The 41,044-nt window shown below is 61.3% G+C and carries 33 protein-coding genes and 1 pseudogene; 16 read left to right on the top strand and 18 right to left on the bottom strand.

Annotated elements, in window-relative coordinates; all coding sequences use genetic code 11:
* The first annotated feature begins 713 nt into the window (after positions 1-713).
* Positions 714-1,439: a porin family protein gene (locus tag B5G09_RS12350; protein ID WP_087405404.1), complete on the top strand. Its 726-nt coding sequence runs from the start codon at positions 714-716 to the stop codon at positions 1,437-1,439.
* Positions 1,440-1,554: 115 nt separating this feature from the next.
* Entirely contained in the window at positions 1,555-1,995 is a 441-nt protein-coding gene (locus B5G09_RS12345; protein WP_087405403.1) for a hypothetical protein, read from the top strand.
* 216 nt (positions 1,996-2,211) lie between these two features.
* Here B5G09_RS12345 and nifJ read toward each other — a convergent pair whose 3' ends face one another.
* Entirely contained in the window at positions 2,212-5,757 is a 3,546-nt protein-coding gene (nifJ, locus tag B5G09_RS12340; RefSeq protein WP_087405402.1) for a pyruvate:ferredoxin (flavodoxin) oxidoreductase, read from the bottom strand.
* 376 nt (positions 5,758-6,133) lie between these two features.
* Between nifJ and B5G09_RS12335 the strand changes: the two genes are divergently transcribed.
* Positions 6,134-7,372 (top strand): pitrilysin family protein, encoded by a 1,239-nt coding sequence (locus tag B5G09_RS12335; RefSeq protein WP_087405401.1) that lies wholly within the window; start codon positions 6,134-6,136, stop codon positions 7,370-7,372.
* A complete protein-coding gene (locus B5G09_RS12330) occupies positions 7,369-8,643 on the top strand; it encodes a pitrilysin family protein (RefSeq protein WP_087405400.1) in 1,275 nt (424 codons plus the stop codon). The genes B5G09_RS12335 and B5G09_RS12330 overlap by 4 nt, the downstream gene beginning before the upstream one ends.
* A gap of 119 nt (positions 8,644-8,762) precedes the next feature.
* On the opposite strand, the gene rsmA is transcribed toward B5G09_RS12330, so the two are convergent.
* The 5 genes from rsmA to recQ all read right to left on the bottom strand — a co-directional run bounded on the left by rsmA (position 8,763) and on the right by recQ (position 12,481).
* Positions 8,763-9,554: a 16S rRNA (adenine(1518)-N(6)/adenine(1519)-N(6))-dimethyltransferase RsmA gene (rsmA, locus tag B5G09_RS12325; RefSeq protein ID WP_087405399.1), complete on the bottom strand. Its 792-nt coding sequence runs from the start codon at positions 9,552-9,554 to the stop codon at positions 8,763-8,765.
* Positions 9,551-9,793, bottom strand: coding sequence for a hypothetical protein (locus tag B5G09_RS12320; protein WP_087312359.1), 243 nt, complete (start codon positions 9,791-9,793; stop codon positions 9,551-9,553). Before B5G09_RS12320 ends, rsmA begins: the two co-directional genes overlap by 4 nt.
* A 4-nt stretch (positions 9,794-9,797) precedes the next feature.
* Positions 9,798-9,995: a hypothetical protein gene (locus tag B5G09_RS12315; RefSeq protein WP_087312357.1), complete on the bottom strand. Its 198-nt coding sequence runs from the start codon at positions 9,993-9,995 to the stop codon at positions 9,798-9,800.
* Between the two features lie 3 nt (positions 9,996-9,998).
* Positions 9,999-10,223 carry a hypothetical protein gene (locus B5G09_RS12310; RefSeq protein ID WP_087405398.1) on the bottom strand — a complete coding sequence of 75 codons (225 nt, stop codon included), beginning with the start codon at positions 10,221-10,223 and terminating at the stop codon, positions 9,999-10,001.
* 65 nt (positions 10,224-10,288) lie between these two features.
* Positions 10,289-12,481 carry a DNA helicase RecQ gene (recQ, locus tag B5G09_RS12305; RefSeq protein WP_087405397.1) on the bottom strand — a complete coding sequence of 731 codons (2,193 nt, stop codon included), beginning with the start codon at positions 12,479-12,481 and terminating at the stop codon, positions 10,289-10,291.
* Between the two features lie 94 nt (positions 12,482-12,575).
* On the opposite strand from recQ, the pseudogene lptB reads away from it, so the two are divergent.
* The 6 genes and pseudogenes from lptB to B5G09_RS12275 form a co-directional block, all read left to right on the top strand.
* Positions 12,576-13,367, top strand: a pseudogene (lptB, locus tag B5G09_RS12300) (LPS export ABC transporter ATP-binding protein); the annotation flags it as partial.
* A gap of 457 nt (positions 13,368-13,824) precedes the next feature.
* The gene (aroA, locus tag B5G09_RS12295) at positions 13,825-15,072 is read left to right on the top strand and encodes a 3-phosphoshikimate 1-carboxyvinyltransferase (protein WP_087405396.1); all 1,248 of its coding nucleotides are present in this window, start codon (positions 13,825-13,827) and stop codon (positions 15,070-15,072) included.
* Positions 15,073-15,100: 28 nt separating this feature from the next.
* Entirely contained in the window at positions 15,101-16,081 is a 981-nt protein-coding gene (locus B5G09_RS12290; protein ID WP_087405395.1) for a chorismate synthase, read from the top strand.
* The gene (gene prmC, locus B5G09_RS12285; protein WP_241147670.1) at positions 16,078-17,151 is read left to right on the top strand and encodes a peptide chain release factor N(5)-glutamine methyltransferase; all 1,074 of its coding nucleotides are present in this window, start codon (positions 16,078-16,080) and stop codon (positions 17,149-17,151) included. The genes B5G09_RS12290 and prmC overlap by 4 nt, the downstream gene beginning before the upstream one ends.
* The gene (locus B5G09_RS12280) at positions 17,130-17,654 is read left to right on the top strand and encodes a regulatory protein RecX (RefSeq protein WP_087405394.1); all 525 of its coding nucleotides are present in this window, start codon (positions 17,130-17,132) and stop codon (positions 17,652-17,654) included. Before prmC ends, B5G09_RS12280 begins: the two co-directional genes overlap by 22 nt.
* The gene (locus B5G09_RS12275; protein ID WP_087405393.1) at positions 17,639-19,390 is read left to right on the top strand and encodes a M23 family metallopeptidase; all 1,752 of its coding nucleotides are present in this window, start codon (positions 17,639-17,641) and stop codon (positions 19,388-19,390) included. The genes B5G09_RS12280 and B5G09_RS12275 overlap by 16 nt, the downstream gene beginning before the upstream one ends.
* A 294-nt stretch (positions 19,391-19,684) precedes the next feature.
* Here the strand turns inward: B5G09_RS12275 and B5G09_RS12270 are convergent, their stop codons facing one another.
* The 6 genes from B5G09_RS12270 to B5G09_RS12245 form a co-directional block, all read right to left on the bottom strand.
* Complete coding sequence (locus B5G09_RS12270; protein WP_087311824.1) at positions 19,685-21,004, bottom strand: acetyl-CoA hydrolase/transferase C-terminal domain-containing protein; 1,320 nt, start codon at positions 21,002-21,004, stop codon at positions 19,685-19,687.
* A 99-nt stretch (positions 21,005-21,103) separates the two neighbouring features.
* Positions 21,104-24,091: a translation initiation factor IF-2 gene (gene infB, locus B5G09_RS12265; protein ID WP_087405392.1), complete on the bottom strand. Its 2,988-nt coding sequence runs from the start codon at positions 24,089-24,091 to the stop codon at positions 21,104-21,106.
* A 31-nt stretch (positions 24,092-24,122) separates the two neighbouring features.
* On the bottom strand, positions 24,123-25,352 hold the full coding sequence (gene nusA / locus B5G09_RS12260; protein WP_087311828.1) for a transcription termination factor NusA: 1,230 nt from the start codon (positions 25,350-25,352) through the stop codon (positions 24,123-24,125).
* A gap of 311 nt (positions 25,353-25,663) precedes the next feature.
* Positions 25,664-26,131 (bottom strand): ribosome assembly cofactor RimP, encoded by a 468-nt coding sequence (gene rimP / locus B5G09_RS12255; RefSeq protein WP_087405391.1) that lies wholly within the window; start codon positions 26,129-26,131, stop codon positions 25,664-25,666.
* Positions 26,132-26,265: 134 nt separating this feature from the next.
* Positions 26,266-27,057 (bottom strand): acyl-ACP--UDP-N-acetylglucosamine O-acyltransferase, encoded by a 792-nt coding sequence (gene lpxA, locus B5G09_RS12250; protein ID WP_087311832.1) that lies wholly within the window; start codon positions 27,055-27,057, stop codon positions 26,266-26,268.
* Between the two features lie 10 nt (positions 27,058-27,067).
* On the bottom strand, positions 27,068-28,459 hold the full coding sequence (locus tag B5G09_RS12245) for a bifunctional UDP-3-O-[3-hydroxymyristoyl] N-acetylglucosamine deacetylase/3-hydroxyacyl-ACP dehydratase (protein WP_087311834.1): 1,392 nt from the start codon (positions 28,457-28,459) through the stop codon (positions 27,068-27,070).
* A 110-nt stretch (positions 28,460-28,569) separates the two neighbouring features.
* Here B5G09_RS12245 and B5G09_RS12240 point away from each other — a divergent pair, with 110 nt between their 5' ends.
* Positions 28,570-29,379: an energy transducer TonB gene (locus B5G09_RS12240; protein ID WP_087311836.1), complete on the top strand. Its 810-nt coding sequence runs from the start codon at positions 28,570-28,572 to the stop codon at positions 29,377-29,379.
* A gap of 137 nt (positions 29,380-29,516) precedes the next feature.
* Positions 29,517-31,019 (top strand): potassium/proton antiporter, encoded by a 1,503-nt coding sequence (locus B5G09_RS12235; protein ID WP_087405390.1) that lies wholly within the window; start codon positions 29,517-29,519, stop codon positions 31,017-31,019.
* A 295-nt stretch (positions 31,020-31,314) separates the two neighbouring features.
* Here B5G09_RS12235 and B5G09_RS12230 read toward each other — a convergent pair whose 3' ends face one another.
* The 6 genes from B5G09_RS12230 to B5G09_RS12205 all read right to left on the bottom strand — a co-directional run bounded on the left by B5G09_RS12230 (position 31,315) and on the right by B5G09_RS12205 (position 37,754).
* The gene (locus B5G09_RS12230; RefSeq protein ID WP_087311840.1) at positions 31,315-31,827 is read right to left on the bottom strand and encodes a PaaI family thioesterase; all 513 of its coding nucleotides are present in this window, start codon (positions 31,825-31,827) and stop codon (positions 31,315-31,317) included.
* A gap of 197 nt (positions 31,828-32,024) precedes the next feature.
* Positions 32,025-33,140 (bottom strand): hypothetical protein, encoded by a 1,116-nt coding sequence (locus tag B5G09_RS12225; RefSeq protein WP_143256560.1) that lies wholly within the window; start codon positions 33,138-33,140, stop codon positions 32,025-32,027.
* 146 nt (positions 33,141-33,286) lie between these two features.
* A complete protein-coding gene (locus tag B5G09_RS12220; protein ID WP_087405388.1) occupies positions 33,287-34,489 on the bottom strand; it encodes an MFS transporter in 1,203 nt (400 codons plus the stop codon).
* A gap of 278 nt (positions 34,490-34,767) precedes the next feature.
* Positions 34,768-35,784, bottom strand: a complete 1,017-nt coding sequence (locus B5G09_RS12215; RefSeq protein WP_143256559.1) for a serine acetyltransferase — start codon at positions 35,782-35,784, stop codon at positions 34,768-34,770.
* Positions 35,781-36,740: a cysteine synthase A gene (gene cysK, locus B5G09_RS12210; protein WP_087405387.1), complete on the bottom strand. Its 960-nt coding sequence runs from the start codon at positions 36,738-36,740 to the stop codon at positions 35,781-35,783. The genes B5G09_RS12215 and cysK overlap by 4 nt, the downstream gene beginning before the upstream one ends.
* Positions 36,741-37,166: 426 nt before the next feature.
* Positions 37,167-37,754 carry an FUSC family protein gene (locus tag B5G09_RS12205; protein WP_162608281.1) on the bottom strand — a complete coding sequence of 196 codons (588 nt, stop codon included), beginning with the start codon at positions 37,752-37,754 and terminating at the stop codon, positions 37,167-37,169.
* Between the two features lie 283 nt (positions 37,755-38,037).
* Between B5G09_RS12205 and B5G09_RS12200 the strand changes: the two genes are divergently transcribed.
* The 4 genes from B5G09_RS12200 to B5G09_RS12190 form a co-directional block, all read left to right on the top strand.
* Positions 38,038-38,613, top strand: a complete 576-nt coding sequence (locus tag B5G09_RS12200) for an RNA polymerase sigma-70 factor (RefSeq protein ID WP_241147669.1) — start codon at positions 38,038-38,040, stop codon at positions 38,611-38,613.
* A gap of 249 nt (positions 38,614-38,862) precedes the next feature.
* Positions 38,863-39,837 (top strand): FecR domain-containing protein, encoded by a 975-nt coding sequence (locus B5G09_RS12195; RefSeq protein WP_087405385.1) that lies wholly within the window; start codon positions 38,863-38,865, stop codon positions 39,835-39,837.
* Positions 39,838-40,098: 261 nt separating this feature from the next.
* A complete protein-coding gene (locus tag B5G09_RS14435) occupies positions 40,099-40,320 on the top strand; it encodes an STN domain-containing protein (protein ID WP_241147668.1) in 222 nt (73 codons plus the stop codon).
* Positions 40,317-41,044, top strand: a 728-nt coding sequence (locus B5G09_RS12190; protein ID WP_241147667.1) for a TonB-dependent receptor plug domain-containing protein, incomplete at its 3' end; no start/stop codon positions are given. The genes B5G09_RS14435 and B5G09_RS12190, both read left to right, overlap by 4 nt.

Raw genomic sequence — 41,044 nt, 5'->3', positions numbered from 1 at the left:
GCTCACTTACGCCGATGGTACTGCGGTTATCCCGTGGGAGAGTAGGTAGCCGCCTCTTCAAGGTCAGATCGTAAGGTCTGACCTTTTTTTGCCCTGCAACGAACCCCTCCCGGCGCGGAGAGGAGTGGTGGGGAGACATCAAGCGATGGGCGACGGGTCTGGTGAGGGAGTGGGAGGGAGCGGGGAAAAACGTGTATGGTGACGATTGGCTGACGCTCCGCGGTAAGAACTGCGACAGAATGGAGGCGGGAGGCTCCGGGCAGTGATGTGAGGAGCGGCTACTCTCCATCTGCCTTGTTCTGCTTCCGGAATGTAATCTCCCATCTTATTCAAACAAAGCAGATTGTCAATATTGATTTTCTGCAAAATTTCTGCGAAATTTGTTTCGCAATACCCCGATGATGTTGTGCTTTGCAAAACATTTTCTATCTTTGCCGTGTCGTTGCATACGACGTGACATATTTTAGATGAAAGTGTTTCGCTTTTATCCTTGACGGGAAATCTGGTAAATTTCAAAGGACAAGGAAAACGACGCACTCATCACTTGTATCGGCATGAAAGGTGCTCTGCCTTCTGCTATACAGGTGTGGGGTATTGTTTATTTGTCCTTGGGCTTACCAGAGCCTCCCGTCAGATAAACGAACGACTCCACACTTTCTTTTTGGACAACTGCATCCCCGGAGTCCGGATGTGTTCAAAAATCATCTATCAAAATGAAGAAATGCTTCATGATGGTCGCTTTGCTCATCGGTTGCATGGCGACGGCCTCTGCTCAGGAGATCCGCGATATGTTCGGTTCGGATCAGAAGGGCGGAATCTCCTACGGCGTTCGTGCCGGTCTCAATGTTTCGAAGATTGCCGGGCAATACAGCCCCGATTCGGACGACAAGCTCGACTTCAATTCGAGGGTCGGCTTCCAGGTCGGTGCGGTAGTCGATATTCCGATCACCAACGGCTTCTACGTGCAGCCCGGGCTCCTCTTCACGACGCGCGGTGCCAAGGAGAAGTCCTCCTACAGTGAGGCGGGTTACAGCGAGGAAGCCTCCACGAAATATCGTCCCATGTATCTGCAGATTCCCGTATTGGCCTCGTTCCGCGCCGATGTGAGCGAGTCGGTGAATGTGCAGGTTCATGTCGGCCCCCATTTTGCCTTCGGGCTGGGTGGAAAATGCAAGGATTCGTACAGCGATTCCGACGGTCTGTCCGAGAGCCAGAAATATCCCTTCTTCGGTGAATCGACCGAGAACGAGGACCGTTTCGGTGCCAAACGGTTCGATTTCGGACTCTCGTTCGGTGCCGGTGTGACCCTTCGGAAGCACTATTACGTCGGTATTGTCTACGATCTGGGTCTCGTGAATATGGCCATCGACAAGGAGTGGGGCAAGGAGGCGAAATTCCACAACCGCAACTTCTCGATTCAGGTCGGTTATAACTTCTGATCCGCCGCAGGAGATAACACTTTTTCCTCTTTGCTTCCCGGACAACCGTTCCGCAGAAGGATGGGTTGCCCGGGAGCGGAAGAGGATATTTTTCAATCAAAGGATTTGAAGATTTATGAAACGTCTGTTTCTCTTTTTCTGCTGTGCGGCTGTCCTCTTGTGGAGCGGCTGCTCGAAAGATAACGACGGGGTCAATCCCGACCAGTTGATCGGGAAATGGCTCCTCACTTCGGAGTATGACGAGTGGGTCAACGACCAGGGGGAGGTCGAGGGGGAGTACGACCCCTACACCTTTGAGGAGAGTTTCTACATCGAATTCCGGGCCGATGCCACGGGGACGATCTGGGACACCACCGAAGGAAGTACCAAGGAGGAGTTCGGATACCGCTTCGATACCGGATCGCAGATGCTTTACTGGACTTACGGCGGGCTTTCCGACGATGACAATCCGCCCTATATCGAGAAGTTGAACGCCTCGGAACTCATCATGACCTGGTATTACGAGGAGGGCGGGAAACGGCTCTCCGAGAAGTCCATCTTCCAGCGGGTCGACTGATCCGTTTGTCCCATCCGGGCCTTTTGCCGAGGTCGGGATGCTTTTTCAAATTGGTTTCCGGACGGAGCCTCCACAGCGGGGGGCTCCGTTTTTTGTGGCTGCCGGTCCGGAGCCCGCTTTGGAATGCCCGGCTTTCGGGCGGAACAAAAAAGAGACCGTGGATCAACTCCACGGTCTCCGAATGTGTCGGGTGGTTTCCCCTTCCGGGGTCCACGATTAGTACTCCATCTTCGAGCGGCGAACGTAGCCGTTGTAACGCCACTTGGCGTTCTCCTCGGCTGCCTGGAAGAGCTCCTCGGCCTCGGCCGGGAACGACTTCTGGAGCGACGTGTAACGTACCTCCTTCATCAGGAAGTCGTGGAACTTCGTCCAGTCGGGCTCCTTCGAATCCAATACGAACGGATTCTTGCCCTCCGCCTCCAGTTGCGGGTTGTAGTGCCACAGGTGCCAGTATCCGCAGGCTACGGCCTCTTTGCCAACCGTCTGCGTGCGGGCCATGCCGCCCTTGATGCCGTGGTTGATACACGGTGCGTAGGCGATGATCAGCGACGGGCCGGGATAGGCCTCGGCCTCCTTCAGCACGTTGAACAGCTGCTGCTGCGAGCCGCCGATCGATACCTGGGCCACATAGACGTAGCCGTAGGTCATCGCCATGGCGCCCAGATCCTTTTTGCGGATCCGCTTGCCGCTCGATGCGAACTTCGCTACGGCGCCCACCGGCGTAGCCTTCGACGACTGACCGCCCGTGTTCGAGTAGACCTCCGTATCGATTACCAGAATGTTGACATCCTGACCCGAAGCCAGTACGTGGTCAACACCGCCGTAACCGATATCGTAGCCCCAGCCGTCGCCGCCGATGATCCACTGCGACTTCTTGATGAGCCAATCCTTGTGCTCGAGAATCTTCTTGCAGTAGTCGCAGCCGCAGGCCTCCATCATCGGAATCAGACGGGCCGTGACCTCGGCCGACTTGGCCGACGATCCGCGGTTGGCGATCCACTCCTTCATGACCTCCTTCAGCTCGTCGGAGCACTTCGTGCAGTTGGCGATGGCCTCTTCCATCGTCATCTGGATGCGGTCGCGGAGCTTCTCGATACCCAGGTGCATACCCAAACCGAACTCGGCGTTATCCTCGAAGAGCGAGTTGGCCCAGGCCGGACCCTTGCCTTCGGCATTGGTGCAGTAGGGGGTCGAAGGTGCCGAACCCGAGTAGATCGACGTACAGCCCGTGGCGTTGGCAACCATCATCTTGTCACCGAACAACTGCGTCAGCGCCTTGATGTAGGGCGTCTCGCCGCAGCCGGCGCAGGCTCCCGAGAACTCGAAGAGCGGCTGTGCGAACTGCAGGTTCTTCACCGACTTGGTCTTGTCGACCACGTTCTTGTAACCGATATTCTTCGTGACGTAGTCCCAGTTCCTGGCCTGCGGCATCTGCTCCTCGAGCGGGCGCATAACCAGCGCCTTGCCCTTGGCCGGGCAGATGTCGACGCAGTTGCCGCAACCCGTACAGTCGAGCGGCGATACCTGCACGCGGAACTTGTAGGCCTTCGTCTCGCCCAGACCCTGCTTCCATTCGATGCCCGAAGCGGCGGCCTCCTCGTCGGTGGCCAGGAACGGACGGATGGCTGCGTGGGGGCAGACATACGAGCACTGGTTGCACTGGATACAGTTGGCGATCTGCCATTCGGGTACGTTGACGGCGATACCGCGCTTCTCGTAGGCGGCCGTACCGTTCTCCCACGTACCGTCCTCACGGCCGTTGAAGACCGATACCGGCAGGTCGTCGCCCTTCAGGCCGTTGATCGGCTCGACGATCTTGCGCACGAACTCCGGATACGAAGCGTGCGACGGCGTCTGGAAGCCCTTGTCCTCGATCTGGGCCCACTCGGCCGGAACCTCGATCTTGATGACCTCCTTGCCGCCGGCGTCAACGGCTGCGTAGTTCATGTTGACGATATCCTCGCCCTTCTTTCCGTAGGTCTTCAGGATGGCGTGCTTCATCTCCTCGACGGCCTTCTCGAACGGAATCACGTTGGCGATCTTGAAGAAGGCCGACTGCATGATGGTGTTCGTACGCGATCCCAGACCCAGCTCGGCGGCGATCTTCGTGGCGTTGATGATGTAGAAGTTGATCTTGTTCTTGGCCAGGTAAGCCTTCATGTGGTCGGGCAGCGTGGCGCAGGTGGTCTCGGCGTCGTGAACCGAGTTGAGCAGGAACGAGCCGCCGGGCTTCAGGCCCTTCAGCACGTCATACTTGTCGACATACGACGGAACGTGGCAGGCCACGAAGTCGGGCGTCGTCACCAGATAGGGCGAGGTGATGGGTTTGTCGCCGAAGCGCAGGTGCGACGACGTGTAGCCGCCCGACTTCTTCGAGTCGTAGGAGAAGTAGGCCTGGCAGTATTTGTCGGTCGAACCGCCGATGATCTTGATCGAGTTCTTGTTGGCACCCACCGTACCGTCGGCGCCCAGTCCGAAGAAGAGAGCCTCGAACGTGCCGGGTTTGGCCAGCGAGATCTCCTCGCCGACGGGCAGCGAACGGAACGTCACGTCGTCGGTGATACCCACGGTGAACTGGTTCTTGGGCTCCGGGAGATTCATGTTCTCGAAGACGGCCAGCATCTGGGCCGGGGTGGTATCCTTCGACGAGAGGCCGTAGCGGCCGCCGATGATCAGCGGCATCTGGCCGCACGGCAGGTTCTTGCAGTTGGCGAAGGCCTCGACAACGTCCATGTAGAGCGGGTCGCCGTTGGCTCCGGGCTCCTTCGTGCGGTCGAGCACGCAGATGCGCTTGACGCTCTTGGGCAGAACCTCCATCAGGTACTTGACCGCGAACGGACGGTAGAGATGTACGGTGATCACGCCGACCTTCTCGCCCTTCTTGTCGCGCAGGTAGTCGATCGTCTCCTTGATGGTCTCCGTTACGGAACCCATGGCGATGATGATGTTCTCGGCATCCTCGGCACCATAATATACAAAGGGCTTGTACTGGCGGCCGGTGATCTTCGAGATCTCCTTCATCGTGTCGGCAACCATGTCGGGCACGGCCTCGTAGAACTTGTTGGCGGCCTCACGCGTCTGGAAGTAGATGTCGGGGTTCTGGGCCGTACCGCGCGTTACGGGGTGCTCGGGGTTGAGCGCACGGGCGCGGAAGGCCTTCAGGGCGTCGCGGTCGAGCAGCGCCGTAAGTTTGGCCTCGTCGATGAGTTCGATCTTCTGGATCTCGTGCGAGGTGCGGAATCCGTCGAAGAAGTGCAGGAACGGAACGCGCGACTTGATGGCAACCAGGTGGGCAACGCCGGCCAGGTCCATCACCTCCTGAACGGACGACGTAGCCAGCATGGCGAAGCCCGTCTGACGGGTGGCCATGACATCCTGGTGGTCGCCGAAGATCGACAGCGACTGGGCAGCCAGGGCGCGGGCCGAGACATGGAAGACTCCCGGGAGCAGTTCGCCCGAGATCTTGTACATGTTGGGGATCATCAGCAGCAGACCCTGCGAGGCGGTGAACGTCGAGGTCAGGGCTCCGCTCTGCAGCGAGCCGTGAACGGCACCGGCGGCACCGGCCTCCGACTGCATCTCTACGACCTTCACGGTCTCACCGAAGATGTTTTTCCGTCCCTGGGCGGCCCACTCGTCCACGAGTTCGGCCATCGTCGACGACGGCGTGATGGGGTAGATGGCTGCCACCTCCGAGAACATGTAGGCCACGTGGGCTGCAGCGTAGTTACCATCACAGGTAATGAATTTCTTTTCTGCCATTTCAGTTAAGATTTTGGATGATATGTGTGTTTTTTTCCTTCTTATGGCTTGGCCCGAATCGTTCGGGCGTTGCAAAGATACGAATTTCGGCGGAAATTCGAAGTCTATTTTTGTTCAAAAACGTGTAATTTTTTGCCGTTTTTGATGTGAAAAAAATAACAACAAGCTGTTATTTCATTAACACCAACCAGCGGGAAATCACCGACTTGCGAAACTGGTTAACCAATAATGCATTACCCGGGGTGCTCTTCGGCGACCCTCCGTTCGGGCCCCTCTCCCGCGGCGGGAGGTGCTTCGTGCGGGCCGCTTTCCCGCGGGGCATCTCCGGCGGCCGCGCGGTTTGATCGACTGCCGCTTTTTTGTTACCTTTGCGGACATGATTCCCTATATCCGACAAACGCTGGCCAACGGACTGGTCGTCGTGGTCAACCGCGACCGCGCCTCGAAACTCGCCGCCGTGAACATCCTCTACCGGGTGGGGGCGCGCAACGAGAACCCGGTCCGCACGGGCTTCGCCCACCTGTTCGAACACCTCATGTTCCGCGGCACGCGTCAGGTGCCCAACTTCGACCTGCCGGTGCAGATGGCCTCGGGCGACAACAACGCCTTTACGAACAACGACTATACGGATTTCTACATCACCCTTCCGAAGGACAATCTCGAAACGGCGCTCTGGCTCGAGAGCGACCGTATGGAGGGGCTCGACATTACGCCCGAAAAGCTCGAAACGGAGAAGCGCGTGGTGATCGAGGAGTTCCGTCAACGCTACCTCAACCAGCCCTACGGCGATCAGATGATGCTGCTGCGCGATCTGGCCTACCGAACCCATCCCTACCGCTGGGCCACGATCGGACGGACGCCCGACCACATCGAACAGGCGACGCTCGCCGATGTGGAGGCCTTCTACCGGCGCCACTACCACCCCTCGAATGCCGTGCTGTCGATCTCGGCCGACCTGGACGAGGAGCGGATGCTTGCGCTGGCCGAAAAGTGGTTCGGACCGCTTGCCGACCGGCCGTCGGCTGCGGATCCCGTTCCGCAGGAGCCGCCTCAGCGCGAGGCCCGGCGCCGCGAGGTCGAACGCGATGTACCGGCCACGACCGTCTCCGTGGCCTACCACATGGGACGGCGCCGCGATCCCGATTTCCAGACGGCCGACCTGATCTCCGATCTGTTGGCGGGCGGCGATTCGGGACGTCTTTACAATCGGCTTGTCAAGGAGCGGCAGCTGCTCTCGAGTGTCAATGCCTACGTCACGGGAGATCTCGATCCCGGGTTGTTCGTCTTCACGGGACAGCTGCTCCCCGGAACGACTCCCGAAGCCGTCGAGGCGGCCTTCCGCCAGGAGATCGACTCCCTGCTGCGCGATGCCGCCACGGAGTACGAGATCGAAAAGGTCAAGAACAAGTTCGAGGCCACGACGCTCTTTGGCGAACTCAATGTCATGAACAAGGCCATGAACCTCGGATTTTACGAACTGCTCGGCGATCTGGCCTTCATCAACCGGGAGGTTGACTGCTACCGGGCCGTTACGCCCGACGACATACGCTCGTTCTGCAGCCGCGTGCTGCGCCCCGAAAACAGTTCCACCCTGATTTACCGTGCCCGAAAATGAGACCGCCCCGCATTACCCCTTCGGAAGTTGACGTACAGCTGGCCGAAAAACACACGCTTGCCAACGGCGTGGCCCTTTACACGCTGGCCTCGGAGGATTTCGAGGTGCTGCGCTTTTCGTTTGTCTTCCGGGCCGGATCGGCCGTGCAGACGGTTCCCTTCTCGGCCTCGGCGGCGGCCAATCTCCTGGCCGAAGGCTCCACCGAGCATTCGGCGCAGCAGATCGCCGAACAATTGGACTACTACGGCTCGTGGTACGACGTGAATATCGACCGCGACTATGCCTATATCAGTTTTGCCACGCTCTCGAAATTTTTCGACCATACGCTCGCCGTGGCCGAGGAGATTCTGCTCCGTCCGGCCTTCCCCGAGGCGGAGCTGCGTACGTACGCCGCCAAACGTCGCCAGCGGTTGGCGATCGACCGCACGAAAGTCGATGTCGAGGCCCGCGAGGCCTTTGCCCGGGCGCTCTTCGGGCCGCGTCATCCTTACGGCATCTCTTCGTCGGAGGAACTCTACGATTCGCTCACGCGGCGGGATGTCGTGGAGTTTTACCGCCGTTTCTACACGGCCGAACGTTGCTTTGTCGTCTGCAGCGGCCGCATCGGCGACCACGAACTGCAGGCTTTGGGCAATTTGGCCGGTCGGCTTCCGCGCCGAGGCGTGGTGGAGGATCCTCGCTTTCCGGCCCCGGAGACCGTCCATGAGGCGTTTGTCGACCATCCCGGGGCCGTGCAGTCATCGTTGCGGCTCGGGCGGCTGCTCTTCCCGCGGCAGCATCCCGATTTCGTCGGAATGCAGGTCGTGGCCACGGCTCTGGGCGGTTACTTCGGATCGCGTCTGATGCAGAATCTCCGCGAACGAAACGGTTATACCTATGGTGTGGTGGCTGCAATGGTCAATTTCGAACGGGCCGGTTATTTTGCCGTGGCGACGCAGGTCGGGACCGATGTGACGCGCCAGGCGCTCGGGGAAATCTATCGCGAGATCGAACTCCTGCGCACGGATCCTATGCCGGAGGAGGAGCTTGCGCTGGTGAAGAACATGATGACGGGTGAGATGATGCGGATTCTCGACGGGCCGTTCGGCATTGCCGACGTCACGATCGAGAATATCCTCTGCGGGACCGACAACTACATCATCGGCGAGAACATCCGCCGCATCCGGAGCATGACCCCGGACGATGTGCTGAAACTGGCCCGCAAGTATCTGGCCCGCGAGGATCTGGTAACGGTTGTGGCCGGCCCCGCCGGCTTGGGAAGCCGGTTTTAGAGGCGGATGGACCTCTATGGGGTTTCCGAGTCTCTTCCGCGCTCCCGCCTCGCCGGCTTGGGATGTCGGTTTTTGGGGGTAGGACCATGGAGGGTTTCTGATACCCCGCCAGCCCTCGATCAGTTCTTCAGCCGTTCTGACACCCAGCGGGTCAATTCGACAAATTCTGCTACCGACAGAGTCTCGGCACGTCGTGTGAAGAAGGGGTGCTCCGCACCGCCGAAGTCGCCGAAGACCGCCTTCAGCGAATTGCGCAGCATCTTGCGCCGCTGTCCGAACGAGGCCTTGACAACCTTGATGAAGAGCGTTTCGTCGCAGTCGAGCCTCTTTACGGCGTTCCGGCGCAGGCGGATCACCGCACTTTTGACCTTCGGGGGCGGGTTGAAAACCGTCTCGTTGACCGTGAAGAGGTACTCGATGTCGTACCACGCCTGCAACAGTACCGACAGGATGCCATACTCCTTCGATCCGGGCGGCTCGGCGATCCGCACGGCTACCTCCTTCTGGATCATCCCCACGCATTCGGGAACGAGATCGCGGTTTTCCAGCACCTTGAAGAAGATCTGCGACGAGATGTTGTAGGGAAAGTTGCCGATCAGGTGCAGTCCCCCGGGGAAGCGCTCGCGCAGGTCGAGTTTCAGAAAATCGCCCTCGATCAGCCGGGGTGTGAAATTCGGGTAGTGCGCATGAAGATATTCGACACTCTCGGTATCGATCTCGGCCCCCCAGGTCACGAGGTCGGCGCGGCGCAGCAGGAATTGCGTGAGCACACCCATTCCACACCCCACCTCAAGTGTCGGGCAGGGAGCCTCGGGTGTCCCACCCGAGAGCGAGTCGCAAATCTTGCGTGCAATGTTCAGATCGACCAGAAAATGTTGGCCCAGAGACTTTTTGGCGCGTACTTCGGTCATTTTTTCGGTCGGCGACTGCGTTTTTTCTTTTCACTGCGTTCACGGGCACGCTCCTCGCGGGCCGCACGGCGTTGCGTGAGCCGGAAGGTGTAGAGCAGACCCACGAATCCGATGCCCAGCAGCAGCACCCAGAACCAGACGGCAATGCCGCGTTCCATGAATTCCAGTGCGTAGATGATTCCGGCGATGGCCACTACCATTCCGACCAGGCGGATCACCTGCATGAAATTGATCTTCATACTGTTATTCCTCTTTTTTTACGGTTTTGCGGCGCCGATGCTGCAGAGCTCCGAACGTCATGGCTGCCGAGGCCAGGGCCATCAGTACCGGAAGGTACCACAACTCCTGTGCGTCATCCATGGTGACGCGCCATGCCGAGACCACGGCAGCCAGAAAAAACATACCGGCCAGAATGGCCATCATTCGGTCGATCGTTCGCATCGGCTACGGAATTTTGTACTTGTCCACCTCGTCGAGGTGTTTGCGCTTTTTCTTGTGGTATTCGTTGTAGACCATCCCCGCGGCTGCCGCCACGAAGAGAATGCCCACAATGAAATCGAATGTATTCACACAGTTGGAATGGGTCACGCGCCAATAGATATTGGTTCCGAGCCATACCAGCGTCAACACCAGAAAAACAATGGCAAGTGTAAAGGTCTTTTTGTTCATAGGCGTGGTCTTTAGGTTCTATCAATCTCTCATCCGGAGTGTGGTTGGATCTCTCCGGCCCCGGGTCAGTTGCCCTGTTCGCAGATGAACTGGATGCGGACCAGACGGATCTCCTCTTCGGTGTAGTCGGAGCCCAGTTCCTCGATGGCGGCATCCAGCGAATCGCTCTCGGCATCCTCCTTGAAGTAGAGGTAGATGTCCTGGATCTTGTCCTCGTCCATGAACTCCTTCAGATAGTAGGAGATGTCGAGTTTCGTGCCGGCATTGACGATGGCTTCGATTTCGGTGAGCAGCTCGTCGAAATCGAGGTCCTTGGCCCGGGCGATATCTTCGAAATCCATCTTGCGGTCGATGGACTGGATGATGAAGATCTTGTTGCCCGACTTGCTGGCCACTCCCTTGACGACCATATCCTGCGGACGGATGATCTCCTTCTCCTCGACGTAGGCCTTGATGAGCTTGATGAACTCCTCGCCGAATTTCCGGGCCTTGCCGGCACCTACGCCCGTGATGTTCTGCATCTCCTCGAGCGTAATCGGGTACTGGATGGCCATATCCTCGAGTGAGGGGTCCTGGAAGATGACAAACGGCGGCAGGCCGTGTTGTTTGGCGACCTTCTTGCGCAGATCCTTCAGCATGGCGAAGAGCTCCTCGTCGGCAGCTCCGCCCTTGCCCATCGGGGCGACGGCTTCGGCCTCCTTCTCCTCCTCGTCGTAGTCGTGGTCGAGGGTGATGGTCACGGGGTAGGGCATGGCGATGTAGTTCTCGCCCTTTTTGTTGATCGAGATCAGTCCGTAGTTTTCGATGTTCTTGTCGATCAGTCCGAGGATCAGCCCCTGGCGCAGCACGGCGCCCCAGAAGCGTGCGTCGTGATCGGCGCCGGCTCCGAACCATTTCGAGGTGTTGTGGCCGTAGCTTTTGATCAGCGCCGTATTCTTGCCCACGAGCACGTTGATCAGGTAGTCGGACTTGAACTTGTCGCCGATGTCGCGCAACGCTTCGAGAGCCATCTTCAGGGCGGCCCGAGCGTCGACCTTGGGTTTGGGGTTGCGGCAGTTGTCGCAGTTGCCGCAATTGTCCTCGGTGTACTCTTCGCCGAAGTAGTGGAGCAGCGTCTTGCGGCGGCACATCGAACTCTCGGCATAGGAGACCGTCTCCTGCAGGAGCAGTTTGCCGATCTCCTGTTCGGCGACGGGCTTGCCCTGCATGAATTTCTCGAGTTTCTGGATATCCTTGTAGCTGTAGAAGGCCAGGCAGTAGCCTTCGCCGCCGTCACGTCCGGCGCGGCCGGTCTCCTGGTAGTATCCTTCGAGCGATTTGGGCATGTCGTAGTGGATCACGTAGCGCACGTCGGGTTTGTCGATGCCCATGCCGAAGGCGATCGTGGCGACGATGACATCGACCCGCTCCATGAGGAAGTCGTCCTGATTGGCGGCGCGTGTGGCGGCATCCATGCCGGCATGATAGGCCCGCGCGCGGATGCCGTTGGCGATGAGCAGTTCGGTGAGCTCCTCGACCTTCTTGCGGCTCAGGCAGTAGATGATGCCGCTCTTGCCCTCGTTCTGTTTGATGAAGCGGATGATTTCGTGGTCGATGTTGTGTTTGGGGCGGATCTCGTAGTAGAGGTTCGGGCGGTTGAACGACGACTTGAAGACCTGGGCATCCGTCATGCCGAGGTTCTTCTGGATGTCCATCTGCACCTTGGGCGTTGCCGTGGCCGTGAGGGCGATCAGCGGGGCCTGTCCGATTTCGTTGATGATCGGGCGGATACGGCGATACTCGGGGCGGAAGTCGTGTCCCCATTCCGAGATGCAGTGGGCCTCGTCGATGGCGTAGAACGACACCTTTATTTTACGCAGGAAGGCGACGTTGTCCTCCTTGGTGAGCGATTCGGGGGCGAAATAGAGCAGTTTGGTCTTGCCGTCGAGCACGTCCTGGCGCACCTGGGCCACGGCGGTCTTGTTGAGCGACGAATTGAGGAAGTGGGCGATGCCCGATTCGGCCGAGAAGGTGCGCATGGAGTCGACCTGATTCTTCATCAGGGCGATCAGCGGCGAGATGATGATCGCTACGCCGTCCATCAGGAGTGCGGGCAACTGGTAGCACAACGATTTGCCGCCGCCCGTAGGCATCAGCACGAAAGTATCCTTGCCCTCCAGCACGTTGCGGATTACCGCCTCCTGATTCCCTTTGAATGACGAGAAGCCGAAATATTCCTTCAACTTGTCATGCAACAGGGATGAATCGAACTGTTTCATTTCGCCGTTTGTATGCTTTAAAAGAAAATTCAACGTAAAGATAAAAATTTTTTCGGAAAAAAGCATAACTTTGTAAAAAATTATATCCTGCGTCATGCGACTTTACACCAGCGAACTGGTCAAGAAATACAAGGCCCGAACGGTTGTCGACCATGTGTCGATTGATGTGAATCAGGGCGAGATCGTCGGCCTGCTCGGCCCCAACGGAGCGGGTAAAACCACCACCTTTTACATGATCGTGGGGCTCATCAAACCCAACGAGGGCCGGATCTTTCTGGAGACCGACCAGGGCCAGGTCAGCGAGTTGACCTCGCTGCCGGTCTACCGTCGGGCCCAGCTGGGCGTGGGCTATCTGGCCCAGGAGGCGTCGGTCTTCCGCCGGCTGACCGTCGAGGAGAACATCCGCGCGGTGCTGGAGATGACCGACTACTCGAAGGAGTACCAGAACGAGCGCGTCGAGGCGCTCATCGAGGAGTTCCGCCTGCAGAAGGTTCGCAAGAGTCTGGGTATCCAGCTCTCGGGCGGTGAACGGCGCCGTACGGAGATTGCCCGGGCCGTGGCCATCAATCCGGCCTTTATCCTGCTGGACGAACCCTTCGCCGGGGTGGACCCCATTGCCGTGGAGGATATCCAGTCGATCGTGGCGACTCTGAAGCACAAGAACATCGGAGTGATCATCACCGACCATAACGTCGACGAGACGCTGGCCATCACCGACCGCACCTACCTGCTCTACGAGGGCAAGATCCTCAAGACGGGTACGGCCGAGGAGCTGGCCGCCGACCCGATGGTGCGCAAGGTCTACCTCGGACAGCACTTCGAGTTGAAGAAGAGCCACCAGCTGACCCAGGAGATGAAGAACCGCAAGGGCGAAGAGTTGCGCCAGGCGGCCTCGGAGGAGGCTCGCAAGGCGGTGGATGAGGCCCGCAAGGCGGTCGACGAGGCGCAGAAGGCCGATGAAGAGGCCCGCATGGCGGTCGATGAGGCCGACCGGGCCGAAACTGAAGCCAGCAAGGCGGTCGATGAGGCTCGGAAGGCGGTCGACGAGATTCGCGGTGACAAGCATTGAGAACCGCCCGAGAAGGGGGGGGGAGTAGAAGAAGCGAATGGTTGGAGGGCTTCCCGGCTGTGAGGCAGTGAGGCGAATGGTTGGAGGGCTTCCCGGCTGTGAGACAGGGAGCGGCTGTGAGATGGGGTGATTGTGAAGCGGGGCGGTTGTGAGACGGGGCGGTTGTGAAGTAGGGCGATTGCGAGCCGGGCGGTCGAAGAGGCCTCGTTCCTTGCTCGTGGAGGCCTGCCGACAGAAGGACAGAAGGACAGAAGGTTAGTAGGTTGATAGGTATATGGACAAAACGGTTCCGCCAGGCCGCGTCAAAGGCACGCTGACGCCGCCCTGCTCGAAAAGTTATGCACAGCGTGCTCTGGCTGCGGCCCTGCTCTCGGAAGAACCCACGGTGTTGCGCAATCTGGAATTCTGCGACGATACGCGCTCGGCGCTGCACTGCATCCGTACGCTCGGCGCCCGCGTCGAACAGGTCGACGCCACGTCGCTCTCGATCCGCGGCGGTCTGAATCCCCACGGCCGGACGCTCGAAGTGGGCGAATCGGGCCTCGCCACGCGCCTCTTTACCCCCATTGCCTCGCTTTGCCGGACGCCGATCCGCATCGTCGGACGCGGCACGTTGCTCGTGCGTCCGATGACGATGATGCTCGAACCGCTGCGGCAGCTGGGTGTCACGGTGCACGACAACGACGGATTCCTGCCGGTGGAGGTCTGCGGACCGATGCACGGCGGTGAGGTGGAGGTCGACGGTTCGGTCTCCTCGCAGTTCATCACGGGGCTGCTGCTGGCCCTGCCGCGTGCCGCCAGTGACACGACGCTTCACGTGCGCAACGCCGTCTCGACCCCCTATCTGGACATGACGCTCGATACGGCGGCGCGCTTTGGCGTGGAGATCAGCCAGCGCGACTACGAGGAGTTCTACATCCCCGGCAACCAGCGTTTTGCCGCTACCTATTTCAGCATCGAGGGCGACTGGAGCGCTGCGGCCATGCTGCTCGTGGCCGGCGCCACGGCCGGTGAGATCACCGTACGCAACGTCTCGATGCTCTCCAAACAGGCCGATACGGCCATCTGTACGGCGCTCGTGCGGGCCGGCGCGGCCGTGATCAACGATGAGGAGTCGGTGACGGTGGCCCACCGTCCGCTGCACGGCTTCGAGTTCGATGCCACGAACTGCCCCGACCTCTTCCCGGCGCTGGCCGCGCTGGCCGCCGCAGCCGAAGGGGTGAGCACGATCCGCGGCACGTCGCGCCTCGAATACAAGGAGTGCAACCGCGCCGAGGCCATCTGCGAGGAGTACGGCCGGCTGGGCATCGAGGTCGACCTCTCGGAAGAGGATGTCATGCGTATCCGCGGCGGGGCGATCCATGCCGCCCGCACGCAGAGCCACGGCGATCACCGCATGGCCATGTCGCTGGCCGTGGCGGCGCTGAGGGCCGACGGCGAGGTGACGATCGAAGGGGCCGAGTCGGTGGCCAAGAGCTATCCGACCTTCTTCGAGGATCTGGCCCGGGTCCGCGAATCGTGAGTCCCGGCCGACTAAAACAGAACAGATCATGAATCAATACGGAGTGAATTTCCGGCTCGCCATCTGGGGCGAGTCACACGGTGCGCAGGTCGGCATCTCGATGGATGGAGTGCCGGCCGGACTGTCCCTTTCGGAGGCGGATTTCGAGGTCGATCTGGCCCGCCGCCGGAGCGGTGCGCGGGGGACGACGCCGCGGCGCGAGACGGACCGGCCGATGATCGTCTCGGGCCTTTACAACGGCCATACGACCGGTGCGCCGCTGACGGTCGTCTTTGCCAACGAGAATACCCGTTCGGGTGATTACGCCAATCTGGAGCGCCATTTCCGCCCGTCGCACGCCGACTGGGTGGCCTTCCGCAAGTTCGGGGGATACAACGATCCGCGGGGTGGTGGCCACTTTTCGGCGCGGCTGACCGTGGCGCTGGTGGCCGCGGGGGTGGTGGCCAAGAAGATGCTGCCCGAAGGGGTGCGTTTCGCCACGCGCCTTACGGAGATCGGCGGATGCGACGATCCGGCGCGTTTCGACGAGCTGCTGCGCGAGGCGGCGGCCGAGCGCGATTCGCTGGGCGGCGTGGTTGAATGCCGCGTCGCGGGAGTGCCCGTCGGGATCGGCGAACCCTTCTTCGATTCGGTCGAGAGTCGGGTGGCCCACCTGCTCTTCTCGATTCCGGCGGTCAAGGGGGTGGAGTTCGGCAGCGGATTTGCCGGAAGCCGTCTCCGCGGGTCGCAGAACAACGACCCGATCCTCGACGGCGAGGGGCACACGGCAACGAACCATGCCGGTGGAATCAACGGCGGCATTACGAACGGCAACGAGGTGGTGGTGCGTGCGGCGCTGAAGCCCACGCCGAGTATCTCCCGACCGCAGGAGACCTACAATCTGACGACCGACCGCGTTGAGCCGCTCGAGATCCGGGGACGTCACGATGTCTGTGTAGCCCTGCGCGGAGCGGTGGTTGTTGAGGCAGCCGTTGCCATTGCGTTGGCCGATCTCTGGAGAAGCCGATGACACGTCGCGAAGCCATCGAACGCATCACGGCCCGCCTGACGGGTCTCTATGATGCCCGCGAGGCCCGGAACCTGGCTCGCCTGCTGGTTGCCGGGCGGGAAGGCATCTCGCTCTCGGCGCTGCTGACCGACCCCGGGGCCGAACTGCAGGCGAGGGGGGCTGAAAAGCCGGAGGGCCTGGAAGGGCTGGACGGAGCGTCGCGTGAGAAGGGTACGTCGCGTGAGAAGGGTACGTCGCGTGAGAAGGGTACGTCGCGTGAGAAGGGGGCGTCGTGTGAGAAGGGGGTGTCGTGTGAGAAGGGGGCGTCGTCCGGGGCGGGGGAGCTCGGACGCTTGGGTGCGGATGTCGAGCGACTGGCCGCGGGCGAACCCCTGCAGTACGTGCTTGGCGAGAGCGAATTCTACGGACGTCGCTTTGCGGTGCGCCGGGGTGTGCTGATCCCGCGCCCCGAGACCGAGGAGCTGGTCGACCGCATCGTCCACAGTGTGCGGGGACGAGCCGGCGAAGCGGGGGAGTATGAACCTCCCTTGCGAACTCCGCTTGCGAGCCGTGGGCTCCGGATCCTCGACGTGGGGACCGGAAGCGGCTGCATTGCCGTCTCGCTGGCGCTGGAGCTCCCCGCAGCCGAAGTCTATGCCGCCGATATCTCGGATGAGGCGCTGGAGGTAGCCGCCGAGAACTGCCGCCGGCTCGGGGCCCGCGTGACGCTGCGGCGGGCCGATGCGCTGACCGATCTGGCGGAGCAATTTCCCGAACGATTTGATGTGATCGTTTCGAACCCTCCCTATGTCCCCGAGAGCGACCGCGGGGCGATGCACCCCAACGTGCGCGATTACGAGCCGGCACTGGCGTTGTTCGTGCCGGACGACGATCCGCTGCGCTTCTACCGTGCCATTGCGCGCTCCGGGCGGCGGATGCTGCGACCGGGCGGGCGCCTCTGGTTCGAGATCTACGAACACGCCGCCGCGCAGATGGCCGACATGCTTGCGGCCGAGGGATATGCGGCCACCGAAATCTACCGGGACCTCTTTGATAAGGAACGAATGACATGCAGCCGACTCGAAAAATAAACACACCGCGCGAAAAGCGGACGAAAACACCCGAACAGGCCCTCACCTCGCTCATGCGGCTCTGTGCCCGGGCCGAGAAGTCGGAGGGCGATGCCCGGCGGCTGATGCGCGGCTGGGGTTTGGCGGAGCGTGATGCCGAGGCGGTGCTGGCGCGGCTGGTGCGCGAACGCTTCATCGACGATACGCGCTATGCCGAGGCCTTCGTGCGCGAGAAGCTGCGGCTGAGCGGCTGGGGCGAGTACAAGATCCGCACGGCGCTTCAGCGCAAGGGCATCCGGCGCGAGGTGATCGACGCGGCGCTGGCCCAGGCCGACCGTTCGGCCATGGGGCAGCGCCTGGCGGAACAGCTTGCGCGCAAGGCCCGGACGGTGAAGTACACGACTGCCTACGAATTGAAAACCAAATTGATACGATACGGGCTTTCGCTCGGTTACGACTACGAGGCCGTGATGGATGCGGCCGCGCAGTTGGTCAAGGATACGGATACATGCGACGATTTCTGACAACGATGCTTCTGGCCGCGACGTGCGCCGGGGCCTCGGCTCAAACCCAAACTGCGAACCGCGGGCAGCGGCTCAATCCCGACGATTATATTTTTCCCGTACAGCAGGCTTCGCGGCTCTTTTCGGCCAATTTCGGCGAACTGCGCCCGGGACACTTCCACGCCGGTGTGGATATCAAGACCGACGGCGAGGAGGGCCATCCGCTGGTGGCCGTGGCCGACGGCTATGTTTCGCGCATGACGGTTTCGGCAGGCGGCTACGGGCGGGCGCTCTACCTGACGCTCCGGAATGGTACGACGGCCGTCTACGGCCATCTGCAGCGCTTTCGCAAGGACCTCGAGGAGTGCCTCCGCTCGGAGCGTTACGCCCGCCGTGCGAACGGCGTCGACCTCTGGTTCGAGCCCGACCGCTGGCCCGTGCATCAGGGCGACGTCATCGGCTACGCGGGCAACAGCGGTTCGTCGATGGGGCCCCACCTTCACTACGAGATCCGCGACACCCCGACGCAGCGCCTCCACAACCCGGTTCGCGAGCGTATTGTCCGCCCCGAGGACAACCTCCCGCCGCGCATCCTGCGCATCCATTATGTGGAGGTCGACACGCTCGACGGAGTTCCCGTGCGGAGCCCCGCGGAGAGTTATGCCGTCGTGCGCGATGCCGACGGCCGTTACCGACTGACGCGCGGCGAACCGGTCGAAGTCGGACGCCGCGGATACTTTATCCTCGAGACCTCCGACCGCCGCAACGGCGTCTACAACACCTTCGGTGTCTGGCGTGTTGAGGCCCGCTGCGACGATCAACCCTATTTCGAGTACCGCATGGATGGCTTTACGCACGATCTGTCGCGCTGTTGCGACGCCGTGAGCTGCTATCCGCTCAAGATCGGTTCGCGCAACGAGGTGATCCGGCTGGCCCAGCTGGCCGGGGCTCCCGACCTCTTCTACCCGCGGATGGCCGAACGGGGCGTGGTGCGGTGTGAGCCGGGTGCCAGCCGCCGCATCCGTATCGAGGTCGAGGACGACAGCGGCAACCGCTCCTCGATCGAGTTCCCGATCGTGGGACGTCGCGAGGAGTTCCGCGCCGAGGTCGACTCCGCGGCCGTGGCCCTCTTCCCGGGGCGGAACTCCCTGGTACGGATCGGCGACGAGGCCGTGGCCCGTATCCAGAAGGGTTCGCTCTACGAACCGCTGTTCGTCCATCCCCGGCGTCTCGATCAGCCGCAGAGTCGCGCCGGAGTCATCGTCCTGTCGCCCGTCTACCGTTTTCTTGAGGCCTCGACGCCCCTTTACAGCCCGGCGTTGGTGACCATCCGGACCCAGGTGCCGCCCCGTCTGCGGCTGCATGCCGTCCTGGCCGGCCGCGGCAGCAAGGGTGGTCTTTATCACGTTGGCGGAACCTATTCGAATGGGGCCGTGACGGCCGTCACGCGCACGACAGGCGATCTGCTCGTCGTGGCCGACACGCTGCCCCCGACCATCCGTCCGCTCTTTACCGACGGCGCGTCGCTCTCCTCGGCCGCCGAACTGCGTTTCCGTACGTCGGACAACTTCTCGGGCATCGCCTCCTGGACGCTCCTCATCGACGGCGAATGGGTCCCCTGCGACCGTTTCCCAATGAAGGGAACCCTCGTTCATCGCTTCGATCGTCCTGCAGCCCATCGTCGCCATACCTACGAACTGACGGTCCGCGATGCCAGCGGAAATTCCGCCCGCCATTCCGGTTCATTTGTCCGGTAGGGCGGCGCGCGGCTGATAGCTGGCATTCCCGGGTAGTGGCCGGAACGTTGGGTGGGCCGGCATCTGTCAGTGCCCGACAGGGGTGGTGGCCGGCATCCTCCGGCGGGGTAGCGGCCGGCCGGTTCGCCGCCAAGGCAGACTCCTTTCCCCGCAGTTCTGACCGATCTGCTCAGGAGCGTTCCATGAGATTTTTTTTTTTTTTTTTCCCCCCCCCTCCTTGCCGCGCATCTCTGCATGCAAAAAAAGCCTCTCCGATTCCGGAGAGGCTTTTTTTCGCAAAGGGCCGTGGGCCGGTTATTTGCCCATGTAGCTCTTGATGTAGTGGTGGTGCGATCCCCAGCGCTCGAAGGCTGCACGGTCGAGCTCCTCGCGGGCCGACGGGTGGGCAATCGAGATCAGCAGACGCGCACGCTCCTGCATCGACTTGCCGTAGAGATCGACGGCTCCGTACTCCGTAACGACCCAGTGTACGTGGAAACGCGACGTCACGACACCGGCACCGTCAAGCAGCGTCGGGCAGATCTTCGAGACGCCCTTGTTCGTGATCGAAGGCATGGCGATGATAGCCTTTCCGCCCTTTGACAGCGATGCGCCGTAGACGAAGTCGATCTGACCGCCCGCTCCCGACCAGAACTTCGTACCCAGCGAGTCGGCGCTGACCTGACCCGTGAGGTCGATCTGCAGGGCCGAGTTGATGGCCACGAAGTTGTCGTTCTGCGAGATGATGTAGGGGTCGTTCGTGTAGCCGACGTCCATCATCAGCACGCCCGGGTTGTCGTCGATGAAGTCGTAGACGGCCTGCGAACCCATCAGGAACGTCGAAACCATCTTGCCCGGATCGGTCTTCTTGGCCTCACCGTTGATGACGCCCTTCTTGACCAGCGGCAGTACGCCGTCGGCGAACATTTCGGTGTGCACACCCAGATTCTTGTGGTTGCCCAGCTGGCTCAGCACGGCGTTCGGAATGGCACCGATACCCATCTGCAGCGTGGCGCCGTCCTCGATCAGTGCGGCGCAGTGCTTGCCGATGGCCGTTTCGACCTCGTTGGGCTCCGTGAACTTGGCCTCGATCAGCGGCGTGTCGTCCTCGACGAAGGTGTCGATCTTCGACATCGGGATCATGGCCTGGCCGAAGGCGCGCGGCACGTGCTTGTTCACCACGGCGATGACGTGGTCGGCGCACTCGACGGCGGCCAGCGTTGCATCAACCGACGTACCGAGCGATACATACCCGTGCTTGTCCGGCGGGCAGACCTGGATCATGGCCACGTTGCACGGTACGGCGCCGCAGCGGTAGAGTTTCTGCGTCTCGCTCAGGAAGACCGGAATGTAGTCGGCATATCCGCTCTGGGTCACCTTGCGCACGTTCGAGCCCACGAAGAACGAATCGAGCTGGAAGATACCCTCGAATTTCGGATCGGCATAGGGTGCCGGACCTTCGGTGTGCAGGTGATGGATGTGCACGTCTTTCAGTTCGCCGGCCTCACCGCGGCGGCACATGGCGTTGATCAGACACTGAGGGGCCGAAGCTACCGAGCTCAGATGCACGTGATCGCCCGATTTGATGACCTTGACGGCCTCCTCGGGAGTCGTGAAATGGATAGGGTTAGTCATTTCTGCCAAAAAATTTCTAAATGGTTTGACTTACAGTTTGTGTGTCGTATTTTTCTTGTTGTGACAGGCCGGAATACGCCTCTCGGAGGCTCTGCCGTGTTATTTGCGTTTTACCTCGACCTGCTCGTATCCCTCGACGATATCGCCGACCTTGATGTCGTTGTAGGATTCGATGTTCAGACCGCAGTCCTGACCTACGCTGACCTCCTTGACGTCGTCCTTGAAGCGTTTGAGCGAACCCAGCTTGCCGGTGTAGATGACGATACCGTCGCGGATCACGCGGATCGGTGTCGTACGCTGCAGCTTGCCTTCGCGGATTACGCAGCCCGCAACGGTGCCGACCTTCGAGATCTTGAAGATCTCCATCACCTCGGCCGAGGCGACGATCTCCTCCTTCATCACCGGTTCCAGCATGCCCTCGATGGCATCCTTGATATCGTTGATCGCGTCGTAGATGATCGAGTAGAGGCGGATTTCGATCTCCTCCTTTTCGGCCAGTTTGCGGGCCGAGGCCGAAGGACGCACCTGGAAGCCCACGATGATGGCGTTCGAGGCGGCGGCCAGCAGGACGTCCGACTCCGAGATCTGACCCACGGCGGCGTGGATCACGTTCACCTGCACGCTCTCCTTCGAGAGCTTGATCAGCGAGCCCGACATGGCCTCCACCGAACCGTCCACATCGCCCTTGACGATGATGTTCAGCTCCTTGAACGAGCCGATGGCGATGCGGCGGCCGATCTCGTCCAGCGTGACGTGCTTCTGGGTCATGATGCCCTGCATGCGCTGCAGCTGTTCGCGCTTGTTGGCGATTTCGCGGGCCGAGCGGTCGTCTTCCATCACGTTGAACAGGTCACCGGCCTGCGGGGCGCCGTTCAGACCCAGCACCTGTACCGGGGTCGACGGTCCGGCCTCCTGCACCTTCTTGCCGTTCTCGTTGAACATCGCCTTGACACGGCCCGTGTAGGTTCCCGAGAGGATCACGTCGCCGACGTGCAACGTACCGTTCTGCACCAGCACCGTCGAGACATAGCCGCGGCCCTTGTCCAGCGTCGATTCGATCACCGTGCCGACGGCCTTCTTGTTGGGGTTGGCCCGCAGGTTGAGCATCTCGGCCTCGAGCAGCACCTTCTCCAGCAGCTTGTCCAGATTGATGCCCTTCTTGGCCGAAATCTCCTGATCCTGGTATTTGCCGCCCCACGATTCCACGAGGTAGTTCATCTGTGCCAGCTGCTCCTTGATGTGGTCGGGGTTGGCGTTGGGCTTGTCGATCTTGTTGATGGCGAAGACCATCGGCACTCCGGCCGCCTGGGCGTGGTTGATGGCCTCGATGGTCTGCGGCATGACGTTGTCGTCGGCGGCCACGATGATGATGGCCACGTCCGTAACGGCCGCACCGCGGGCACGCATGGCCGTGAAGGCCTCGTGACCCGGCGTGTCGAGGAAGGTGATCTTCTGCCCGTTGAGTTCGACGCTGTAGGCACCGATGTGCTGCGTGATACCGCCTGCCTCGCCCTCGATGACATTTGTCTTGCGGATGTTGTCCAGCAGCGACGTCTTACCGTGGTCGACGTGGCCCATGACCGTCACGATGGGCGGACGCGGAACGAGATCCTCCTCCTTGTCCTCCTCGTCGGCGATGGCCTCCTGGATGTCGGCCGAGACGAACTCGATCTTGAAGCCGAACTCCTCGGCCACAACCACCAGAGCCTCGGCATCCAGACGCTGGTTGATCGACACCATCAGTCCGAGGTTCATGCAGGCCGTGATGACCTCCGTGGGCGAGACGTTCATCATTGTCGCCAGCTCGTTCACGGTCACGAACTCCGTGACCTTAAGCGTCGAACGTTCCTTCTCTTCGCGCTGTACCTCCTCATTCATGCGCTCGGCCACGGCTTCGCGCTTGTCACGACGGTATTTGGCGCTCTTGCTCTTGGCGCCCTTGGCCGTCAGACGGGCCAGCGTATCCTTGACCTGCTTCGAAACCTCCTCATCGCTCACTTCCGGACGCAGGACGGGTTTCGGCGTATTCTTGTTCTTGTTGCGACGACCTTCGCCCGGACGCGGCTGGTTGTTCTGGCCGCCCTGACCGCCGCGATTGTTCTGACCGCCCTGGCCGCCGCGGTTGTTCTGACCGCCCTGACCGCCGCGGTTGTTCTGGCCGCCCTGGCCTCCCTGGTTGTTCTGTCCGCCCTGACCGCCGCTCTTCTGGGCACGGTTCACGTCGACCTTCTCCTTCTGCAGGCGTTTGCGCTTGTGCTTGCCGCCCGGAACGAAGCCCGAGACGTCCATCGTTCCCAGCACCTGCGGACCGGTCAGCGTCACCGTGGCCGGACGGAAGATATTGTCCTTCGGAGCTTCGGGTTTCGGAGCCTCCTCGCTTTTGGCCGGTTGTGCGGCCGGTGCCGATGCGGGCTGTACCGTGGGGTTCGGCGCTTCGGCGGCGGGTTGTGCGGCGGGTTGTGCCGGCTTCTCGGCAGCCGGCGTCGTCGGATGTGCTTCGGCCTTCGGCGTCTGCTCGCTCTTCGGCTCGCTCTTTACGGCCGGAGCGGGTGCGGGCTGTGCCGCGGGTTTCGGTGCCTCGGCAGCGGGCTGTGCGGCCGGCTGGGCCGGCTTTTCGGCAGCCGGAGTCGTCGGACGCGTTTCGGCCTTCGGCGTCTCGGGCTGTTCGGCCACGGCACTCTCGGCGGCCTTGGCCGTCTGGTTCAGCGTCTGCACGGTGGGACGCTTGGCCGAGAGGTCAATCTTGCCGAGGAACTTCGGCTGCTGGATCTCGTCCTTGACGTGGATCATGTGGCTCTTGATGACCACCTCCTTCTCCTCTTCACGCTCCTGTTTGCGGGCCTCCTCGAGGGTGATGGTCGTCTGCTTCTGCGCGATGCGTTCACGAACCGATTCCCGGGCATTCACGGCGCTGCGGTTCGAGCCGAACTCCTTCTCCAGAACGGCATAGGTCTCGGCGTCGACCAGCGTGTTGGGCGACCCGTCGCTCTTGATGCCCTTCTTTTGCAGGAAGTCCGTGATGGTGTTCAGTCCGACCTTGAACTCCTTGGCAACCTGAATGAGTCTTAATTTTCTTTCATTACCCATATTGTCCTGTTCTCCTTTCTTCCTTGATGATTTATTCGAATTCGGCCTTCAGAATCTCGACGACCTTCTGTGCCTGTTCCAGTTCGAGGTCGGCACGTGCGGCGATCTCCTCCACGGGGAGTTCCAGTACGCTCTTGGCCGTATCGCAGCCGGCGGCCTTCAGGGCGTCGATGATCCAGCCGTCGATCTCGTCGGCGAACTCCGTCAGGGCCACATCCTCCTCCTCGACTTCGCGGTAGACGTCGATGTCGTAGCCCGTGAGCATCTTCGACAGACGGATATTCAGACCTCCCTTGCCGATGGCCAGCGACACCTGGTCGGGCTTCAGGTAGACCGAAGCGGTCTTCTTCTCCTCGTCGACGGTGATCGAGGAGATCTTGGCGGGGTTGAGCGAACGCTGGATCATCAGCTGCGGGTTGGCCGTGTAGTTGACCACGTCGATGTTCTCGTTGCGCAGCTCCTTGACGATCGAGTAGATGCGCGAACCCTTCATGCCGACGCAGGCGCCTACCGGGTCGATGCGTTCGTCGTAGGATTCGACGGCCACCTTGGCGCGTTCGCCCGGGATGCGGGCGATCTTCTTGATGGTGATCAGACCGTCGTAGATTTCGGGCACCTCCTGCTCGAACAGCCGCTCGAGGAACTGGTTGGCCGTACGCGAAAGGATGATCCGCGGCTGGTTGTTGTTCATCTCCACCGACTTGACGATGGCCTTGATCGTATCGCCCTTGCGGTAGAAGTCGTTGGGGATCTGTTCGGCTTTCGGCAGGATGAGTTCGTTCTCCTCGTCGTCGAGGATCAGCACCTCCTTCTTCCAGACCTGGTAGACCTCGCCGGTGATGATCTCGCCGACCTTCTCCGAATATTTTTCGTAGAGGCTGGCCTTTTCGAGTTCGAGGATGCGCGAGGCGAGGTTTTGGCGCAGCGAGAGCACCGTGCGGCGGCCGAACGACGATAGTTTGATCTCGTCGGCATATTCGTCACCGATTTCGTAGGTGGGGTCGATGGCCTTGACCTCCGAGACGGCGATCTGCGTATTGGGGTTTTCGACGGCTCCATCCTCGACGACGGTCCGGTTACGCCAGATCTCCAGGTCGCCCTTTTCGGGGTTGATGATCACGTCGAAGTTCTCGTCCGTCTCGTACTGTTTCTGCAGCGCGTGGCGGAAGACGTCCTCCAACACGCCGATCATCGTCGACTTGTCGATGTTCTTCAGCTCCTTGAATTCGGCAAAGTTGCTGATAAGATTGAGATTGTCCATGGGTTGTTTATCTTGTTTTTCGATTTTGATTTTTTTCGTCTCTATTGTTTTGCAGCCCGGCACGTTTCCGGAGCCTCATTGCTTGTTTGTTGTGCGGCCCGGCGCCTGCCCAAACCTTATATTATGCGGCCCCGCCCCTTTTTCGTTGTGTGGCCCGGCCCCTTTTATCTTGTGCGGCCCGGCCCCTTTTTTCGTTATGCGGCCCGGCTCCTTTTATACGGCTTCGGCACTTGCTATGCCCCTTCTCGCTTGTTTCTCCTCTCCTCTTCACCTCCTCTTCTCCTCTCTCGCTCGGCTCTTACCCCCCCCCGCTATTTGAAGTCAAGCCACTCCTTCGTGTACTTGATTTCGGAGAAGGGGTAGGTGCGGCTTACCTTGACGAGCTGCTTGCGTTTCTTGCCTTCGACGGCCTGCTTCTCCTCGTAGGAGAGGGTGATGCCCTCGTCTGTGACCTCGTCCAGCCGGGCCAGCAGTTTGATGCCGCTTGTCAGCAGCACCTCCACCGAACTGCCCACCAGCTTGCGGTACTGGCGCAGCGAGCGCAGTTCGGAGCCGATACCGGCCGACATGACCGTCAGCGAGAAATCTTCGGCGTCGCGGTCGAGCTCGGCCTCGATGGCGCGGCTCAGTTCGGCACAGGCGTCGATTCCGACCGACGTGTCGCTGTCGATGGTCAGTTCGACCTCGTTGGCGGGATTGCAGGTACAGTCGACGACAAAGAGGTCCGTACCTTCGAGTTTGCGTTCGGCTATGGCCGTGATTTTCTGAATATCCATCATGTTTCGGGTAAGTTCAACCACGAAATAAGGGGACATATAGTCCCCTTATCGCTGCGTTCTCGGTCTTTCGACACGGCAAATATAGTAATATATTTCCGATATACCAATATTTTGTTGGCGAAAAGCGTGAAAAATCAGTTGTCAATCTTCGAAGCGTAGGGTTTGATGATGCCTCGCTTCGATTCGCGGATGAATTGCAGCAGATGGTCGCGTTCGGGGCTCTGCGGAATCTGCCGCTCGACCTCCTCGCAACCGGCCATGTAGTTCAGCCCGCTCTGGAAGAGGATGCGGCAGGCGTCGTGGATCTCGCCGATGCGCTCGGGCGTGAATCCGCGGCGCGAGAGTCCCACCTTGTTGATGCCGGCGAAACGCAGCGTGTCGTTGCGTACGATGATGTAGGGGGGCAGGTCCTGACCCAACAGCGCGCCGCCCTGGACCATCGAGTGGGCGCCGATGTGCACCCACTGGTGGATGGCGGCATGGCCGCCGATGACCACCCAGTCGCCGATATGGACCTCGCCGGCCAGCGAGACGCGGTTGGCGATGACGCAGTGGTCACCCACCACGCAGTCGTGGGCCACGTGGACGTAGGCCATCAGCAGGTTGTGCGAACCCACGCGCGTGGTTCCCGTCGAGGCGGTTCCGCGGCTGATGGTGACACACTCGCGGATATCGTTGTAGTCGCCGATTTCGGCCGTCGTGGCCTCGCCCTTGAACTTGAGGTCCTGGGGCAGGCACGAGATCGAGGCGGCGGTGTGGATTCGGCAGCCCTTGCCGATGCGGGCTCCGTCGTGGATCACGGCGCCGGGACCGATCCAGCAGTCGTCGCCGATGACGACGTCGCCGGCGATGCAGGCGAAGGGTTCCACCGTAACGTTGTTCCCGATTTTGGCATCGGGGTGAATGTAGGCCAGATTGCTTATCATAACATTGCGATTACTTCTTGTTCTTGACGACCTGGGCCATCATCACGGCTTCGCAGGCAAGTTTCTCGCCGACGAAGGCCTTGCCCTCGACGACGGCCACGCCGCGGCGGATGGGTTCCAGCAGGTGGATTTCGAATTGGAGCGTATCGCCCGGCACGACCTTGTGCTTGAACTTCACGCTGTCGATCTTCATGAAGTAGGTCGAGTAGTTCTCCGGGTCGGGCACCGAGTTGAGGACCAGAATGCCGCTGCACTGGGCCATGGCCTCGACGATCAGCACGCCCGGCATGACGGGTTCGTTGGGGAAGTGTCCGACGAAGAAGGGTTCGTTCATCGTGACGTTCTTGATGCCGGCCACGTCGGTCTTGTCGCAGTAGAAGATGCGGTCGACGAGCAGGAACGGCGGACGATGGGGCAGCATGCGGCGGATGTCGTTGATGTCGTAGAGCGCCGGTTTGCGGCAGTCGTAGGTGAAGCGGGGCTTTTCGCCGGCCTTGCGGATGGTGTGTTTGAGCTGCTTCATGAACTCCGTGTTGGCGAAGTGCCCGGGGCGGGTGGCCCATACGCGGCCCTTGATGCGCACGCCCAGCAGCGCGAAGTCGCCCAGCAGGTCGAGCAGCTTGTGGCGGGCCAGTTCGTTGCTGCAGCGCAGTTCGAGGTTGCTCAGATAGCCCGACTTGATCTCGATGTCGGGTTTGTTGAAGATCTTCTTGAGGTGTTCGAGCTGTTCGTCGGGGACGGGATTCTCGACCACGACGATGGCGTTGTCCAGATCGCCGCCCTTGATGAGGTTCATCTTCATCAGGGGTTCGATCTCGTGCAGGAAGACGAACGTGCGGCAGGGTGCGATCTTCTCGGCGTAGTCGTCGCCGGGAACGAACGTGGCGTACTGGTTCCCGATGACCTTCGAGTTGTAATCGACGTGCACCGAGACGGCGAACTCATCGTCGGGATAGAGGATGATGGCCACGCCCTTTTCGGGGATGGTGTAGACCATCTTTTCGGTGACGTGGTAGAACGAACGTTCGGCCTGCTGGTCGACCAGGCCGGTTTCGGTGATGGCCTTGGCGTAGGCTGCGGCCGAGCCGTCGAGGATCGGGGTCTCTTCGGCGTCGATGTCGATGATGGCGTTGTCGACGCCCAGCGTCCAGAGGGCCGACATGACGTGTTCGATGGTATGGACGCGGTGCCCGCCGAATTCGATGGTCGTGCCGCGCGAGGTGTCGACCACATGGTCGCACAGTGCCGGGATTATGGGTTGGCCCTCGATGTCGATCCGTCGGAAGACGATGCCGGTGTTGGCCTCGGCGGGGTTGATGGTCATATTCACGCGGACACCCGTATGAAGACCCTTCCCCGAGAACGAAATCGGAGCTTTCAGGGTTTGTTGTTTGGTTGACATAGTTTATTGTTTGGTTGACATAAGCGGAGTAGCGTATATATTTGTGCGCCCAAAGGTATAAAATTTTTGGAAAAAAGCCTTATCTTTGTCCGAAATTCCGTGCGGCAACCATGAGTGAAAATCCACAGGTGATACCCCCGAAGGCGCCGCGGCGTCCGCGTCTGAAGCTCCCGTTCGACAACCGTCGCGAAGATGCCGGAACGTGGGTCTACGATCATCGGGTGGGATTGTGTGTGACGCTGATTGCCTATCTGGTGCTGATGATCGTCTTCGTGTCGTCGAAGATCGTCATCGGACGCCGGGCCAGCCAGCAGGGCATGTATGTCGACCTGCAGACGCTGGCCGAACTGGAGCAGGAGCGCGACCGTCTGGAGCGTGAGGTGCGTGAGCGGCAGGAGCAGGATCAGGATCCCGTCGACTGGCGCAGCATCCGCAACCGCACGTCGAATGAGAATGCCCTCAACGAGGAGCTGCGCGACGACCGCGGGACGAATGCCGCCGAGTTGAACGAGGCGGCGGCCGGGGCCGAAGCCCGCATGCGGGCCAACCGCGAAGCCTATGAGGAGGGGTTGGCCGAGGAGCGGGCCATCCGCCAGCGCCGCGGACAGGGTGGCGAGTCGGAGCATCGCGACGTGCGCGTCAAGGGGCGGGTGACGGTTTCGTTTTCGCTGACCAACCCTGTGCGGACGTCGCGCTGGCTGGAGATCCCGGCCTACCGCTGCGAGGAGGGCGGTGAGGTGATTGTCGAGATTACGGTGAACCGGGCCGGCGAGGTTACGGCGGCCCGCATTCGCGAGGGGGGTGACGAGTGCATGCGTCAGGCGGCGATTGAGGCGGCCCGCGTGTCGCTCTTCAACATCGACTCCTCGGCACCGGCCCGCCAGAGCGGGACGATCACCTACATCTTCATCCCGCAGTAAGCGGCCGACTGCGACAGGGGGCCGGGCCGGCAGGCGGAGTGGTCCCCGGCCGGCCGCAGCGGTTCCGGCATGCAGCCCCGCGATGCTGCCCGGATTTGGTCTTGAATTTGTGACAATTGTATGATAATCAGATATCTATGGTAATAACAAGTGAAAATTTCGTATTGGTAGGTGCCCTGCTGCTTTTCGTGGCGGTGATGGCCGGCAAGGTGGCCTATCGTTTCGGAGCTCCGGCTCTGCTGCTCTTTCTGGGGGTCGGCATGCTGTTCGGACTGCACTTCATCTCGTTCCGCTCGGTCGAGATGACGCAGTTCATCGGTATGATCGCGCTCTGTATCATCCTCTTCACCGGCGGTATGGACACCTCCTTCGAGGAGATACGTCCCGTTCTCGGACCGGGTATTGTGCTGGCGACGGTCGGCGTGGTGTTGACGGCTGCGGTGCTGGCCGGATTTGTCTGGCTCGTGGCGCCGTGGATGGGATTCGAGATGTCGTTCCCGATGGCGCTGCTGTTGGCCTCCACGATATCGTCGACCGACTCGGCCTCGGTCTTCTCCATCCTGCGAAGCAAGAAGCAGGGCCTCAAACAGCACCTGCGACCGCTGCTGGAGCTCGAAAGCGGCTCGAACGACCCGATGGCCTACATGCTGACGGTGCTGCTGATCAGCGTGCTGAGCAACTCCTCGGAGGGCAACGTCGGCTTCGGCATGGGGCTTGTCTATCTGGTTGTGCAGCTGGTTGTGGGCGCCCTGTCGGGCTATCTGATCGGACGGCTGGCGGTCTGGACCCTTAACAAGATCAATCTGGTCAACCATTCGCTCTATTCGGTGCTGCTGCTGGCCTTTATCTTCTTCGCCTTTGCCTTTACCGACCTGATCAAGGGCAACGGCTATCTGGCCGTCTACCTGGCGGGTCTGGTCGTCGGCAACCACAAGATCGTCCAGAAACGGCCGCTTACGGTCTTCTTCGACGGTTTCACGTGGCTCATGCAGATCGTCATGTTCCTCACCCTCGGCCTCTTCGTCAACAGCGACGAACTGCTGCGTCCCGAGGTGCTGATGCTGGGCGGCGCCGTCGGTCTGTTCATGATCGTGGTGGCGCGTCCGGTGTCGGTCTTCGCCTGCCTGCTGCCCTTCCGCAACTTCTCGACCCGGGCCCGGTGGTACATCTCGTGGGTCGGGCTGCGCGGTGCGGTGCCGATTCTCTTCGCCACCTATCCGATGATGGCCGGCATCGAGCATGCCGAGTTGCTCTTCAACGTGGTCTTCCTCTCGACGATCCTTTCGCTCGTCATCCAGGGCACGACCGTCAGCGGCATGGCCAACCTGCTGGGGCTGGCCTTCGATGAGCGTGAATCGGCCTTCAACGTCGAGATGCACCACGACGACATGAAGTCGGCGCTGACCGAAGTGGAGGTCAACGCCGGCATGCTCGATGCGGGCCATACGCTCAAGGATATCTCGCTGCCCGAGAATACGCTGGTGATGATGGTCTGCCGCAACGGCGAATATTTCGTCCCGCGCGGGAATACCGAACTGATGGTGGGCGACAAACTGCTGGTGATCTCCGACCGTAGCGAGGAGGAGTTGGCCGACACCTACAAGAATCTGGGTATCGACAACGTGATGAAAGTCGGTTGACGCCCTTCCGGGGCCGGGCTCCCGAGGGCTTCGGGATGTTCCCGAGGCTCTCCGGGTTCCCCCATACGCCCCCATACGCCCCCACGGCTTCCCACGGCTTCCCACGGCTTCCGCTCCGTTCGGCACATGAAAAGGCCGGATCCCCCGTCAATCGGGAGATCCGGCCTTTTCCGTCGTGTTTGCTTGTCGTCGGAAGTCGGTTTTGCCGGCCGGAGGTGTCCTGTGCTGTTTCGGAGCGTATTTCGCCCGGTTCCGGGACCTCTGGCTGCACCGGTCCGGGAACTTGCCGTAACGCCTATTTCCCGGCCTCGGAGTGGGCGTTCAGGGGATCGAAATCGCCCTCCTCGACCCCGCAGTCGCAGAAGTGGAACTCCTCGCGGGCCTTCTCCTTCGGGAAGAGGAAGTAGACGCACGTGGCCTCGGTGCAGAGACGCCCCTCGCTGTCGGTGATGCGCACGGCGATGCGCACCAGATTGCGACGCTGCTCCTCGACGCGGGCCCGCAGCACAATGTGGTCATCCGAGGTGTGGATCGGGCGGTGGTAGCGCACCTCCATGCGGGTGGTTACGCCGCTGGTCTGGAACTTGCGGAAGACCACCCAGCTGCTGATCTCGTCGGCCAGCGTGGCCTGGATTCCGCCGTGCAGCGTGTCGACCCAACCCTGGAATTCGGGGCGCGGGTGCCAGAGGCTGACGATCTCCTCGCCGTCTTCGTAGAACTCCATGCGAAGCCCCTCGGGGCTGTGAGGGTCGCAACCGTAGCAGCGGTACCCCTCCATGCCGCGCCAGGGATTGATGATGCGTTTCATGTCTCAGCAGATTTTTCTCTTCCGACAAAGATACGCATAAATTCGGTTCGCGGGACATTGCGGCGGTCTGTTGTGGCCGGATCGGAGCAGATTGTCCCCTTTCGGAACACCTTTTCGGAAGACCTTTCAGAGCACAAACAAAGGGACGGCGATCCGCTGATCACCGCCCCTCGTCGGATTTTGTCCCTGTCTTTCAGCTACTTCTGTTTCTTCGGATAGAAGAGCCTGTAAACGCTGGACGTAGTGGCCACGGGGCGTGTATCGTTGTCCATGTAATACGCTGTGAGGAAGGCGAGGAACGAGGTCGGCTGGTCGTCCAACAGGTAGAGCTCCAGTGTGTCTTCATTGGTGTCCTGCTCCTTGACCAGGCGTATGCCGATGTAGGCATTCTTGTCGGCGCCGGTCGACGTGGCCGAGAAGTCGCGGTTGCAGTTGTCCGGATCGATCAGCAGAAGTTGGTATTCGATCGTTCGATCAGAGATGTCTCTGACAGAGCACTCCTTGTCCGCAGGGACCCTGTTACAGGTCTCACCGAAGAAGTTCTTCAGATCGGACTGCAGCGAGGTGGTCAGCACGTTCTTCTCCGTATCGAAGGTGAAGGTGTCGGCCTCAGTGGCTGCCGGGAATCCCGTGAAGGCATCGTCGCTGAAGTACCGGTAACCTTTCATCGCCTCCTTGCCGGTCGGCTGCTGGTAGACATACCATGTACCTTCGATCTTGAAGTAGTCCGAACCGACGATCGTGATGGTGCACTCGCCCGGATCGCCCGCTGCATACTGGACGGCCGACGGATCGACCTTCAGTACGATCTTGTCCTTGCCCTCCTCCTTCTTGAGGAACTTCAGCTGGACGGGGACCGTCAGCTTGCCCTTGCCGTAGACAAATTCGGGCTCACCGACAAATTCGAAGTGTTCACCCAGCACGTCCCGCCGGGCGGCGTAGCGGATGGCGCGTGCCACTTCGCGGGCGTGTGGCGAGAGGTATTTGCCGAAGCTCATGTTGATGACCCAGGCGCCGTTGTCCACGGCGCCTTGCGACGGGCCATCGAGGGGCGTGTGGCCACGATGCGCAGGGCGGCGGTGACACCCGTTGGCGGGGATCTCGCCGGGGTTGGTCCACACGCGGTCGCGCAGATCGGGGTGCGAGACGTCGAATCCGCCGTCGATGACGGCAACTACGACCGGATTACCGGACGGGGTGCGGGGTGTCGGAAAAAAATTTTTTTTTTTTCCCCCCCCCTGGATTTTGTCTACCTGCGCGATACCGATTCCGCAGAGCGAGTCCGCATCGGTAAGGTGCCAACCGTCGTTCAATCCGTTCGGTAGACCGGCAAAGACCGGGAACGACGGCACCACCAACAGCGGGGAAAGTGTTCAAAAGGTGCGATAATTTATCAAAATGACCTTTTGTGACGGGGCTGTCCGGTCTCTGTCCGGTCTCTGTCCGGTCCGGGGGAGGGTCAGCGGAGGCGGTTGCGCAGGAAGCTGCGGCGGGCGTAGGCGAAGAAGAAGAGTACGCCCATGACATTGACGGCAAAGGCCAGCCAGAAGGCCGCCCCGTAGCCGCCCAGGTGTTCGGCGACGCTGCCGCCGCCGATGATGCCGATCCCGACGCCGAGGTCCCACGAGGTGAGGATCGTCGAATTGGCCGTACCGCGGCGTTCGTGCGGGGCCAGGTTGATGAACATGGTCTGCATGGCCGGATACATGTGGCCGTTTCCGAGGCCGATCATCAGGGCGGCGGCGTAGTAGCCGTAGAGGTTCGGCACGGCCGTGAAGACCAGATAGCCGCACATCGACATCAGCATGCCGGCTGAGGCATTCTGGACGATCTTCCCCTCGCGCAGCGAGCGGCTTCCGACCAGCCGTGAGAGGATCAGTCCCACGGCCAGCAGCATGAAGAAGGTGCCCGATCCCGAGGTGATGTGCAGCACCTCCTGGCTGTAGATGGCGATATAGGTCGAGATGACGCCGAACGAGAAGGCGAAGGCGGCGATGCAGATCCCTTCGCTCCACCCCTTGAGCAGGACGAAACGGTCGAGCGAGACCTTGCTTTCGCGGCGGATCGGCTGTCGTTCGCGGCAGTGGATCGTCGAGTCGATGGCGAGTCCCGCGAAGGCGATCACCAGCGAGAGGGTGAAGAGCAGTTCGAAGTTGTGGATCGTGTGGTAGATGTAGAGGCCCATCGAGGGTCCGATGGCCATGGCGATGTTGTTGCTCAGGCCGTAGTAGCCGATACCTTCGGAGCGGCGTTCGGGGTGGAGCACGTCGACGGCCATGGTGCTGCTGGCGACGGTTGTGGCGCCGAACGGTGCGCCGTGCAGCGTGCGGATGGCGGCGAACAGGACGAGCGATCCGGTGATGAAGTACCCGGCGAAGAAGAGCGCAAAGCAGAAGTAGCAGATCAGAAGTACCTTCTTGCGGGGGAAGGTGTCAACCACGAAGCCGCTGAATGGTCTGACACATAGGGCCGTGAGGGTGTATCCGCTCAGTACGATGCCGATCATGGCCTTGCCGGCCGAGAAGGTGTCGCGCAGGTAGAGCGGCAGCAGCGGCGCCAGCAGATAGAATGCGAAGAAGAGCATGAAGTTGGCGATCCATACCTTCACGTAGTTGCTGTTCCAGAGAACGGGGCGTGCCGTTCGATTCTCACTTTCGTTCATCGCTTGTCAGATTTTGCGGGGCGGGTGCATCGTTGCGGGTAGCGGGGCGGCGTAAGGGCATGCCGGGCGAAGAAGGGACGGATGCCGGTATGCCGCGGCCTTACCCGTCGGCGACGGATCGGTCCGGGGCGCAAAGGTAGTGATTTTGAGCGCAGGTTGATCCGCCGCCGGGGAGAAAAACGCATTTTCGGGTCGGTCGGGGCTTCCGCGGAGGCCGGATTTTGCCGTTGCGGCCGTTCTCCTGCCGTTCTCCTGTCGCTGTCCGTTGCCGCCCGTCGTCAGATCCCGCCGCCGTTCTCGAAGGTCGAGATCGTGGCCCGTCCCTGGACGACCCGCGAGTGAGGGGCCAGATCGGTGGTTTGCCAGACGTTGCCGCCGATGACCGAGTCGTGGCCGATGCGCACGCGCCCGAGAATCGACGAGTTGGAGTAGACCACCACACGGTCCTCGAGAATCGGGTGGCGTGCCTCGCGCAGGATGTGCCCCTCGTCGTCGAACTTGAAACTCTTGGCGCCGAGCGTCACCCCCTGGTAGAGTCGTACGTGGCTGCCGATGATGCAGGTTTCGCCGATGACGACGCCCGTGCCGTGGTCGATGCTGAACGAATCGCCGATCACGGCTCCGGGGTGGATGTCGATTCCCGTCATCGAGTGGGCCCGTTCGGTGATCATCCGCGGCAGGATCGGAACCCCGGACTCCCACAGCGCATGGGCCAGCCGGTAGTGGGTCATGGCCACCAGCGCCGGGTAGCAGAGAATCACCTCTTCGCAGCCCGACGCCGCCGGATCGCCGTCGCAGACCGCCCGCACGTCGGTCCCCAGCCGGCGGCGCAGTTCGGGCAGCATTTCGAGCAGCCGGCGGGCCGTCTCCGCGCCGAACCGTTCGGCCGCTGTGTCGGACGTGGCGGCGTCGCTCGCGCGCGGCATCGCATCCGCACCTTCTCCGGAGGTGGATTCGAATGGGGCGGAGGCGTCGGGGAAGTCGTTGTCCGGGGTGCGGCCGTGGAAGACGGCGAAGGCCCGGGCGCACTGCCGGGTGAGGTGCCCGGCCAGCTCGGTGAGCTGCACTTCGGGGGGCCGCCGGTCGAAATACCCGGTGAAGACCACCGAGCGGAACCCTTCGACGATGCGCTCCAGCGCCGTGGGGTCGATCCCGGCGGCAGCCAGGACGGGAATGTGCGGATCGTGCGCCGTGAGGCGTGCGGCCAGTTGCCGCAGCTGCCGGTCGGAGAGTCCGGCCGGGGCCGCAGCGCCCGCGGGACGCTGCGGCTGTGGGGTAGCGGGGGTGATTCTCATAACTGAAGGTCGGCCTTGAAGTTGTCGAAATCGTAGAGGGCGGTCGAGAGGTAGCGTTCGCCGGTGTCGGGTAGCAGGACGACGATCGTCTTGCCGCGCAGCGCCTCCTGACGGGCCAGATGCAGCGCGGCCCAGAGGGCGGCCCCCGACGAAATGCCGGCCAGCAGCCCCTCGCATCGGGCCAGCATCCGTGCCGCGGCAATGGCCTGTGCATCGTCGACGCGGAGGATGCGGTCGACGACCGTCGGGTCGAAGTTCGCCGGGACGAATCCCGCCCCGATGCCCTGAATGCGGTGGGGCCCCGGCTGCCCGCCCGACAGCACGGGCGACGCGGCGGGCTCCACGCCGACGATCTCCACCGCCGAATTCAGCTCCTTGAGGCGGCGGCCCGTGCCGCTCACCGTGCCGCCGGTCCCGACCCCTGCCACGAAGAGATCGACCCGTCCATCGGTGTCGCGCCAGATTTCGTCGCCCGTCGTGCGGTAGTGGCGTTCGGGGTTGGCCGGATTCTCGAACTGCTGGAGGATCACCGACCCCGGGATCCCGGCCTGCAGCGCCCGGGCCCGGGCAATGGCCCCGGCCATCCCTTCGGCACCGGGCGTCAGCTCCACGCGCGCGCCGTAGGCCGCCACGAGGCGCCGCCGTTCGATGCTCATTGTCTCGGGCATGGTCAGGATGAGCCGGTAGCCCTTCAGGGCGCACACCAACGCCAGCCCGACGCCGGTATTTCCGCTCGTGGGTTCGATGATCGTGGCGCCGGGATGCAGTTCGCCGCGCGCCTCGGCCGCCTCGACCATGGCCAGCGCCACGCGGTCCTTGACGCTCCCCGCGGGGTTGCGCGATTCGACTTTGGCCACGATGCGGGCCGCGGCGTCTGTCCGGCGGCCGAGGCGCTGCAGTTCGACCAGCGGTGTGCGGCCGATGAGTTCCAGTACGGAGTTTGCGATTGTTTCCATCTCTTTTCGGGTTTGGATACGAAAACGGGGGCTGCAGTCAACTCCTGCTGCCCCCGTTCGTATGGGTGAATTGAATGTTTGTTTGGGAAATGCGGTTTTCAGACGCTTTGAGGTCCCGGCCTCCGCGCGGCAGCAGGCACGATGCGGCGGCAACGATTGGCAATCGCTGCACAACAACATATCATCTGATTCATGGCTGCCATCATCTTCGGGGCATTTCGTAACCTCTTTTCAAACGGGGGGCTGCGGCAGATTCCGCGCGTGTTCGCCGACCCGTCGGGGACAAATATAGGGAATCGGATCGGAAAATGCAAATCGGCGCGCGAAATGGACGTGCCGGATTGCAGCGGCGGACGAAGCGGTTCCGTATTGGGGGGCTCTGTCGCCGGCTCCGGCCCGGTTATCCGCTCCCTGGCCCGGACCTGGTTATCCGCCCGTCGGCGGGGCGTTTTTCGCCTGCCGGTGTTGCTGCCACCACTCCGAGACCCACATCACTCCCAGTCCGATCCCCACGCCGACGACCGACTCCAGAAAACGCAGCAGGCAGTTGATGGCCGGTGGCAGGCGGGGGTTCTCCTGCGAGATGAGCAGGATGACGATCAGCGTGATGGTGGCGATGTGTCCGTTGACGTAGATGCCGAGCAGCATGCTGACGATCTCGAGCAGGAAGATCGTCAGGAGCATCCCGGCGACGGAGAAGTGCCAGATGCTCAGGTAGCAGAAGGCGATCAGGGCGCCGATGAAGGTCCCCAGCACGCGCATCCAGCCGACCGGAAGCGACTGTTTGAGTCCGGGCTTCTGCAGCACGACCACCACCGACGTGCAGGCCAGCATGGCCCCCATCCAGTGCGAGGCGGCGTGAAAGGGGCCGGTGACGTAGGTCCCCACCAGATAGGCCAGCAGTACGCCGACGCACGTGGCGGCGGCATTGACGGGCTGGATTCTCCCGGCAAGGCGCCGCAGCAGCGCTTCCCGCGCGGCGGGCGTATCGGTGGTGGGGCGGTTGGTGGTCATCGACGCATGCCCCCGCAAGAAACGGGCCGGAAATCCGTCGGACTGCGCGTTGTGTCTATATGTTGCTGATTGTGAATGGAGAACTGCATGGAGCGGCATAACAGCCCGTATGTGCCGTAAAAAAGTGGTTGCATTTGGTAAAAAAAGATTACCTTTGCTGGAGATCCGGTCGAAGTGCATGGGAAGGCCTGTTCGGACCCTCCCGGTTTCGGCGGCCGGATCTGTACAACGTAGTCGGGACCTCATTTGTCGGACGAAACATAGGGTGATGGAAAACGGACGGTTGCAACTCTTGCTTACTCCTGCCGAATTCGGGCAATTCTTCTCCGAATTCAAACCCCGTTTTGTCGCCGTAGCGTGTCGTTATGTCCGCAATGCCGCAGTGGCCGAGGATATCGTTTCGGACAGTTTCATGGCCTTTTGGGAGATTCGTGAGAGTCTGCCCGCCGATATCAACATTCCGGCCTATATCCTTACTTCGGTCAAGAACCGCTGTCTGAACCATCTCAACGCCCAACTCCGTCATCGTCTGGCCGAACAGGATCTCCATTCGACCCGCCAGCGGCTGCTCATGGCCGACGTGCGCTCGCTCTCGGCCTGCGATCCGGACCGCATCTTTTCGAAGGAGATCCGCCTGCTGTCCGGTGGCGCCATTGCCCGCATGGGCGAGATGACCCGCCGCGTCTTTCTGCTGAGCCGCCAGGAGGGGCTGACCTACAAGGAGATCGCCGACCGGCTGGGCATTACGGTCAGCCGGGTCAATTTCGAGATGCGGCGGGCGCTGGATCTTCTGCGCGAGGCGCTGAAGGACTATTTGCCGGCCACACTCATCTTCTGGCTGTTTTCGAACCGCTTCTGACCGCCCGGGACCTTCCCTTCGGTGCGGACCGTCCCCGCTTTCCTTTTTTTATCGCCCCTTTCCGAACGCCCCTCCCGGACTCTTCGCTCCGGAGGGGGCGGAGCGGATCTCCGGGCCCGAAATTTTTCGCCGTCGAAACCCGCCCCGGAATGGCTCTGAGGGCCGATTCCTCCGGAAAATGAAAAAAAATCGTTTTTTTTACTACTCATCCCCTTCGGTTGTTTGTTATCCTTATACAACGCCGAAAAGATGGACGATCTCACACTTCAGAAATATTTGCGCAACGAGCTCTCGGAAAAGGAGCTCGTCGAGGTGCTCGACTGGCTGGACGCGTCGCCCGAAAATCAGCGCCGCCTCGACCGCCTGGATTACCTCTCGAACGTGGCAATCCTCCTCGGCCCTGCGGAACAGCCTGCCGCGACCCTTCGCCGTCCGATGTCCCGCTGGCGGCGGACCCTGCGCTGGAGCGCCGGCATCGCCGCCGGACTGCTGGTGGGGCTGGGTATCGGGCAGCTGCTGAGCCACCGGGCGATGGATCTGCGTTCGCAGGAGTTCATGGCCATCACCGCCCCGAACGGGCAGAGCATCTCCGTGACCCTCAACGACGGCTCGCACGTCTGGCTCAACGCCGGCTCGACACTCGAATATCCGACCCTGTTTTCCTCCCGCCGGCGCCAGGTCCGAGTCTCCGGAGAGGCGATGTTCGAGGTCGAACACGATGCCTCGTGGCCCTTCGTGGTCGAGACCTTCGCCTGCGAGGCCGAGGTGCTCGGCACGAAGTTCAACATTCTGGCCGATGCCGACAGCCACAGCTTCTCGGCCGCCCTGCTCGAGGGCCGGCTCAAGATCCGCAACCGGGAGCATGCCGACGAGAGCCTGATCCTCTCGCCCAACGAGGAGGCGAATCTCGTCGACAGCCATCTGCAGCTCGAGAAGATCTCCGATCCGGACGATTTCCGCTGGATCGACGGTCTGATGAACCTCAACGGACTGACCTTCGGCGAGGTGATCGACAAACTCAAACGCTACTACGGCGTGCAGATCGTCGTCGAGGGCCCCGGCAACCTGACCGACCGCCGCTATCACGGCAAGATCCGCGTTTCGTATGGCATTGACCACGCCCTGGATCTGCTGCAGATGATGACCTCGGACTTCACCTATGCGCACGACAACGAAACCAATACCATTTATATTCACCGACGAAGCCGAATGCCTATGAATTGAACTCCTTTCCCTTGTTCTAAGCCACTGTACGTCATGAAAAATCCGCGGATGTGGCAGCACCCGCGGATCGAAGGACAAACAGACCTTGATCGCTAACCTATTTATCCTTTTAACAAATTTATGAAAAAATCAAGTATTAGGCAAGTCAAATGCCTGATTACTCTTGTTTTGGCCGTATTTTTGGGTTTTTCGGTCGCCCGGGCCCAGAATCGGAGCGTGACGGTGAAGCTCGACATGACGAATGTCCCGATGAAAACCGTCATGAACGAAATCGAAAAACAGACCGGATTCCTCTTCCTTTATACCGATGACATCGATACGGAGCGTACGGTCACGCTGCGGATTGATGCGCGCCCGCTGGACGAGGCCCTCGCACAACTCTTCCGCAATACGGACATCACGTACCGGGTCTCCGTGCCGAACATCGTTCTGGCGAAGCGTCCCGCCGCCGTCCCCCCCCCTCGGCGATTTCGGGTGTGGTGAAGGACGCCGACGGTGCGGGGGTCATCGGTGCCACGGTTCTCATCGACGGCACGACCGTCGGAACGACCACCGGTATCGACGGCTCGTTTACGCTGACGATCCCCTCGACGGTCGAACAACCCGCGCTGTCGGTCAGTTTTATCGGCTATCAGACCGTGACGCTGGCCGTCGGCAACCGCTCGACGTTCGACATCGTGCTGAAGCCCGAGGCCGTTGAGGTGGAGTCGGTCGTGGTGACGGCCTTGGGTATCAAACGCCAGGAAAAGGCTCTCTCGTACAATGTCCAGCAGGTTGCAGCATCGGACATCACGCTGGTCAAGGATGCCAACTTCATGAATTCGCTCTCGGGCAAGGTGGCTGGCGTGACGATCAATGCCTCGTCGTCGGGCGTGGGCGGCGCCACGAAGGTCGTCCTGCGCGGTAACAAGTCCATCTCGCAGTCGTCGAACGCGCTGTACGTCATTGACGGTATCCCGATGTACAATTTCGGCGGCGGAGGCGGCACGGAGTTCGATTCGCGCGGCGCGACGGAGGCCATTGCCGACATCAACCCTGAGGACATCGAGTCGATCTCGGTGCTGACGGGTGCTGCGGCCGCGGCCCTCTACGGTTCGGAGGCGGCGAACGGCGCCGTGATGATCACGACGAAGAAGGGCGAGGCCGGAGCGCTGAAGGTGACCCTTACGAGCAACACGGAGTTCCTGAATCCCTTTGTGCTGCCGGA

This window comes from Alistipes sp. An54, from assembly GCF_002159375.1.
In the GTDB taxonomy this organism is placed as follows: Bacteria; Bacteroidota; Bacteroidia; order Bacteroidales; family Rikenellaceae; genus Alistipes; species Alistipes megaguti.
The sequence above is the reverse complement of the archived record's forward strand: the minus strand, read 5'-3'. Positions and strand labels throughout refer to the sequence as shown.

Bases quoted from the DNA above. Each gene is read 5' to 3' on its own strand.
- B5G09_RS12245 (WP_087311834.1), bottom strand. From the start codon at position 28,459: ATGTCAACCAAACAACAAACCCTGAAAGCTCCGATTTCGTTCTCGGGG.
- lpxA (WP_087311832.1), bottom strand. From the start codon at position 27,057: ATGATAAGCAATCTGGCCTACATTCACCCCGATGCCAAAATCGGGAAC.
- B5G09_RS12215 (WP_143256559.1), bottom strand. From the start codon at position 35,784: ATGAGAATCACCCCCGCTACCCCACAGCCGCAGCGTCCCGCGGGCGCT.
- B5G09_RS12310 (WP_087405398.1), bottom strand. From the start codon at position 10,223: ATGAACAAAAAGACCTTTACACTTGCCATTGTTTTTCTGGTGTTGACG.
- B5G09_RS12195 (WP_087405385.1), top strand. From the start codon at position 38,863: ATGGACGATCTCACACTTCAGAAATATTTGCGCAACGAGCTCTCGGAA.
- B5G09_RS12230 (WP_087311840.1), bottom strand. From the start codon at position 31,827: ATGAAACGCATCATCAATCCCTGGCGCGGCATGGAGGGGTACCGCTGC.
- aroA (WP_087405396.1), top strand. From the start codon at position 13,825: ATGGACAAAACGGTTCCGCCAGGCCGCGTCAAAGGCACGCTGACGCCG.
- B5G09_RS12240 (WP_087311836.1), top strand. From the start codon at position 28,570: ATGAGTGAAAATCCACAGGTGATACCCCCGAAGGCGCCGCGGCGTCCG.
- rimP (WP_087405391.1), bottom strand. From the start codon at position 26,131: ATGATGGATATTCAGAAAATCACGGCCATAGCCGAACGCAAACTCGAA.
- nusA (WP_087311828.1), bottom strand. From the start codon at position 25,352: ATGGACAATCTCAATCTTATCAGCAACTTTGCCGAATTCAAGGAGCTG.
- B5G09_RS12270 (WP_087311824.1), bottom strand. From the start codon at position 21,004: ATGACTAACCCTATCCATTTCACGACTCCCGAGGAGGCCGTCAAGGTC.
- rsmA (WP_087405399.1), bottom strand. From the start codon at position 9,554: ATGACCGAAGTACGCGCCAAAAAGTCTCTGGGCCAACATTTTCTGGTC.
- B5G09_RS12205 (WP_162608281.1), bottom strand. From the start codon at position 37,754: ATGACCACCAACCGCCCCACCACCGATACGCCCGCCGCGCGGGAAGCG.
- B5G09_RS12275 (WP_087405393.1), top strand. From the start codon at position 17,639: ATGCGACGATTTCTGACAACGATGCTTCTGGCCGCGACGTGCGCCGGG.
- infB (WP_087405392.1), bottom strand. From the start codon at position 24,091: ATGGGTAATGAAAGAAAATTAAGACTCATTCAGGTTGCCAAGGAGTTC.
- B5G09_RS12220 (WP_087405388.1), bottom strand. From the start codon at position 34,489: ATGAACGAAAGTGAGAATCGAACGGCACGCCCCGTTCTCTGGAACAGC.
- B5G09_RS12280 (WP_087405394.1), top strand. From the start codon at position 17,130: ATGCAGCCGACTCGAAAAATAAACACACCGCGCGAAAAGCGGACGAAA.
- B5G09_RS12335 (WP_087405401.1), top strand. From the start codon at position 6,134: ATGATTCCCTATATCCGACAAACGCTGGCCAACGGACTGGTCGTCGTG.
- B5G09_RS12235 (WP_087405390.1), top strand. From the start codon at position 29,517: ATGGTAATAACAAGTGAAAATTTCGTATTGGTAGGTGCCCTGCTGCTT.
- B5G09_RS12350 (WP_087405404.1), top strand. From the start codon at position 714: ATGAAGAAATGCTTCATGATGGTCGCTTTGCTCATCGGTTGCATGGCG.
- B5G09_RS14435 (WP_241147668.1), top strand. From the start codon at position 40,099: ATGAACGAAATCGAAAAACAGACCGGATTCCTCTTCCTTTATACCGAT.
- B5G09_RS12315 (WP_087312357.1), bottom strand. From the start codon at position 9,995: ATGCGAACGATCGACCGAATGATGGCCATTCTGGCCGGTATGTTTTTT.
- B5G09_RS12290 (WP_087405395.1), top strand. From the start codon at position 15,101: ATGAATCAATACGGAGTGAATTTCCGGCTCGCCATCTGGGGCGAGTCA.
- nifJ (WP_087405402.1), bottom strand. From the start codon at position 5,757: ATGGCAGAAAAGAAATTCATTACCTGTGATGGTAACTACGCTGCAGCC.
- B5G09_RS12320 (WP_087312359.1), bottom strand. From the start codon at position 9,793: ATGAAGATCAATTTCATGCAGGTGATCCGCCTGGTCGGAATGGTAGTG.
- prmC (WP_241147670.1), top strand. From the start codon at position 16,078: ATGACACGTCGCGAAGCCATCGAACGCATCACGGCCCGCCTGACGGGT.
- cysK (WP_087405387.1), bottom strand. From the start codon at position 36,740: ATGGAAACAATCGCAAACTCCGTACTGGAACTCATCGGCCGCACACCG.
- recQ (WP_087405397.1), bottom strand. From the start codon at position 12,481: ATGAAACAGTTCGATTCATCCCTGTTGCATGACAAGTTGAAGGAATAT.
- B5G09_RS12330 (WP_087405400.1), top strand. From the start codon at position 7,369: ATGAGACCGCCCCGCATTACCCCTTCGGAAGTTGACGTACAGCTGGCC.
- B5G09_RS12345 (WP_087405403.1), top strand. From the start codon at position 1,555: ATGAAACGTCTGTTTCTCTTTTTCTGCTGTGCGGCTGTCCTCTTGTGG.